This window comes from Microbispora oryzae (assembly GCF_017896165.1).
Lineage (GTDB): Bacteria > Actinomycetota > Actinomycetes > Streptosporangiales > Streptosporangiaceae > Microbispora > Microbispora oryzae.
Genome location: NZ_JAFCNB010000001.1, coordinates 626115 through 682069 on the forward strand (window position 1 = coordinate 626115; position 55955 = coordinate 682069).

53 protein-coding genes (2 of these 53 cut by a window edge) are annotated in these 55955 nt (G+C 72.8%); 19 read left to right on the forward strand and 34 right to left on the reverse strand.

Features of this window, described 5'->3' with window-relative positions; translation table 11 throughout:
- The 4 genes from JOL79_RS02875 to JOL79_RS02890 all read left to right on the forward strand — a co-directional run.
- Positions 1 to 643 carry the final stretch of a sugar ABC transporter substrate-binding protein gene (locus tag JOL79_RS02875; RefSeq protein WP_210153999.1) on the forward strand. Its footprint begins 686 nt before the window's first position, so the window shows 643 of its 1329 coding nt (coding positions 687-1329); its start codon lies off the left edge, out of view; the stop codon is at positions 641 to 643.
- A gap of 5 nt (positions 644 to 648) precedes the next feature.
- A complete protein-coding gene (locus JOL79_RS02880; RefSeq protein WP_210154000.1) occupies positions 649 to 1662 on the forward strand; it encodes a carbohydrate ABC transporter permease in 1014 nt (337 codons plus the stop codon).
- The gene (locus JOL79_RS02885) at positions 1659 to 2510 is read left to right on the forward strand and encodes a carbohydrate ABC transporter permease (RefSeq protein ID WP_210154001.1); all 852 of its coding nucleotides are present in this window, start codon (positions 1659 to 1661) and stop codon (positions 2508 to 2510) included. Before JOL79_RS02880 ends, JOL79_RS02885 begins: the two co-directional genes overlap by 4 nt.
- Positions 2511 to 2706: 196 nt before the next feature.
- A complete protein-coding gene (locus tag JOL79_RS02890; protein ID WP_210154002.1) occupies positions 2707 to 4146 on the forward strand; it encodes a glycoside hydrolase family 3 protein in 1440 nt (479 codons plus the stop codon).
- Between the two features lie 24 nt (positions 4147 to 4170).
- Here JOL79_RS02890 and JOL79_RS02895 read toward each other — a convergent pair whose 3' ends face one another.
- A complete protein-coding gene (locus tag JOL79_RS02895) occupies positions 4171 to 5349 on the reverse strand; it encodes an ROK family transcriptional regulator (RefSeq protein WP_210154003.1) in 1179 nt (392 codons plus the stop codon).
- 269 nt (positions 5350 to 5618) lie between these two features.
- On the opposite strand from JOL79_RS02895, the gene JOL79_RS02900 reads away from it, so the two are divergent.
- Both JOL79_RS02900 and JOL79_RS35310 read left to right on the forward strand, forming a co-directional pair.
- Positions 5619 to 6083, forward strand: coding sequence for an RrF2 family transcriptional regulator (locus JOL79_RS02900; protein ID WP_210154004.1), 465 nt, complete (start codon positions 5619 to 5621; stop codon positions 6081 to 6083).
- 7 nt (positions 6084 to 6090) lie between these two features.
- Positions 6091 to 6876 carry a DNA-formamidopyrimidine glycosylase family protein gene (locus JOL79_RS35310; RefSeq protein ID WP_210154005.1) on the forward strand — a complete coding sequence of 262 codons (786 nt, stop codon included), beginning with the start codon at positions 6091 to 6093 and terminating at the stop codon, positions 6874 to 6876.
- 2 nt (positions 6877 to 6878) lie between these two features.
- Here the strand turns inward: JOL79_RS35310 and JOL79_RS02910 are convergent, their stop codons facing one another.
- The 6 genes from JOL79_RS02910 to JOL79_RS02935 form a co-directional block, all read right to left on the reverse strand.
- A complete protein-coding gene (locus JOL79_RS02910; protein WP_210154006.1) occupies positions 6879 to 7244 on the reverse strand; it encodes a helix-turn-helix domain-containing protein in 366 nt (121 codons plus the stop codon).
- 253 nt (positions 7245 to 7497) lie between these two features.
- Positions 7498 to 7992, reverse strand: coding sequence for a CinA family protein (locus tag JOL79_RS02915; protein ID WP_210154007.1), 495 nt, complete (start codon positions 7990 to 7992; stop codon positions 7498 to 7500).
- Positions 7989 to 8639, reverse strand: a complete 651-nt coding sequence (gene pgsA, locus JOL79_RS02920; protein ID WP_210154008.1) for a CDP-diacylglycerol--glycerol-3-phosphate 3-phosphatidyltransferase — start codon at positions 8637 to 8639, stop codon at positions 7989 to 7991. The genes JOL79_RS02915 and pgsA overlap by 4 nt, the downstream gene beginning before the upstream one ends.
- Positions 8636 to 10054 (reverse strand): 30S ribosomal protein S12 methylthiotransferase RimO, encoded by a 1419-nt coding sequence (rimO, locus tag JOL79_RS02925; protein ID WP_210154009.1) that lies wholly within the window; start codon positions 10052 to 10054, stop codon positions 8636 to 8638. Before rimO ends, pgsA begins: the two co-directional genes overlap by 4 nt.
- 30 nt (positions 10055 to 10084) lie before the next feature.
- Positions 10085 to 10828, reverse strand: a complete 744-nt coding sequence (locus tag JOL79_RS02930) for a helix-turn-helix domain-containing protein (protein ID WP_210154010.1) — start codon at positions 10826 to 10828, stop codon at positions 10085 to 10087.
- Between the two features lie 127 nt (positions 10829 to 10955).
- Positions 10956 to 13511 carry a DNA translocase FtsK gene (locus JOL79_RS02935; protein WP_210154011.1) on the reverse strand — a complete coding sequence of 852 codons (2556 nt, stop codon included), beginning with the start codon at positions 13509 to 13511 and terminating at the stop codon, positions 10956 to 10958.
- 168 nt (positions 13512 to 13679) lie between these two features.
- Between JOL79_RS02935 and JOL79_RS02940 the strand changes: the two genes are divergently transcribed.
- The 7 genes from JOL79_RS02940 (at position 13680) to JOL79_RS02970 (ending at position 19020) form a co-directional block, all read left to right on the forward strand.
- Complete coding sequence (locus JOL79_RS02940) at positions 13680 to 14009, forward strand: ArsR/SmtB family transcription factor (RefSeq protein WP_307848275.1); 330 nt, start codon at positions 13680 to 13682, stop codon at positions 14007 to 14009.
- A complete protein-coding gene (locus JOL79_RS02945; RefSeq protein WP_210154012.1) occupies positions 14002 to 14235 on the forward strand; it encodes a hypothetical protein in 234 nt (77 codons plus the stop codon). The genes JOL79_RS02940 and JOL79_RS02945 overlap by 8 nt, the downstream gene beginning before the upstream one ends.
- Positions 14236 to 14478: 243 nt before the next feature.
- On the forward strand, positions 14479 to 15090 hold the full coding sequence (locus JOL79_RS02950) for a DedA family protein (RefSeq protein WP_210154013.1): 612 nt from the start codon (positions 14479 to 14481) through the stop codon (positions 15088 to 15090).
- Entirely contained in the window at positions 15087 to 15980 is an 894-nt protein-coding gene (locus JOL79_RS02955) for a DMT family transporter (RefSeq protein WP_210154014.1), read from the forward strand. The genes JOL79_RS02950 and JOL79_RS02955 overlap by 4 nt, the downstream gene beginning before the upstream one ends.
- 169 nt (positions 15981 to 16149) lie before the next feature.
- Positions 16150 to 16977 carry a GNAT family N-acetyltransferase gene (locus JOL79_RS02960; protein ID WP_210154015.1) on the forward strand — a complete coding sequence of 276 codons (828 nt, stop codon included), beginning with the start codon at positions 16150 to 16152 and terminating at the stop codon, positions 16975 to 16977.
- Entirely contained in the window at positions 16974 to 17888 is a 915-nt protein-coding gene (locus JOL79_RS02965; protein ID WP_210154016.1) for a lysophospholipid acyltransferase family protein, read from the forward strand. Before JOL79_RS02960 ends, JOL79_RS02965 begins: the two co-directional genes overlap by 4 nt.
- 52 nt (positions 17889 to 17940) lie before the next feature.
- The gene (locus JOL79_RS02970) at positions 17941 to 19020 is read left to right on the forward strand and encodes an inositol-3-phosphate synthase (RefSeq protein WP_210154017.1); all 1080 of its coding nucleotides are present in this window, start codon (positions 17941 to 17943) and stop codon (positions 19018 to 19020) included.
- A gap of 13 nt (positions 19021 to 19033) precedes the next feature.
- Here the strand turns inward: JOL79_RS02970 and JOL79_RS02975 are convergent, their stop codons facing one another.
- The 17 genes from JOL79_RS02975 to JOL79_RS03055 form a co-directional block, all read right to left on the reverse strand.
- A complete protein-coding gene (locus JOL79_RS02975) occupies positions 19034 to 19756 on the reverse strand; it encodes a 4'-phosphopantetheinyl transferase family protein (protein WP_210154018.1) in 723 nt (240 codons plus the stop codon).
- 7 nt (positions 19757 to 19763) lie between these two features.
- Positions 19764 to 21215, reverse strand: coding sequence for a condensation domain-containing protein (locus tag JOL79_RS02980; RefSeq protein ID WP_210154019.1), 1452 nt, complete (start codon positions 21213 to 21215; stop codon positions 19764 to 19766).
- Positions 21216 to 21243: 28 nt separating this feature from the next.
- The gene (locus tag JOL79_RS02985) at positions 21244 to 22407 is read right to left on the reverse strand and encodes an acyl-CoA dehydrogenase family protein (RefSeq protein WP_210154020.1); all 1164 of its coding nucleotides are present in this window, start codon (positions 22405 to 22407) and stop codon (positions 21244 to 21246) included.
- Positions 22404 to 23027 carry a hypothetical protein gene (locus JOL79_RS02990; RefSeq protein WP_210154021.1) on the reverse strand — a complete coding sequence of 208 codons (624 nt, stop codon included), beginning with the start codon at positions 23025 to 23027 and terminating at the stop codon, positions 22404 to 22406. The genes JOL79_RS02985 and JOL79_RS02990 overlap by 4 nt, the downstream gene beginning before the upstream one ends.
- A complete protein-coding gene (locus JOL79_RS02995) occupies positions 23024 to 23860 on the reverse strand; it encodes a hypothetical protein (protein WP_210154022.1) in 837 nt (278 codons plus the stop codon). The genes JOL79_RS02990 and JOL79_RS02995 overlap by 4 nt, the downstream gene beginning before the upstream one ends.
- A gap of 1 nt (position 23861) precedes the next feature.
- Positions 23862 to 24125 (reverse strand): acyl carrier protein, encoded by a 264-nt coding sequence (locus JOL79_RS03000; RefSeq protein ID WP_210154023.1) that lies wholly within the window; start codon positions 24123 to 24125, stop codon positions 23862 to 23864.
- Between the two features lie 35 nt (positions 24126 to 24160).
- On the reverse strand, positions 24161 to 25420 hold the full coding sequence (locus tag JOL79_RS03005; RefSeq protein ID WP_210154024.1) for a type III PLP-dependent enzyme: 1260 nt from the start codon (positions 25418 to 25420) through the stop codon (positions 24161 to 24163).
- The gene (locus tag JOL79_RS03010; protein ID WP_210154025.1) at positions 25417 to 26781 is read right to left on the reverse strand and encodes a preATP grasp domain-containing protein; all 1365 of its coding nucleotides are present in this window, start codon (positions 26779 to 26781) and stop codon (positions 25417 to 25419) included. Before JOL79_RS03010 ends, JOL79_RS03005 begins: the two co-directional genes overlap by 4 nt.
- Before the next feature lie 12 nt (positions 26782 to 26793).
- The gene (locus JOL79_RS03015; protein WP_210154026.1) at positions 26794 to 27726 is read right to left on the reverse strand and encodes a 3-oxoacyl-[acyl-carrier-protein] synthase III C-terminal domain-containing protein; all 933 of its coding nucleotides are present in this window, start codon (positions 27724 to 27726) and stop codon (positions 26794 to 26796) included.
- Positions 27723 to 27995 (reverse strand): acyl carrier protein, encoded by a 273-nt coding sequence (locus tag JOL79_RS03020; protein ID WP_210154027.1) that lies wholly within the window; start codon positions 27993 to 27995, stop codon positions 27723 to 27725. The genes JOL79_RS03015 and JOL79_RS03020 overlap by 4 nt, the downstream gene beginning before the upstream one ends.
- Positions 27996 to 28046: 51 nt before the next feature.
- Complete coding sequence (locus tag JOL79_RS03025; protein WP_210154028.1) at positions 28047 to 29726, reverse strand: acyl-CoA dehydrogenase family protein; 1680 nt, start codon at positions 29724 to 29726, stop codon at positions 28047 to 28049.
- Positions 29719 to 31356 (reverse strand): acyl-CoA dehydrogenase family protein, encoded by a 1638-nt coding sequence (locus tag JOL79_RS03030; protein WP_210154029.1) that lies wholly within the window; start codon positions 31354 to 31356, stop codon positions 29719 to 29721. Before JOL79_RS03030 ends, JOL79_RS03025 begins: the two co-directional genes overlap by 8 nt.
- A gap of 1 nt (position 31357) precedes the next feature.
- A complete protein-coding gene (locus tag JOL79_RS03035) occupies positions 31358 to 33115 on the reverse strand; it encodes a fatty acyl-AMP ligase (RefSeq protein ID WP_210154030.1) in 1758 nt (585 codons plus the stop codon).
- A 279-nt stretch (positions 33116 to 33394) separates the two neighbouring features.
- Positions 33395 to 34582 (reverse strand): hypothetical protein, encoded by a 1188-nt coding sequence (locus JOL79_RS03040; RefSeq protein ID WP_210154031.1) that lies wholly within the window; start codon positions 34580 to 34582, stop codon positions 33395 to 33397.
- Between the two features lie 23 nt (positions 34583 to 34605).
- Entirely contained in the window at positions 34606 to 35658 is a 1053-nt protein-coding gene (locus JOL79_RS03045) for a polysaccharide deacetylase family protein (RefSeq protein ID WP_210154032.1), read from the reverse strand.
- Between the two features lie 3 nt (positions 35659 to 35661).
- Positions 35662 to 36651 carry a Gfo/Idh/MocA family protein gene (locus tag JOL79_RS03050; protein WP_210154033.1) on the reverse strand — a complete coding sequence of 330 codons (990 nt, stop codon included), beginning with the start codon at positions 36649 to 36651 and terminating at the stop codon, positions 35662 to 35664.
- On the reverse strand, positions 36648 to 37976 hold the full coding sequence (locus JOL79_RS03055; protein ID WP_210154034.1) for an aspartate aminotransferase family protein: 1329 nt from the start codon (positions 37974 to 37976) through the stop codon (positions 36648 to 36650). Before JOL79_RS03055 ends, JOL79_RS03050 begins: the two co-directional genes overlap by 4 nt.
- Before the next feature lie 171 nt (positions 37977 to 38147).
- Here JOL79_RS03055 and JOL79_RS03060 point away from each other — a divergent pair, with 171 nt between their 5' ends.
- Both JOL79_RS03060 and JOL79_RS03065 read left to right on the forward strand, forming a co-directional pair.
- Positions 38148 to 39101, forward strand: coding sequence for an inositol monophosphatase family protein (locus JOL79_RS03060; RefSeq protein ID WP_210154035.1), 954 nt, complete (start codon positions 38148 to 38150; stop codon positions 39099 to 39101).
- Positions 39102 to 39134: 33 nt separating this feature from the next.
- Positions 39135 to 39791, forward strand: a complete 657-nt coding sequence (locus JOL79_RS03065) for a helix-turn-helix transcriptional regulator (RefSeq protein WP_210154036.1) — start codon at positions 39135 to 39137, stop codon at positions 39789 to 39791.
- A 51-nt stretch (positions 39792 to 39842) separates the two neighbouring features.
- Here the strand turns inward: JOL79_RS03065 and JOL79_RS03070 are convergent, their stop codons facing one another.
- From JOL79_RS03070 to JOL79_RS03085, 4 genes are read right to left on the reverse strand one after another with little or no spacing between them, the layout of a single operon-like run.
- Complete coding sequence (locus JOL79_RS03070) at positions 39843 to 41225, reverse strand: condensation domain-containing protein (RefSeq protein ID WP_210154037.1); 1383 nt, start codon at positions 41223 to 41225, stop codon at positions 39843 to 39845.
- On the reverse strand, positions 41222 to 41896 hold the full coding sequence (locus JOL79_RS03075; RefSeq protein WP_210154038.1) for a hypothetical protein: 675 nt from the start codon (positions 41894 to 41896) through the stop codon (positions 41222 to 41224). Before JOL79_RS03075 ends, JOL79_RS03070 begins: the two co-directional genes overlap by 4 nt.
- Entirely contained in the window at positions 41874 to 43004 is a 1131-nt protein-coding gene (locus JOL79_RS03080; RefSeq protein ID WP_210154039.1) for a hypothetical protein, read from the reverse strand. Before JOL79_RS03080 ends, JOL79_RS03075 begins: the two co-directional genes overlap by 23 nt.
- 14 nt (positions 43005 to 43018) lie before the next feature.
- Positions 43019 to 44401: an MATE family efflux transporter gene (locus tag JOL79_RS03085; protein ID WP_210154040.1), complete on the reverse strand. Its 1383-nt coding sequence runs from the start codon at positions 44399 to 44401 to the stop codon at positions 43019 to 43021.
- Between the two features lie 914 nt (positions 44402 to 45315).
- Here JOL79_RS03085 and JOL79_RS03090 point away from each other — a divergent pair.
- From JOL79_RS03090 to JOL79_RS03100, 3 genes are all read left to right on the forward strand, one after another.
- Complete coding sequence (locus tag JOL79_RS03090; protein ID WP_210154041.1) at positions 45316 to 46728, forward strand: sensor histidine kinase; 1413 nt, start codon at positions 45316 to 45318, stop codon at positions 46726 to 46728.
- Positions 46695 to 47363, forward strand: a complete 669-nt coding sequence (locus JOL79_RS03095; RefSeq protein WP_210154042.1) for a response regulator transcription factor — start codon at positions 46695 to 46697, stop codon at positions 47361 to 47363. The genes JOL79_RS03090 and JOL79_RS03095 overlap by 34 nt, the downstream gene beginning before the upstream one ends.
- Before the next feature lie 115 nt (positions 47364 to 47478).
- On the forward strand, positions 47479 to 47775 hold the full coding sequence (locus JOL79_RS03100; protein ID WP_210154043.1) for a helix-turn-helix domain-containing protein: 297 nt from the start codon (positions 47479 to 47481) through the stop codon (positions 47773 to 47775).
- 81 nt (positions 47776 to 47856) lie between these two features.
- On the opposite strand, the gene JOL79_RS03105 is transcribed toward JOL79_RS03100, so the two are convergent.
- The 5 genes from JOL79_RS03105 to JOL79_RS03125 form a co-directional block, all read right to left on the reverse strand.
- A complete protein-coding gene (locus JOL79_RS03105) occupies positions 47857 to 48630 on the reverse strand; it encodes an IclR family transcriptional regulator (protein WP_210154044.1) in 774 nt (257 codons plus the stop codon).
- Between the two features lie 30 nt (positions 48631 to 48660).
- Positions 48661 to 49824 carry an enolase C-terminal domain-like protein gene (locus JOL79_RS03110; RefSeq protein WP_210154045.1) on the reverse strand — a complete coding sequence of 388 codons (1164 nt, stop codon included), beginning with the start codon at positions 49822 to 49824 and terminating at the stop codon, positions 48661 to 48663.
- A 97-nt stretch (positions 49825 to 49921) separates the two neighbouring features.
- Positions 49922 to 51211, reverse strand: a complete 1290-nt coding sequence (locus tag JOL79_RS03115) for an ABC transporter substrate-binding protein (protein WP_210154046.1) — start codon at positions 51209 to 51211, stop codon at positions 49922 to 49924.
- 18 nt (positions 51212 to 51229) lie between these two features.
- Complete coding sequence (locus JOL79_RS03120) at positions 51230 to 52066, reverse strand: carbohydrate ABC transporter permease (RefSeq protein WP_307848276.1); 837 nt, start codon at positions 52064 to 52066, stop codon at positions 51230 to 51232.
- Positions 52063 to 52920, reverse strand: coding sequence for a carbohydrate ABC transporter permease (locus JOL79_RS03125; RefSeq protein ID WP_210154202.1), 858 nt, complete (start codon positions 52918 to 52920; stop codon positions 52063 to 52065). Before JOL79_RS03125 ends, JOL79_RS03120 begins: the two co-directional genes overlap by 4 nt.
- Positions 52921 to 53173: 253 nt before the next feature.
- Here JOL79_RS03125 and JOL79_RS03130 point away from each other — a divergent pair, with 253 nt between their 5' ends.
- A complete protein-coding gene (locus JOL79_RS03130; RefSeq protein ID WP_210154047.1) occupies positions 53174 to 54466 on the forward strand; it encodes a pectate lyase family protein in 1293 nt (430 codons plus the stop codon).
- A gap of 84 nt (positions 54467 to 54550) precedes the next feature.
- Here JOL79_RS03130 and JOL79_RS03135 read toward each other — a convergent pair whose 3' ends face one another.
- Positions 54551 to 55955, reverse strand: partial view of an aldehyde dehydrogenase (NADP(+)) gene (locus tag JOL79_RS03135; RefSeq protein ID WP_210154048.1) — the 3' portion only. Its footprint extends 53 nt past the window's final position; only the last 1405 of its 1458 coding nucleotides appear in the window; the start codon falls outside the window, past its right edge — the gene reads right to left on this strand; its stop codon occupies positions 54551 to 54553.

Genomic DNA, 55955 nt, shown 5'->3' on the forward strand with positions numbered 1-55955 from the left:
CTTCCAGAACGGCAAGTGGGTCGGCCAGCTGACCCAGCCGGGCTTCAAGGAGGGCTTCCAGTTCTACACCGACCTGGTCGCCAAGGACGGCGTGTCCGGCAAGGGCCGCCTCACCCAGAACAGCGTCGACATCGCCCAGCGTTTCGCCGCGGGCAAGGTCGGCATGTACGTCACGGGCGGGTGGGACATCGCCGCCATCAAGGAGCAGAGCAAGGGCAAGGTCGACGAGTCGAAGATGGCCTTCTTCTCGCTCCCGTCCAAGGACGGCAGCGGCCCCGCTCCGGCGTTCCAGGGCGGCAACGACATCGCGATCTGGAAGGACACCAAGAGCCCCGAGCTCGCGGCCGAGTATCTGAAGCTCGCGGCGGGCAAGGAGTTCGGCGTCCGCTACGCCAAGGAGGGCGGCCTGCTCCCGCTCTACCCCGACGCCCTCGCGGAACTCGGCGCGGACCCGGCGCAGAAGCCGTTCACCGACACCTTCAAGGTGGCGAAGGGCTTCCCGGCGAGTCCAAACTGGGCCGAGGCCAACGACACCAAGGCGGTGCTGCAGAACGCGGCCCGCGAGGTGATCGAGGGCAAGAAGCCGGTCGACCAGGCCCTGACGGACGCGAACACCGAGCTTGAGTCGATCCTGAACCAGTAGGGATCATGACCCAGACGTCAACCCTCGCCAGGGGCGGAGCCGCCGGTTCCGCCCCGCCGCGGCGCCGGCCGCGGCCGGGACGCGGGCCGGGCATGCCCGGCTGGGTGGTCCCCTATGTCCTGCTCCTGCCCGGTCTGCTCGTCGTCGGCGCGCTGACGCTCTATCCGCTGTACCAGATGGCCGACATGTCCTTCCACAAGGTGGGACTGCGCCAGATCAAGGTGAACAACCCCGCTCCCGCCGACTTCGTCGGGCTGGACAACTACCGGCAGATCCTGGGCTCCGACCTGTTCTGGTCATCGCTGCGCAACACCGTGGTCTTCGCCGTGGTCGCCGTGACGCTGACGCTCCTGGTGGGAACGCTCGTGGGCCTCCTGCTCGACAGACTCGGCCCGAAGATGTCGACCTTCGTCGTGGTCGGCGTCATGGCGGCCTGGGCGACCCCGCCGACCGCGCAGGCCATCGTCTGGAAGTGGCTGTTCGACTCCGACGGGGGCGCGGTCAACTGGGCCCTCAACCTGCTGCCCGACGCGCTGTCCGAGCTCCTCTTCGGCCGCTCGGACTGGAGCGGGCAGCCGTGGCTGAACGACACGTCCACGATCTACCTGGTCCTGATCGTGGCGGTCGTCTGGGCGTCGTTCCCGTTCATCGCGGTGTCGGTGCTCGCGGGCCTCAAGAGCGTCCCCGCCGAGCTGTACGAGGCGGCCCGGATGGACGGCTCCGGCCCCCTCACCACCTTCCGCAGGATCACCTTCCCGATGCTCAAGCCGGTGTTCTCGGTGCTGACGGTGCTCTCGATCATCTGGGATTTCAAGGTCTTCACCCAGCTCTACCTGCTGGCCGGCGGCACGGTCAACCGGGACGCCTTCAACCTGTCGCTGTGGAGCTACGCCGAGGCGTTCAGCAGCCCGCCGAAAATGGGGCTCGGCGCCGCCATCGCCGCCGTGCTGACCGTCATCCTGCTGCTGATCACCCTGGTGTACGTCCGGCAGATCGTGAAGTCGGAGGACGTCCGATGAACCCGCTCGCGCGCAGGAGGCTCGGCCGGATCGCGCTGAACGCCGCCGGGGTCGCGGTGTTCGTCTTCGCGGTCTTCCCCGTCTACTGGATGGTCGCCACGGCTTTCAAGCCGGACGACCAGATCTTCACCACGAAGTTCGTCCCGTTCCCCAGCCCGCCCTCGATGGACCACGTGTCGCGGGTCTTCACCAAGGGTGTGGCGGGCCACTCCATCTGGCAGTACCTGCTGAACAGCACGATCGTGGCGCTCAGCGCCGTCGTGATCGGCGCGGTCTTCGCGCTGCTGGCCGCCACGGCCGTGGCCCGCTTCCGGTTCCGCTTCCGCACGTCGTTCCTGATTCTGCTGCTGATCGTGCAGATGGTGCCGGCCGAGGCCCTGCTGATCCCGCTCTTCACCATGGTCCGGCGGCTCGGGCTGTACGACCAGCTCGCCGGTCTGGTCCTGATCAACGTCGGCCTGACCCTGCCGTTCTCGGTCTGGATGCTCCGCACGTTCGTCGCGGCCGTCCCGAAGGAGCTGGAGGAGGCGTCCTGGATCGACGGGGCCGGGCGGTTCGTCACGTTCTGGCGGGTCCTGTTCCCCCTCGTCGCGCCCGGCCTGGTCGCCACCAGCATCTTCTCGTTCATCACGACCTGGAACGAGTTCGTCTACGCGCTGACCCTCATCGGCGACCAGGGCAAATACACGATGCCCGTCGCGCTGCAGTTCTTCGTCGGCCAGCGGTCGACGGACTGGGGCGGGATCATGGCCGCCTCGACCCTCATGACCATCCCGGTCCTGGTCTTCTTCCTCCTGGTCCAGCGGCGCATGGTCTCCGGCCTGGTCGCGGGGGCCGTCAAGGGATGACCGAGGGCGGCCGGGTCCCGGCCGCGAACCACGGATCCGTCTGCCCGGCTCTCCCCACGCCCCCCGACGTTCCCTGACGTGCGCTGACGTGCGCTGACGTGCCCCGTGCCCGCGCGGCCGGGGCCCGGCAGAACGCGCGCGGCGGCCCGCGCCCGCGCCCTCATCTCGAAACTCATCCCGAAGGAGCCGACACGCCATGTCCGCCGCCGACCCAGGCCTGCGCCGCCTCGCCGCGGGCACCCTGCTCGCCGCCTTCCAGGGCACCACGGCCCCCGACTGGGTCCTGCGCGCCCTGGAAGGAGGATTGGGCGGCGTCACCCTCTTCGGCTTCAACGTCGCGGACGCCGGCCAACTGGCGGCGCTCACCCGCCGGCTCGCCGAGGCCGGGCGACCCGTCGTCTCCCTCGACGAGGAGGGCGGCGACGTCACCCGGCTCGCGTACCACACCGGGAGCCCCTACCCGGGCAACGCGGCACTGGGCGCCGTCGACGACCCCGGGCTCACCGAACGGATCTACCGGGCGATCGCCGGCGACCTGCTCAGTTGCGGGGTGAACCTCGACATGGGTCCCGTCGCCGACGTCAACACCGAGAACGACAACCCGGTGATCGGCACCCGGTCGTTCGGCTCGGCCCCGGCACTCGTGGCGCGGCACACCGTGGCGGCCGTACGCGGCCTGCAGTCGCTGGGGGTGGCCGCCTGCGTCAAGCACTTCCCTGGGCACGGCGCCACCCGGCAGGACTCCCACCTGGAGATCCCGGTCGTCGAGGCGTCGCGGGAGCTGCTGGAGGAGCGCGAGTTCGTCCCCTTCCGCGCGGCCATCGAGGCGGGGACCAAGTCGATCATGACGGCGCACGTGCGCGTCCCCGGGCTCACCGAGGGCCGCCCCGCCACCCTGAGCCCGCGGACCCTGACGACCCTGCTGCGGCACGAGATGGGCTACGACGGCGTGGTGATCTCCGACGCCCTCGACATGCACGCGATCAGCGGGTCCGTCGGGCTGTCCGGCGGCGCCGTGCTCTCTCTCGCGGCGGGCTCCGACCTGCTGTGCCTCGGCCCGCTGCCCACCCCGGAGGAGATCGAGCGGCTGCTCACGGCCGTGGTGGACGCCGTTGCCGGCGGACGGCTGCCCGCCGCCCGCCTGGAGGAGGCCAACGAGCGGGTCGACCGGCTGCGCGCGTGGTTCCCCACGCCCGGGACGTACGGGACGGACGGCACGGTGATCGGCCTGGACGCGGCCCGCCGCGCCGTGTCACTGACCGGATCGGCGACGCCCCTGAAGCACCCGTTCGTGATCGAGATCGACACCCCGCCCACGATGGCCGTCGGCGACGTGCCGTGGGGCGTCGCGCCCTGGCTGCCCGAGGCGGAGGTGGTGCGGGTGAAACCGGCCGAAGCGGACGCCGCCGCGCTGCTCGGCCGCGCGGCGGGCCGCTCGCTCGTCGTGGTCGTGAAGGACGCCCACCGGTACGCGGAGACCCGGGCCCTGGTCTCCGCGCTGCTCGCCGCCCGGCCCGACGCGATCGTGGTGGAGCTGGGCCTGCCGATCTGGCGGCCGGAGGCCGCCGCCTACATCGCCGCGTACGGCGCGGCGCGCGCCAACACCCAGGCCGCGATGGAGCTGCTCACCGCGTGAGCCGCGGACGGCGGCCCCGGCGCGCTAGGACGTGAAGATCTCCTCGCGGGCCTGGTCGAGGGCGGCGAGCACGGCCCCGCGCAGCACCGGGCTGCCCTCGACCCCGCTGGTGACGACCGTGGGCCGGATGGGGCAGATGCGGGCCACCGCCTCCTCCACCCGCGAGGTGAGCGCCACGCCGCCCGCCCGGCCGACCTCGCCGGCCAGGACCACGAGGCCGGGATCGAGGACCACGCACACGGACGCGACGCCGAGGGCCAGTCGCTTGGCGATCTCCCCGAGCAGGGCGTCGCCCCGATCTCCCGCAGCCACGGCGGCGGTCACGCAACCGGCGGCGCCGTCGCCGGAGAAGCCGTACTCACCGGCCAGCTCGACGACGGCCTCCGAGCTGATCAGCGACTGGAGACCCCCGGCGAGCGACGGCAGGCGCCCGGGAGTGGCCTTGACGTCCTCCGCCAGCGGCACCCCGGGCACGGGCAGGTAGCCGATCTCCCCCGCGCTGCCCGAGCGGCCGCGGTGGAGACGCCCGCCGAGAACCACGGCGAGGCCGATCCCCCGGCCCACCCACACGAGGACGAAGTCGTCCACCCCCCGCGCGGCGCCCCCGGCCCGCTCGGCGACCGCCGCGAGGTTGACGTCGTTCTCGATCGTCACCCCGCGGCGCAGGTCACGCGCGAGTGCCTCCTGGATGCCCTCGTGCCAGTGCGGCAGGTCGAAGGAGAACCGCACGTCGCCGGTGCGGGGATCGACGACGCCGGGCGTGCCGATCACGACGCCGCGCAGCCGGGACAGCGCCACCTTGGCCGACCGGCAGGCTCTCACGACCACGTCGTGCACGACCGGCACCGGGTCGTCCCGGCCGGCCGGCGTGGCCCGCACCTCGCTGACCACGTCTCCGTTGATGTCGGCGATCGCCGCCGAGACCGAGTCGGGCCCGACGTCGAGACCGGCCACGTACGCGGAGGACGGGATCACGCCGTAGAGGGCGGCGTTGGGCCCGCGGTTGCCGGCCTGCTCCCCCACGACCTCGACCAGGCCGCGCTCCTCCAGCCGGGCCAGCGTCTGCGAGGCGGTGACCTTGGACAGCCCGGTCAGCTCACCGATCCGGCCGCGCGTGAGCGGCCCCGACGCGAGCAGCAGTTCCAGGGCGGCCCGGTCGTTGATCTCCCGGAGCAGCCTGGGGACGCCAGGACGTCGCTCCATGCTCCTGCCTTCTGTGGTCGCCCCCGTCGCGCCGGCGCGATCGCCGCCCGCGAATCGTTCAACATCGTTCAGCATCGTTCAACATCGGACAACAAGGTTTGCCGCAAGCTTAGCGACCTCGCGGGCACGCGGAACGCCGCCCGCGCGCGCCTGACAAGGCGGATTCGCGACCACTCGTCCGCGCGGCTTCCGGGCGCGCGCCGGCGGGGCCGGCGCCGGATGCCGGGTTGCCGTCTTACCAATGCCAACCAGGCGGGATAATCAACTACATGCGACTTTCCGCCCGCGTCGACTACGCCCTCCGTGCCGCCGCCGAACTCGCCGCGGCCGGCGAGGGCCCCACCACGGTCGGCGAGCTGGCCAAGGGGCAGGAGATGCCCCCCAAATACCTGGAGAACATCCTGCTGCAGATGCGCCGGGCCGGTCTGGTCCGCGGCCAGCGTGGCCCCGAGGGGGGCTACGTCCTCGCCCGCCCGGCCAGCCAGATCTCCCTGGCCGACGTCATCCGCGCCGTCGACGGCCCCTTGGCGAATGTGCGGGGCGAGCGTCCGGAGCACGTGGGCTACCTCGGCGCGGCACAGGCGCTCCAGCAGGTGTGGATCGCGCTCCGCGCGAGCGAGCGGGCGATCCTGGAGGAGGTCAACCTGGAGCAGATCGCGAAGGGCGAACTGCCCCAGCGGGTGATCGACCTGGCCTCCGACCCCTCGGCCTGGGACTCTCACACGCCGGTGTGACGCCGCGGTGCCCGAGGGTGACGCCGTCTACCGGACGGCCAAACGGCTCCGCGCGGCCCTCGACGGCCGGCCGCTGACCCGGAGCGACTTCCGGGTGCCCCGGCACGCCCTCGCCGACCTCCGCGGCCGCGGGGTGCTGACCACGGCCTCCCGCGGCAAGCACCTGCTGACCCGGGTGGAGGGCGGCCTGACCGTGCACACCCACCTGCGGATGGACGGCAGCTGGCGGATCTCACCGGCCGGGCGCCCGTCGCCGCGCGGCGACGTCGTCCGGCTGCTCCTCGCCAACGCCGAGTGGCAGGCGGTCGGGATCAGGCTGGGAATGGTGGACCTGTTGCGTACGGACCGGGAGGAGACGGTCGTCGGTCATCTCGGGCCCGATCTGCTCGGCCCGGACTGGGACGCGGAACGGGCCTCGCGGAACGTCATGGAGGCGCCGGGCCGCACGATCGGCGAGGCGCTGCTGGACCAGCGGACCATGGCGGGGATCGGCACGATCTGGCGCGCCGAGACGCTCTACGCCGCGCGCATGTCGCCGTGGCGCGAGGTGGGGACGATACCGCACGACACGCTGCTGAGCCTGGTGACGCTCGCCCACGACCTCATGGAGGCGAGCAAGGACGCGCCGCTGCCGGTCACGACCGGCGACCCGCGCCCGGGGCGGTCACTGCTGGTGTACGGCAGGGCACACCGCCCCTGCCGCAGATGCGGGAACGAGATCAGTAGTGGGGATATGGGGGCACAGCCGTACGAACGGCTGATCTATTGGTGCCGTGTCTGCCAGGAAGGCTGAAGCTACGCGGCGACCATGTCTTTGACCTCGGGGAACCCGTCGAACTCGGGACCGGTCATGCCACCGGGCACCGTCTCCGGGATGGGCAGACGCTCGTGCTCCGGCATGTCGGCCATGACCGGGGCGGCCTGCAGTTCGGCGAGCGCGAACTGGTCGGACACCTCACGAAGCACCTGGGACAGCGGCACGCCAAGCGCACCGCAGATCGAGGCGAGCAGCTCAGAGGAGGCTTCCTTCTGACCGCGCTCCACCTCGGACAGATAGCCGAGTGAGACACGGGCCAGGGTGGAGACCTCGCGAAGGGTGCGATTCTGCCGCACCCTCAGCCGCCGCAGCACGTCACCCAGCAGCTGACGCAGCAGGATCATCTGTCGCTCCCTCCCCAAGGGGGGCGCCTTCACGACGCCTCGCGCGGTGGGCTCATGCCGCCCCTTCTTCGAATGGCCTTCGTACATACTCCTCGCCGTCATCATGGGCTCGCTCGGCCCCTTCGCCGGGCGCCTGCCGGAAGTGCTCCTCGCAGATGGCTCATGGACCTCACTCACAGCTCCACCGTACCTGTAGAGGGCGACACCGCGGCAGACCGTGGCGAGCATGTTCGCTGGGGACGTAACGCGGTAATCACCCGGAATGTTCCCCCGAATTTGCCTTCAGCACACCTTCCAGCAGGCCCAAAGCCTCCTGACACGTCCGCCGGCGGATCTCGTCGCGGTCTCCGGACAGGTGCAGGTCCCGGTGCCAGACGCGCTCCCCCGGCCCGCACAGGGCCACGTGGACCGTCCCCACCGGTCTGCCGTCCTGGGGTTCGGGACCCGCCACCCCGGTCACCGCGAGCCCGTAGTCGGACCTGGTGAGGGCGCGCACGCCCCGCGCCATGCCCGCCGCGACCTCGGGATGCACCGCGCCGACCTTGTCGAGCAGGGCGGACGGGACGCCGAGCAGGCTGCCCTTGAGGTCGGTGGCGTAGGCGATCACCCCGCCCCTGAAGGCCGCGGAGGCGCCCATCGGCTCCGTCATGGCGGCGCCGATCAGGCCGCCCGTCAGCGACTCCGCCACCGACACGGTCGCACCCCGCCGGACCAGGACCGACAGGATCCGCGCGGCGGCGACGCTCATCGCGCTCTCGCCCTCGTCGCGACCTGCCGGAGCCGGACGGCCCGCACCACGTAGTCGACTCCCGTGCCCACGGTAACGAGCAGGGCCAGGCCCAGCGGCACCCACCGGACGAGGGCGGGGATGCCCGGCAGGATGAAGAGCGCGATCGCCACGATCTGCAGGACCGTCTTGACCTTCCCGCCGTAGCTGGCCGGGATGACCCCGTGCCGGATGACGAGGAACCGCAGCAGCGTGACCCCGGCCTCCCTGACGATGATCACCAGGGTGACCCACCACGGGATCTCGGCGAGGATCGACAGGCTCACCAGAGCCGCGCCGATCAGCGCCTTGTCCGCGATCGGGTCGGCGATCTTCCCGAAATCGGTGATCAGGGCGTACTTCCTGGCAAGCCAGCCGTCGAGCTGGTCGGTCAGCGACGCCAGCAGGAAGACGGCGAGGGCGGCCATCCGCCAGCCGGTGCCGTCGATGAAGAGGAACACGGTGAAGGCCGGCACCACGGCCAGCCGGCCGATGGTCAGCACGTTGGCGATGTTCCAGGTGCTGACGGGCGCGGCGGGCCCGGCCCCGGCGGCCGGTGGGGCCGCCGGGCCCTCGAGGGTGCCGGGTGTGATCCCCGGCTCCACCGGTGGCTCGCCGCGATCCGTCATGCGCCTGCCTTGATCCTGGCGATCAGGTCGACCCCCTCGGAGTCGACGGCCACGGCCTGGACGATCTGCCCGGGGACCAGGCCGATGCCCTGGACGGTGACGGCGCCGTCGACCTCCGGCCCCTGGTGGGCCGCCCGCCCCTCGTAGCCGCCGTCGCCCAGGTCCTCCTCGATGAGGATCTCCAGCTCGGTGCCGATGCGTTCCTCGGCCCGCTGGGTGGTGAGCTCCTCGGCCAGCTCGGTCAGCGCCGCCACCCGCTCGTCCACGACGTCCTGGCTGAGCTTGCCGTCGAAGGCGTACGCCTCGGTGCCCTCCTCGTCGGAGTAGCCGAACACCCCGATCACGTCGAGCCTGGCCTCCTCGAGGAAGGCCACGAGCTCGTCGAACTGCTCCTGGGTCTCGCCCGGGAAGCCGACGATGAAGTTGGAGCGGATCCCCGCCTCCGGGGCGCGCTCGCGGATCCGCGCGAGCAGGTCGAGGAACCGGGCCGGGTCGCCGAACCGCCGCATGCGGCGCAGCACCGGCCCGCTGGCGTGCTGGAACGACAGGTCGAAGTACGGCGCCACACCCTCGGTCGAGGCGATCACGTCCAGCAGTCCGGGACGCAGCTCGGCCGGCTGGAGATAGCTGACCCGGACCCGCTCGATCCCCTTGGTCTCCGCGAGCCTGGGCAGCAGCTTCTCCAGCGCCCGCAGGTCGCCCAGGTCCTTGCCGTACGACGTCGAGTTCTCGCTGACCAGCACCAGCTCCCTGACGCCCTGGCCGGCGAGCCACTCGGCCTCGGCCAGCAGGTCGTCCGGGCGGCGGGAGACGTAGGACCCGCGGAACGCCGGGATCGCACAGAACGTGCAGCGGCGGTCGCAGCCCGAGGCGAGCTTCAGCGACGCCACCGGGCCGCCGCTGAGCCGCTTGCGCAGCGTGCGCGGGCCGCTGGCGGGCGCGACGCCCGCGGGCAGGCCGTCGTCGGCGAGCGCGCCGTGCCCGGGGATGTGGGCCGCCGACGCGGAGCGCTCGACGGGCGTGATCGGCAGCAGCGTGCGGCGGTCGCGCGGCGAGTGCGGCACGAGCGACCGGCCCTCCAGCACGTCGTCGAGGCGCGCGCCGATGTCCGTGTAGTCGTCGAACGAGATGACGGTGGCCTCGGGCAGCGCCTCCGCCAGCTGAGCGCCGTACCGCTCCGCCATGCAGCCCGCGGCGACGACCTTGGCGCCCGAGTCGGCCGCCGCGAGCAGCGTGTCGATGGAGTCCTTCTTCGCCGAGTCGATGAACCCGCAGGTGTTCACGACGACGACGTCGGGCTCGTCGTCGCCGGTTTGCCAGCCCGCGGCCTCGAGACGCGCGGCCAGCTCCTCGGAGTCGACCTCATTGCGGGCACAGCCCAGCGTGATCAGGGAAACGGTTCGGCGAACAGACATGATGCTGACTACGGTATCGGCAGTCGGCCCCTATCGGGGACCCGGGCCGCCCGCGGCGAAGGTCCGTCGCACACTCTCGCCGTCCCTGCCCGCGGCGCCGAGGTCCTTCCCGTTGAGCTCCAGGCGTACGGCTCCCGCGTCGGCGAACATGACCTTCAGCTTGCCCTTGGCCGTATAGGTCGAGTCGGCCCCCTGCGGCAGCGTCCCCTCGAAGAGCGCCTTGCCCTTGGCGTCCTTGACCGTGATCCACGACGGCTTGCGCGCGTGGACCTTGAGCACGACCATCCCCGCGGTCACCTGTCCGGCCGCGGCGCCGTGGGCCTTGGCCTGGTGGGCGCCCGCCTTCGGCTTCACCACCGGGAGCTCGACGGCCGTCTCCCCCGCCTTCCCCGCGGAGCCCGACAGCAGACGCACCAGGACGACCACCAGGATGAGCCCCGCGGCCACCGCCGCGACGACCGTCCAGTTGGAGGCACGGCGGCCACGGTCGCGCAGCAGCGAGTCGACGTGGAACATCGCGGACGCCCGCACCTCCGGCGCCGCCGCGCCGTGGGTCTGCTCGTACTCCCGGACGACCGCCTCCGGATCCAGCCCCAGGGCGGACGCGATCGCCCGCAGGTGTCCCCGGATGTAGAAATCGCCCCCGCAGACCGAGAAGTCGTCACGCTCGACGCCCTCGATGATGGCCTCGCGGATGTGCGTCCGCTGGCTCAGCTGCTCGACGGTCAGCTGAGCCCGCTGCCGCGCCTCCGCCAGATCAGCGCCAACGCTCATCGTCACGCCCCCCTGTCCGAGCTCTCGCTCGCGCACAATGCGCAGTTGGTCCCATTCAATCAGTAACTGACTACAAATGGTACCCATAGCGACACGGAGAGCGACGGAACGGGGTGGTGACGGCCTGTCACCCTCCGCGCAGGTCGGCGAGGAGTCCGGGCAGTTCGTCGGGTTTGACGAGAACTTCGCGCGCCTTGGAGCCCTCGCTCGGGCCGACCACGTTGCGGCTCTCCAGCAGGTCCATCAGGCGGCCCGCCTTGGCGAAACCGACCCGGAGCTTGCGCTGGAGCATCGAGGTCGAGCCGAACTGGGTCGACACGATCAGCTCGGCCGCCTGGACGAGCAGGTCGAGGTCGTCGCCGATCTCCTCGTCGATCTCACGCTTGGCGGCCGCCGGGGCGGCCACGTCGTCGCGGTACTCGGCCTGCATCTGCGCCTTGCAGTGCGCGACGACCTCGGCGATCTCCTTCTCCGAGATGAACGCGTTCTGCAGGCGCATGGGCTTGCTCGCGCCCATCGGCAGGAACAGGGCGTCACCCTGCCCGACGAGCTTCTCCGCGCCGGGCTGGTCGAGGATGACGCGGGAGTCGGCGAGCGACGACGTCGCGAACGCCAGCCGGGATGGCACGTTGGCCTTGATGAGTCCGGTGACCACGTCGACCGAGGGCCGCTGGGTCGCGATGACCAGGTGGATGCCGGCGGCGCGGGCGAGCTGGGTGATGCGGACGATCGAGTCCTCGACGTCGCGCGGGGCCACCATCATCAGGTCGGCCAGCTCGTCGACGATCACCAGCAGATACGGGTACGGCTGGTAGACCCGCTCGCTCCCGGGCGGGGGCACGAGCTTGCCCGCCCGCACGGCCTTGTTGAAGTCGTCGACGTGCCGGAAGCCGCTGGCCGCCAGGTCGTCATACCTGCGGTCCATCTCCCCCACGACCCATTCGAGGGCCTCGGCGGCCTTCTTCGGGTTCGTGATGATCGGGGTGATCAGGTGGGGGATGCCTTCATATGTGGTGAGCTCGACCCGCTTGGGATCGACCAGCACCATCCGCACCTCGTCCGGGGTCGCGCGCAGCAGGATCGACGAGATCAGGCCGTTGATGCAGGTGGACTTGCCCGCGCCGGTGGCGCCCGCGATCAGGATGTGCGGCATCTTGGCCAGGTTGGCCACGATCGTGCGGCCCTCGACGTCCTTGCCGAGGCCCACGATCATCGGATGGTGGTCGGCCTGCGCGACCTGCGAGCGCAGCACGTCGCCCAGCGACACGAGGTCCTTGTCCGTGTTGGGGATCTCCACGCCGATGGCCGACTTCCCCGGGATCGGGGAGAGAATCCGCACATCCGCCGACTTCACCGCGTACGCGATGTTCTTGGTTAGCGCGGTGACCTTCTCGACCTTGACCGCCGGGCCGAGCTCGATCTCGTAGCGGGTCACCGTCGGGCCGCGGGTGAACCCGACGACCTGGGCGTCGATGGCGAACTGCTCAAGCACGCTGGTCAGCGCGTTGACGACGATCGTGTTGGCCTTGGTCTGCGGCTTCGGCTGGGTCCCCGGGCGCAGCAGCGTGAGGTCCGGAACGGTGTACGGGCCCTCCTGCGAGGAGAGCACCAGCTGCTCGACCTTGCGGGGCGCGGGCGTCGGCAGCGGAGGCTGCGGTGGCGCCTTCACCGGCTCGGGCGCCGGCGGCTCGGCCTCGTCGTCGTCCACCAGGCCCGGGACGATCTCCGGTGAGTGGTCCTTCTCCGCCAGCACCGGGGTGTCGTACGGCTTGACGTTGTCGCCGACCTCACGGGCACCGTCGTCCGGCTTGCGCCGTCTCCTCTTCGGCGCGGCGGAGCCGGGCTCGCCCTTCTCCTCCGGCCGTTCGAACAGCATCTGGTGGATCTCGGCGAGCCGCTCCGGGATGCGGTGCACCGGCGTGGCGGTGATCACCAGCAGGCCGAACCCGGACAGCAGCAGGAGCAACGGGATGGTGATGAACGCGGGCAGGATGCTGGCCGGCGGGGCCGACACGATGAACCCGACCATGCCGCCCGCCGCGGAGATCTTGTCCATGCCGTCGTCCGGGCCGCCCGAAGGGTAGGGCGTGCCGTGCGCCACGTGAACGACCCCGAGAAGGCCGACGAGGAGCGCCGTCCAGCCGACGCTCATCCGGCCGGTCTCGGCGTTCTGCTCCGGGTGGCGCAGCAGCCGCCAGGCGAGCAGCGCCAGGAGCACCGGCGCCGCCCAGGCCAGCGAGCCGACCGTGCCGCGGAGCACGGCGCCGAGGAACGCGGCGAACCCCGTCTTCGCGTCCCACCAGGTCACCGCCGCGAGGACGACCGCCCCGGCCAGCACGGCGAGCCCGGCGCCGTCGCGCCGATGGGCGGGGTCGAGGTCGCGGGCGCCCTGGCCCAGCGCCCTGGCCACTCCGCCGACGCCGTGGGCCAGCACCAGCCACAGGGCGATGACCAGCCTGCCGATCATCAGGAAGAACCAGCTCACCGGGTCCTGACCGGTCGCGACGGGCCGCCTGGGGGCCGGCCGGGACGGCCGCGCCGGCCCCCGGCTCCGGGAGACGGGCGTTCCCCCGCGGGCGCCCCCGCGCGAGGAGGCCGTGGGCCGCTTGGCGGATGCCGTACGAGACCCGTTTCGCTGCGTGGGGCGCTTTCCGGACCCCTGTCCGGACGTACGGGTGGCCATGATGCCGAAGTTACCGGGGAGGACACCCGGACGCGCGGAAGGCTCGCCGAAGCGAATCGCCCCAATCGGGCATGCCCATTCAACCCTGACACATGTGTGCCCGCCTTTGCGCTTGACAGCGCAGCGCGTCACGTGAAAGCTTTTGTTTACGCATGAAAGGTCGAGGTGGTGAGCAAGACAGACGACATCAGCGGCGACGAACTCCTGAGGACGTTGTCCGCGCTGTCCAACCCCCATCGGCTGCGCGTGATCGCAGCCCTGGCCGAGGGGAGACGGTACGTCAGCCAGCTCGCCAGGGAGATGAGCATGAGCCGGCCGTTGCTGACGGTGCACCTGCGGAAGCTGGAGTCGGCCGGCCTGGTCACCGGATCACTGGAACTATCGGAGGACGGAAAGGCGATGAAGTTCTACGAGTTGGCGGAGTTCGAGCTCCTGCTGACCCCGGAGAGCGTGGCACGGGCCGCGACGACCCTGTCGGAGGGCACCGGCGATGAATGACAACGTGCTCGTCCTCGGCATCATCATCGCCGCGACCGTGCTCCTGATCGTCGCGATCTGGCAGGTCACGGCCGCCTACCGGGCCCGTGCGCTGATCTCCCGCGAGCAGTCGTTCCGCACGCTGAGCGAGGAGTCGGCGGCCGCCATGGGGCGGGTCGCCGACGAGCTCACCGAGCTGCGCGAGCGCGTCGCCTCCCTTGAGCGCCTGCTCAAGGAAATCGACTGACCCGACACAAACGACACGACACGACCGACGACAGCGTGGGCCGCCGAGCGGCAACTCGGCGACCCACGCAGGGAGCGGTGGACCCGGCCGGCAAGCCGGATCCGACGTACCACACACGGCCCGCGGCGAGCGCCAACTCATTCATCCGCGGAACCGTGCTGACCAGTACCGACGTCCCCTGGAAGGACAGCACACCGTGCACGCATCCGGCAAGTCCAGTCAGCCGGGCGGGGGTGGGGAGCGGTGATCTCCTCTCTCGCCGACCTCGCCGACACCCTGGCGGGGCAGCACGGCCCGGCCGTCGTGCTCGCCACGTTCCTCTTCATGGCCGCCGAGACCTCCCTGCTCGTGGGCCTGCTGGTCCCCGGCGACGCCGCCGTCCTGCTCTTCGGCACGACCGTCGGCACGCCCTGGCAGTACGCGGCACTGATCGCCGCGGCCGCCCTCGGCGCCATGATGGGCGAGACCATCGGCTACCTCATCGGCAGCCGGTACGGCACGGCCGTCCGATACTCGCGCCTCGGCCGCAGGCTCGGCGAGGGCCGCTGGGCCCGGGCCGAGGAGGTCGCCCGCGGCGAGAGCGGCGGCAGGGCGCTGATCGCCACCCGCTTCGTGCCCGTCCTGCACTCCATGGTGCCCGTCATCGCCGGCACTCTCGGCATGCCGTACCGCCGCTTCATCGCCTGGGAGGCGGCCGGCTGCCTGGTGTGGGCCGCCACCTATCTCGGCATCGGCGCGCTGGCCGGGACCGCGCTGCGCGCGCACGGGAGCCAGATGGGCTACGCCGCGTCCGCCGTGCTCGTCGCGCTCATCCTCACCGTCACCGCCGTGAGCAGGAAGGTGCGCCGCCGATGACCGCGACCCTGGCCGCCGCCGAGGTGGCGCTCGGCGGCTCGCTCTCCTTCGCCCTCGGAGCCGCCCTCCAGCAGTACGAGGCCGCGTCCGGCACGTCCAGCGCGTCCCTCCTGGGGCGCCTCGCCATCCTCATGCGCAGGCCCCGGTGGCTCCTCGGCGGCGTGGCGATCCTGGCGGGCGGGCTGCTGCACTTCCTCGCCCTCGGGCTCGGCCCGCTGACCGTGGTGCAGCCGATGACGGTGGCGAGCCTGCTGTTCGCCGTGCCGATCGCCGCCATGCTGCACCACCGCCGTCCGGCCCGCTCCGAGCTCGCCGCCGCGGCCGCGGTCACCGCCGGGCTCATCGCGCTCGTGCTGCTCGTCCCGCCCACGACGGCGGCCCCCCATCTGACGTCCGGCGACGCGCTGCGCTTCCTGCCGATCACCGCGCTGCTCGCGCTGCTCTGCCACCTCGCCGGGAAGCGGGTCTCGCCGCGAGCCCGCGCCGCCCTGCTGGCGATCGCGTCCGGGCTGATGTACGCCTCCGCGGCCACGCTCAACCGGGTGATCGCCGAGGGCGCCCTCCACGACGTCTCCCGCCTGCTGAACTGGTTCACGCTCGTGATGCCGTTCGTCGCGGCGAGCGCGCTCGTGCTGCTGCAGAGCGCCTACTCCACGGGCCACTTCGGCGTCGCGTACGCCACGGTCCAGGTGGCCGATCCCGTGACCGCCGTTACCGTCGGCGTGCTCCTGCTGCACGAGCGGCTGCCCGTCGACCCCGGCGGCCTCGCGGGCGCCCTCGCCGCCGCCGCGCTGGTGGTCGCCGGCACGGCCGCGCTCGGACGGCGCTCGCCGGACACCGGCCACGCCGAGGCGAGCCCGGCGGCGCCGGCCGTCACCACGGCCGCCTAGACAGAGCCGCCAGCGCCGTCCAGCGCAGTCCAGCGCAGCCCAGGGCCACCGGATCGGCCCGGGCCGCGCCCGGCCCCGCCCGATCGGCCGGTCTGTCACCCCGGTCCCTCGCGCCGGTTTCCCACGCCGGTCTCTCATGCCGGTCTCTCATGCCGAAGGAAGCTCCGCCATGTCTCCCTTCATCACGCCCTCCAGCCCCTCCGGTTCCCCGTACACGCTGGCCCTCGCCCAGGACAGCGCGGACGTGTGGGACGCCCTCCGGCTCCGGCACCAGGTGCTGCCGGCCGAGCTCGGGACCGGGCGCGTCTCCCCCGTCCCCGGGATCGACATCGAGGAGATCGACCTCTCCTGCGACCACGTTCTCGTCAGGGAACGGGCGACCGGGCTGGTCGCCGGCACCTGCCGGCTGCTGCCCCCCGCCCGTGCCCGGATCCTGCACGCCGACGGACGGTTCGACCTGGGCCGGCTCGCGGGGATACGGCGGCATCTGGTCGAGGTGGGCCGCGTGTGCCTGCACCCCGCTCACCGCGACGGCGCCGTCATGCGTCTGCTGTGGAGCGGCATGGGCGCCTACGCTCGCGAGCGGGGGCACACCTGGCTCGCCGGGTCGTATCCCGTGCCCCTGCACGACGGCGGCGTCCTCGCCGCGGGGGTGTGGGACCGCGTGTCGCGCGGTCACCTGGCCCCGCCCCACCTGCGGGTGTCGCCCCTCGGCCCGTGGCCGTCACCGTGGCCGTCACCGTGGCCGCCCTCCGAGTCGCCTCCCGGCCCGCCGCCGCAGTCGCCCGAGTCGCCGCCGGGGTCGCCCCCGGCCTCCTCGGCCGGCGAGCGGTTCCGGGTGCCGCCGCTGCTGCAGGGCCACCTCCGGCTGGGTGCTCGCGTCTGCGGGCCGCCGGCCCACGACCCGGTCTACTGCACGGCCGAGTTCTTCCTGCTCCTCTCCCTGAACGACACCGACAACCGGTACGCCCGCCACGTCTTCGGAGTTGCCGCATGAGCGTCTGGATCCCCGACTCCCCCTGCACCCCGGAAACCTGCATAACGGCCCCCGCCGCCACGGCAGGAGCGGGCCGCCGCCTGGCCCGCGGCTGCGGCGTCCTCCTCATGATCGCCACAGGGTTCGTCCTGGCGCTCGTCGCCCGGCGGCTGCGGGCGGACGCCCGCGCCCGTGTCGCCCGGGCGTGGACCCGGCTGGCGGTCCGGGCGATCGGCGTGCGCACGACGGTGACCGGCGACCTGGCGGGCTACCTCGCGGGCGACTCCGGCGGGGTGCTCCTGGTGGCCAACCACATCTCGTGGCTCGACCCGCTCGTGCTGTCGGCCGCCCGGCCCTGCCGGATGGTCTCCCAGCACGAGGTCAGCACGTGGCCGGTGCTCGGCACCCTGGTCGCCGGCGCGGGGACCATCTTCCACCGGCGCGAGCGCCTGCACGCCCTGCCCGGAACGGTCGGACGGGTGCGGGACGCGCTGCGCGCCGGGGACGCCGTGACCGTCTTCCCCGAGGCCACCACCCTGTGCGGGGCCGAACCCGTCCGCTTCCGCGCCGCGTTCTTCCAGGCGGCCGTGGACGCGGGCGTCCCCGTGCGGCCGATCGCGGTGCGATACCGGGACGCCTACGGCCGGCCGGCCACCGACCCCGCCTACATCGGGGACGACACGATGGCCGGGTCGCTGCGCCGGGTGATCCGGGCCCGCTCGCTCGTCGCCGAGGTGACCGCGCTGCCGGAGATATCCCCGAGCGAGCTGTCGGGTTCCCGCCACGACAGGCGCTTCCTCGCCCGCCTCGCCCAGCGGGCCGTGGCGGATGAGCTGGGGCTGAGCGGCTCCGGAACGTTCCCGGCCGAGGCCGCCGCCGACCGGCCGGGCGGCTGTCCGATACCCGACAACCGTCTGGTCGGGGCTCGCTGAGCTGGTCTTGGATGGCTAGCGAATCCCCACTTCAGCGACGGGAGCAAACCGAATGGGTTCGGTACGCGTGGCCATCGTCGGCGTAGGCAACTGCGCCACCTCCCTCATTCAGGGCGTCCATTTCTACCGGGACGCGGATCCGGGCAGTCGGGTGCCGGGCCTGATGCACGTGCGGTTCGGCGATTACCACGTGGGTGACGTGGAGTTCGTCGCGGCCTTCGACGTGGACGCCAAGAAGGTCGGCCGCGACCTGTCGGAGGCCATCGTGGCCTCCGAAAACAACACCATCAGCATCTGCGACGTGCCCCCGCTGGGCGTCACCGTCCAGCGCGGCCCCACCTTCGACGGCCTCGGCGCCTACTACCGAGAGATCATCGAAGAGTCCGACGAACACCCCGTCGACGTCGTCCAGGCCCTCAAGGACGCCCAGGTCGACGTCCTGGTCTCCTACCTGCCCGTCGGCTCCGAAGAAGCCGACCGCTACTACGCCCAGTGCGCCATCGACGCCAAGGTCGCCTTCGTCAACGCCCTGCCCGTCTTCATCGCCTCCGACCCCGAATGGGCCGCCAAGTTCACCGCCGCCGGCGTCCCGATCGTCGGCGACGACATCAAATCCCAGGTCGGCGCCACCATCACCCACCGCGTCCTGGCCAAACTGTTCGAAGACCGCGGCGTCGAACTGCTGCGCACCTACCAGCTCAACTTCGGCGGCAACATGGACTTCATGAACATGCTGGAGCGCACCCGCCTCCAGTCCAAGAAGATCTCCAAGACCCAGTCGGTCACCTCCCAGATCCCGCACGAGATGGCCAAGGCCGACGTCCACATCGGCCCCTCCGACCACGTGCCCTGGCTCGACGACCGCAAATGGGCCTACGTCCGCCTCGAAGGCCGCTCCTTCGGCGACACCCCCCTCAACCTCGAATACAAACTCGAGGTCTGGGACTCCCCCAACTCCGCCGGCATCATCATCGACGCCGTCCGCGCCGCCAAGATCGCCCTCGACCGCGGCATCGGCGGCCCGCTGCTGTCGCCGTCGTCCTACTTCATGAAGTCACCGCCGGAGCAGTACTCCGACGACACCGCCCGCGACGCCGTCGAGAAGTTCATCCGCGGCGAGCTCGAGCGCTGAACCGCTCCGGGCGTCACGGGCTCCATCCGGCCGTGACCACCCGGACGGGTTCGGCGCCCGCGAGGGCGACCGCCCCCACGAAGCCCTCATCAACCTCGACGTCCCACACCAGCCAGGGGCCCGGTAGCGTTCCGGTGGGATCCCGCACGAGAAGCGGGCCCGGAGCGCCGACAGGCAACCGGAGCCCCTGCGCCAGGCGCGCCCCCGCGGCCTTCACACAGGCCTCCCTGCGCGTCCACAGCCGCGCGAACCGCTCGCCCACACCCTCGCCCTCGCCGTCCTCCAGGTAGCGGCCGTCCTCGGCCGGGAAGAACCGGGCGGCGAACGCCCCGGCGTCGAAGGCCGGGCGCGCGGTCTCCACGTCGACGCCGACGGGCCGTCCCCCGGTGACCGCGACCAGCGCCACGTCGCCCGAGTGCGACAGGTTCCACTCCACGTCCGCCCGGCCGGCCACGCGCGGCTTGCCGTTCGGCCCGGCCGTCCAGCGCAGCGCCCCGGGCGGTACGCCCAGACGCGCGGACAGGATGTGGCGGAGCGCGCCGTGGGCCACGACATACCGCCTGCGGTGGCCGGCGCTGACGAGGCGGTCGGCCCTCGCCCGCTCCCGGCCGTCGAGCACCGGCCGCAGCCGCGCGACGACGTCGTCACCCACGTCGAGCCGGATCCGCCACACCCGCACCGTCTCGGGCGTCACCGTCTCGGGCGTCACCGTCTCGGGCGTCACCGTCTCAGTCATCACCGGCTCAGTCATCGGCCCGGCCATCCGTTCCGTCGCCGGTTCCGCCGCCCGCGGCTCCGGCCGGCCGGTGAATCTCGGCCAGGCGGACCTCCCCGTCCGTCAGCGTGACGAGCAGCCGCTCCAGCCCGCGCAGGAACGCCTCGATCGAGCCGGGCGGTATGTAGCGGGTGTCGGCCATCAGACTGATCCGGATCATGTCCGGTTCGCCGAACACGTCGTAGACCTCCAGGGAGAACGTGAGGCTGTCCTCCTCCGTGCGGTCCTCCCACCGGAAGACGGTGTCGGCCAGCGCGGCGCGCAGGTCGGCCGGCGGGAGCAGGGTCCACTCGCGGCGGCGGCAGGGGTCCACCCACTGGTCGTCGTAGTAGCACGACAGGTCGATGACCGTGCCCCGCGCCACCGCCACGTCCCGCACCAGCCGGTCGGCGTGCCGGGGGTCGTACAGCCCGTGGCGGTAGGCCCGGACGGCCGCAGACCAGGTCTCGCGCACCACATCCTCGAAGAGCTCCCCGTCCACGTCGATCGTGGCGACGATCTCCTGCGCGAGATGCCCCACGGCGTACCTGAGCTCCGGTGCGAGCCGGTTGGGCGCGACCAGCCTGAGCGCGCACCGCGGCCGGCCCGTCATCCGCCCCAGCAGGGCGGCGGTGGCGGCGAGCAGCACCATCGAGGTGGTGGTGTGACAGGCCGTCGCGAGCGTCCGCAGCGCGACGGGCACGGCCCGGGAGACGAGCCCGCCGCGCCAGAAGCGCGGCGTCGAGGCGGGACCGGCGGCGGGCGGGAAGATCTGGGGCGGCGCGAGGGCCAGTTGCTCCGCCCAATAGCGGAGCGCGGCCTCAAGGCGTCCCCGCCCCTCCGCGGAGCCCTCCCACAGCGCCTGGTCCACCGGGGTGCGCGACCGCGGCGGGGGCGTCGGCGCGCGTCCCTCCGCGGCGGCGGAGACCTCCTCGGACAGCTCGCCCACGAGCAGGCGCATGCTGGTCAGGTCGGCCGCGAGATGGGACGCGCACAGGATGACCATGCCGGGCGCGTCGTCGATCACGCACACGAGCGCGCGGAACGGCAGGTCGGCCGCGGGATCGTACGGCCGGTCGGCCAGTCCCGACTCCGCCTCCCTGAGCACCCGCCCGAGGTCGGTCTCGCCCCGCGACTCGACCGTCAGGACGTCGACGGCCACGACGCCGGCGGACAGCACCCGCTGGCCCGGCTCGCCTCCATGATCGACGCCGAACAGGCTGCGCAGCGCCTCGTGCCTGCTGACGATCACGCCGATGCGCGCCAGCACGTCCTCGACGGTGAGGCCGCCGGGCACCGGCATGACCTGGGTCACCTGGTATGCCGCCTCCGGAACCACCTCCATGTCACGCCAGATCTGCCGCTGCCGCCAGGTGAAGGGCCCGGTGACGGAGCGCGTCCCGTGGAACGGGACCAGATGCCGGACCAGTTTCGCCATCATCGCCTGTACTCCCGACGAACCCGCTTCCTCAGCCCCTGGGGAGCCTGCCCTGCGTGAGCCCCTGGAAGACGTTGAGCCGCTGGATGTTGCGGGTGCCTTCCATATACTCCACGCCCCGGGCGTCGCGGACGAACTTGTCGAGCAGCGGATGCTCCAGCCGGGCGCCGGCCCCGAAGAAGCCCGTCGCCCGCAGGGTGACCTCCTCGGCCAGCCGCGCCGCGCGTGCCTTGGCCGCGGACGCGAGATAACCGAGCGCGGGGTCGTCGTGGTCGATGGCCAGGGCCGCCCGCCGCACCAGTTGCCGTACGCCCTCGATGCCGCGGCCCATCGCGTCGAGGTCGGCGCGCTCCCCGGCGGTCAACGAGCGGCGGTTGGCCAGGACGTATTCGTACGCGCCGCGGGCGATGCCGACGCCCAGGGCGGCCACGCCGGGGCGGAGCCGGTTGAATCCGCGCACCGCGCCGGCCAGGCCGCGCCGGGTCGGCGACAGGTGCCGTCCCAGCACGCGGCCGGCGGGGACCTCCACGCCGTCCAGGGTCACCTGGCTGACCTGGTTGCCCCGCAGGCCGACCGTGGGGAACGGCGTCGCCCTGAACCCCGGCTGCGCGGTCTCGACCAGCGCGGCGACCACGCCGAGGGGCCCCGGCCGCGTGCGGGCGAACACGACGCCGAGGTCGGCCCTCGCGGCGTTGCCGATGAACCGTTTGGCGCCGTCGAGCAGCAGGGTCTCGCCGTCGGGCGCCGGGCGGAGCGCCGACCGCAGCGAGCCGGCGTCCGATCCCCGCTCCGGCTCGGTCAGGGCGAAGAACGTCCAGGTGGGCCGTTCGAGGAGCCGGCCGAAGAACCACTCCTTCTGCCGCTCGTCGCCGAGCAGGGCGACGAACACGCCGGACAGCGACGGCCCCGGCGCGGCCAGCAGCATGCCGACGTCGGCGGCCGCGAACTCCTCGCAGAACGTGACCCGCTCCAGGCCGCCCACGCCGTAGAACCGGTGCCCGTCGAGCACGAGCGGATGGGGGTTGTACTCGGCGGGGATGGGCGTCCGCGACAGGAACGACACCCCCGGCAGGTCGAGGTGCTTGTGCACCAGTTCCGGGGAGCGTTCGAGGTCGAGGGCGAGGCCGGCCAGGTCGGCGCCCCATTCCCGGGCGTAACGTCGCAGGACGAGCAGCCGGTCGTCGAGCTCGATCATCGATTCACCTCTTCGGTCCGGTCCCGGCCCGCGTACGCGTCGGCGAGCAGTTCGGAGACGTCGGCGGTGGCGCCGGGGCCGTCGGCGCGGAAGCCGCTGCCGCCGAGCAGCCGCAGCAGCGTGCGGTCGGCCCGGGTGACGCGCTCGTGCAGCCAGGCCGCCGTGTCGTCGCCGAGGTCGTCCGGCTCCGTGCCGGCGAGCAGGGTCTCGATCTCCAGGTGGTCGGTCACGGCCTCGGCGAGCTGTCCCTTCACCATCTGCTGGAGCAGCAGCGGGGTGTCGCCGGAGGTCCGCTCGCCCAGGTAGGCGAGGCAGTGGTCGAGCAGCGCCTCCGACAGGCCGAGCCGCAGCCACAGCAGTCCGAGCGACCAGGCGGGACGGGCCCGCCGCCCCTGCGGGTCGCGTAGCGCGACGAGCGTGTCGCCGTGCAGCTCGATCGTCCGCACCACGGTCGCCGTCCCACCGGCCGGCGCGGCGGGCGCGACGGGCGCGACGGCGTGCCCGGCCGGGCCGTGGGCGAGCGCGCCGCCGCCTGTTTCCTCGTTCAGCAGCCGCAGGGCGGCCACCAGCCCGTCCTCGCGGGCGGCCGCCCGCAGGCGGGCGCCGATCTCGGTCGTCATGCGTCCACCGCCTCCACGTCGATCACGCACGTGCTCAGATAGCGCAGGGTCCGGTCGTAGTCGCAGACGACGACCCGCCGGCCGGCGGACCGCCATCGCGGCATCCCGTCGGCGAGCGCCGCCCACACGCCGGTGCAGGGCAGCCCGGGGGCGGCCTCCCGCACCTCGGCGAGCCCGGCAGGCAGGAGCCCGAGGACCCCGCGGCCGGCCACGACTGTGACGTCGTCCCCCGCCCGCCCGGCCGCCAGCTCCTCGGCGAGGACGGCCGCCGCCTCGTCCGGGCTCACCCCGACGCGGTGGCGCACGGCGAGGCCGCCGGCCGCTCCCTCGTCGGAGAGCACCAGCGCCACCGCGGCGTCCGCCTCGGGCCGGGCCTGCGACGGCATCTCCGGCTCGTACGGCAGGGTCCGCTGATCCATGATCATCAGGAGTGCGGTGCCGTACGAACCGTCCGCGGCGAACCGCTGGATGAGCCGCAGGGCGGTGAACGGCGCCACGACCCCCTGGTCGACCACGCCGAGCGGCAGCGGGTTACCGGGGACCGCGTCGGCCAGGAACGAGGTCGGCGACTGGAGCAGGTCGGAGTCGGGGACGGCCGTGGCGACGGCCAGCAGGCCCACCGGGCCGGGGAGCGGCTCCAGCTCCCGCAGCATGCCGCCCGCGATGTCGGCGTAGCTGTGCCGTCGCGCCGTGCGGAGGAAGCCCGCCTTCGCCGTCATGCCGTACAGCGCGGTGAGGTCGTCGACGTAGCTCCGCAGCAGGGGGCTGGCGGATTCGGGCAGGAACGGGACGCCCTCGCCGAATGTCCGCGACTCGATCCGGTGAAGCCGCACGTCAGGCCTGCTCGGCCACGTAGTCGGCGAGGGTGCCGACGGTCTCGAAGTGCCGCTGCTCCAGCGTGTCGGTGTCGAACTCGACGCCCAGGTCGTCCTCGATGCGCATCAGCAGCTCAAGGACGCTGGTGGAGTCGAGCCCGAGGTCGTCGAAGAGGCGGGTGCCCTCGGCGATCTGGTCCGCCTCACGCTTGAGCACGTCGGCGAGGGCGGCGGAGATGGCGATGACGATGGTGCCGCGGTCGATGACCTGGGTCTCACTCATTGCTGTCCCAACTCTCGTTCGGGGGTGTCTGACGATCACAGGGCGAGGTGCTGCGGGCGGAGGAGGTCGTCGATGTCGTCGCGTTCCCGCACCAGGCGGGCCGTGCCGTCCACGACGAGCACCTCCGCGGGCGAGCCGTGGCTGAGGAACAGGACCGGGGACGCGCTGGGGCCGTACGCGCCGGAGCGGAGCACTCCGAGCAGGTCGCCGGGGCGCAGCGGCGGCAGCGGGACGAGCTTGCCGATGGTGTCGTTGGGCGTGCACAGCGGGCCGGTGACGTACCACTCCTGGGTGGCGGGCTCGTCGCGGCTCAGCAGGCGCATCGGGAAGTTGCGCTTGACGAAGGAGCCGATGCCCACGGCCGCCATGTGGTGATTGGTGCCGCCGTCCGCGACCGCGAAGTTCTCCCCCATCGAGGTCTTCACGTAGCGGACGCGGACGACGTACGTGCCGGCCGGGGCGGTGAGGTAGCGGCCCAGCTCCATGATCATCCGGGTGTGCGGGTGGCGGGCCGCGAACTCCTCGATCACGGGGTTGAGGCGGCCGGTGAGCAGGGCCGGATCGAGGTCGCGCTCGTCCTGGAAGTACGCGACGCCGAGGCCGCCGCCGACGTCCACGAGCTCCAGCGGGAAGTCCATCTTGGTGGACAGCCGCTCGGCGAGGTCGAGGATGCGCACGGTGTTCTCCACGACCACCTCCTCCGACAGGATGCGGGTGCCCATGTAGGCGTGCACGCCCATCAGCCGGACGTTCGGGAAGCGCGCCGCCAGGCCGGGCTCGGCGAGCAGCTGCTCCTCGTCGATGCCGAACTGGCGCGGCTTGCCGCCCATCGTCAGGCCGGAGCCCTTGACGGAGAAGCTCGGGTTGACCCGCAGCGCCACGTCGGCCACGACGCCCCGTTCGCCCGCCAGCCGGTCGATGAGCTCCAGCTCGCCGGCCGACTCGCAGACGATGGCGTGCACCTTCTCGTCGAGGCAGGCCAGCAGTTCCGCACGGCTCTTGCCGGGGCCGAGGAAGATGATGTTCTCGGGCGTGACGCCGGCCCGCAGCGCGGTGACGAGCTCGGCCAGCGAGGACACCTCGGCGCGGGCGCCGAGCCCGCCCAGCAGCGCGCAGACCGACACGTTCGGGTTCGACTTGAGGGAGAAGAACATCTCCAGCCGGGGGTGGAGCCGGGTGCGCAGCCCGCGGAACTGCTCGCGCAGCGCGTCGCCGTCGTACAGGTAGAACGGCGTGCCGAACCGTTCGGCCAGCTCGGAGACCGGTATGCCCTGCACCTCGTATTCGCCGCTCATGACGGCCTCCTGTCTGTCTCGGCGTGGAGCCGTCCGGCGATCTCTCGGTCGAGGGCGGCCAGGGCGGCGCGGTCCGGCGCGAGCAGCAGGCCGTAGAGTCTGCCGTCGAACGGGCCGTCGCCCGCGCCCGCGTTCACCGTGGCGAAGTTGTTGACCAGCAGGCCCGCGCCCCCGGGCCCGGCCAGCAGCAGGTCGTCCAGCGCCGCGCGCAGCCGGGCGTACGGCAGGCGCCGGGCGAGGCGCAGCGGGTACTGCCGGGCGAGCGCCACCTGGCCCGGCGCCATGAACAGCTCCTGCATCCTGACCTGGTAGGTGGACATGTTGTTGCGCGCGTTGATCTCGATGACGGGGTAGAGCCGGTCGTCGGGGTCGACCATGGCGTCCACGCCGACCACTCCCCAGAAGCCGTCGGCCGCCAGGCGCTTGGCCAGCGTGCGGGAGGTCTCCTCCAGCTCGGCCACCTGCGCGGGCGTCAGATCGGCGGGGATGCGGTGGCCCTTGTGCACGCCGCCCTCGGTGATGGCCTCCTTGACGAAGTCGAAGTGGGAGGACCCGTCCCGATAGACGGTGAACTGGTAGTTGAGGTCGGCCTTCTTGGCGACCCACTCCTCGACGAGCAGCGCGGCCCGCTGGTCTCCGGACTTCCGGGCCCGGCGCAGGATCATCTCGTGCAGCCGGTCGAGCCGCCGCTCGTCGTCGATGACGGTGATGCCCTTGCCGGACACGCCGAAGGCGTCCTTCGCCACGACGGAACGGCCGGCGGCCAGCAGACTGCGGGCCGCCGCGACGGCGTCCGCCAGCTCGGCGAGGGTGCCGGCGGTCCACCCGGTGGCCTGCCTGATGCCGGTCTCGTCGGCGAGCCGCCGGCTGTAGATCTTGCTGTTGACCGCCTTGCACACGGCCGCGGACGGCGTCACGAGCGGCAGCCGCGCGGCGGCCGACAGCTCCTCCTCCGCCTCCGAGGTGCCGTGGGGCGACAGCAGGGCCCCGGCGCCCGCCAGGCCGGACAGCGTCCGGAGCAGGCCGGGGTCGGCGAGGGCGTCCCTGGTCACCGTCGCGCCGGGGTCGTTGCGCGCGGCCGTCAGGATCTCCGGCAGCGCGATGCCGAGCTCTTCCAGGTGCGCGAGGTGGTCGTCGTCGGGGGCCTCCTTGAGCACCACGTGGTCGCCCTCGCCCGCGAGGAGCAGGGCGAACTCGTCCATGCGGTTGACGATCGCCGCTCCGGCGGAGAACGACGTCCGGGGCAGGCCCGGCTCGCCCCGCGCCCACTGGTCCTCCACCTCGAAGTTGCCGAGGAAGACGAGCGGCGTGTCCGGGGAGCCCGTGAGGGCCTTCTTCATCCGGCTGAGGAAGTTCTGCACGTCGATGTCCTCTCAGTGCTCCAAGACCATGGCCGAGAACGTCGCGCCGAGCCCGACCGCGGCCATGAGGTAGCGGTCGCCGGGGTTCAGCCGGCCGAGGTCGCGGGCCGAGCGGTAGTTGAGGAAGGGATCGGCACAGAAGCAGTGGCCGGTCACCGGGATGTTGTCCAGGAACACCCGGTCGAGCGGCAGGCCGATCAGCTTGCACAGCCGGACCCAGGAGACCCGGTTGACGTTGTGCGGCAGCACCAGGTCGACGTCCTTGAGGGTCAGCCCGGCGCGGTCCACGGCGGCGAGCATGACCTCCGCCAGCGCGTCCGGATAGATCTGCTGGAACTCGCCGAGCTCCGCGTCGGCCAGCGACAGGCCCGCGTTGAACCTCCCGTACGTCCGGGTGGCGTAGCTCAGCACCCGGTCCCGGGATCCGCCCAGGCCGACCAGCACCGCCGCGCTCGCCTCGCCGTTCACGGCGGTGCCGGGGACGGTGCGGGCGGCCGGGGTGAAGGTCTTCTCCCCGGTGAAGACCAGCGCGAGGGCGTCCGGGTCGCCGTCTGCCTCCAGCAGCCGCCCGCTCAGCTCCACCGCGAGCAGCCCGGAGGCGCAGGCGTGGTGGAACACCGCGAACGCCTCGGCGTGGTCGAGGCCGAGGATCCGGCGCACGTCGTGGACGGGGTTCACCGGATAGGGCGCGACCACGGGCATGGTGCGGGCCTGGATGACGTACCGGATCCGGTGCTCCCGGCCGCGCAGCTCCTCCATCTTGCCCGCCGCGGCGAGCATGAGGTCGGCGACCGTGCCGTCGGGCTCGCGCAGGATGTGCGACAGGCCGTAGAAGCGCTCGAACACTCTGACCTGGGCGTTGTCGAGCCCGAGCTCGTCCGCGATCGACCGGATCGGCACGCTCCGCGACGGCAGGTAGGTGGCGACGGCCTCCAGGGTCGTCATCCGGCTCCTCCGGCCCGCCGGTCCACCAGCGTCGTGAGATGGTCGGCCAGCGCGTCGATGGTCCGGTAGTCCCAGGCCACGGTCGGCTCCAGCCGCAGGTCGAGATGGTCCTCGATGTCCCCGCACATCACGAAGGCGTAGACCGAGTCCAGGCCGTACTGGGTCAGCGACACCGAGGGGCTGATGTCCGAGGGATCCTTCTCCAGGTAGGAGGCGACCCGCTGGATCAGCCAGATGCGCAGGTCCTCCGTTGATGGGGCATTCGACATTGCCTGTCTCCTTGATCTCTGCGGCCGCAGCCGCGTGAGCCGCTCGGCCGCTCAGCCCGGGATCGGGCCGCCGGCGAGGTCGAACGCGCGGCCGTCGGCGTACCGGGTGAGGGTCTCGGACAGCAGGCGTTCGGCCAGCGGGGCCGGCAGCCGCCCGTCTCCCGTTCCGATGCGGGCGGTGAGCCGCGTGAGCGCCGCCACCACCCAGGCCGGGTCCTTGAGGAAGGGGTCGCCGGCGTGCCGCCAGACGCCCAGGCAGGCGCTCGCCGCCAGTACGGCGGCCAGCCGCGCGGGCACGGCCAGCGCCTCGGGCGTCGCCGCCACCCCGAGGTCGCGGGGGCGGAGCGCGAGCGCCTCGTCCCGCAGGGCGGCGAGCTCGCGGGCGAACACCTCGGCGAGCCGCCGCACGTCGGGGTCGGCGCCGTGCTCGTCCAGCAGCGCGCCGGGGCCGGTGCTGAGGCTCTCCCGCCCGGACGCCGCCGCGGTCAGGGCGTCGAACGGCAGCGGCGGCAGCTCGGCGTCCGGCCGGAACAGGTCCGCGGGGGGCTCCGCCGCCGCGGGCCAGGACCGCCGGGCGAGCTGCGGCACCTGCGGCAGCACCGTGGCCAGGCACGCGACCCTGGCCGCGTGGCCGAACCCGATGACGGCCAGGTCGCGCAGCAGCTTCTGGAAGACGGCGTGCTCGCCCTCCCGGATGTAGAACTGCGCGCCCAGCACGAGCGACAGCCGGTCCATGGCCTCGATGAGCAGCTTCGACACCATGTACTTGACCAGGGACGCGTAGACGCTGGTCTCGCCGGGCAGCAGATGCACGGCGCGGGCCGCGACGGTGCCGAAGGCGTCGCAGACGAGCAGGTCGGCGAACGCCTCCGCCAGGGTCGCCCGCACCTGCGGGATGTCGGCGGCGGTCCGGCCGTAAAGCGCGCGGCCGGAGGTGAACCGGATCGCGGTGCGCAGACCGGTGTCGAGGACGCCGACCATCATGGACGGCAGGGCCGTCCTGGTGAGCTGGAACGACCGCAGCGCGGTCTCCATGCCGCGGCCCGGGGCGCCGAGCACGGCGTCCGCGGGCGCCGGGCAGTCCTCGAAGAGGAGGCCGCCGAGCTGCACCCCGCGCATGCCCATGCTGCGGAAGCGCGGCAGATCGGTCATCCGGCCGGGCGGCAGATCCTCCTTGTGGACGAACAGCTGCGAGTGGCTGCGGCTGCCCTCCTCCGGGGACGTCCTGGCGAAGACGACCAGCGAGTCGGCCCGCTTCGCGTTGGTGACGACCTCCTTGCGGCCGTTCAGCAGGAGCGTCCCCGGCGGGCCCGGCGTCGCGGCGAACTCGGCGCGGGCGAAGTCGTTGCCGTGGGCCAGCTCGTGGTAGACCGACGCGATCTTGCGGTTGGCGAGCATCATGCGCGCGAAGGCCCGCCGCTGCTCGTCGCTCCCGGCGGTCCACACGTTCACCGAGGCGATGAACGAGCTCGCGCCGTACCCGAGGCCGAGACAGGGGTCGCGCCGCCAGACCGGGCGCATCATCCGGACCAGCCGGTCCAGCCCGGTGAGCCGGCCGCCGTACTCCACGGGCACGAACTCGGCGTTCAGCACGAACCGGTCGAGCAGCCGCTCGCCCTCGCCGAACATCTCCTCGCGCTCGTCGGCGGCGACCGCCGCGGCGTGGCCCAGCGGGTTCGCCGGGTCCCACGGGTCGCCGAACATCCGCTCCAGCGTGCCGACGTCACTCATGGCCGCCGTCCCTTCCCGCCGCCTCGTACAGGCGGTCGAACACCTCGCCCCGCCGCCGGGTGCCCGGGCGCAGCCGCGCGAGCACGTAGGAGAGGCCCGACTCCAGCCAGATCTCGTCCCGCCAGCCGGGGTTCGCCGCCCACAGCCCCACCGCGGCCGCGCCCGCGAAGCACAGCTCGTACCGCTGGGCCAGCGCGAACGCGCGCGCGGGCACGTCCCTGACGGACGGCGCGAGCCGGCTCATCTCGTCGTGCACCTCGTCGCACGCCTCCAGCAGCTCGGCCGCCAGCGCCGTGACGGCGGGGCCCGCGGGCAGGCGCGCGACCGCGGCGCGGAGGTCCTGCACCAGGCCGCAGCCGAGCCGTGAGCGCAGGGTGAGCCGGGCGGGGTCGGGGGCGTCCAGCGGGCGCGACAGGTCGAGCGCCCGGCCCAGGCCGTCCCGGTCGGCCGCGCCCTCGCGGTAACCGCGGACGAGCGCCGGGAAGTGGTCGACGATGACGTTCTCGTTGACCGCCGCGTTGCCGTCGAAGATCGACACCACCCGGTGGTCGCGGCTGAGCTTCTGGAAGATCCCGTGGTCGTGGACCTCGGTCAGGAAGGCCCGCGTCCCCAGCAGCTCACCGCAGGCGAAGATCAGCTCGTCGATCCGGGCCGGGACGAACGCCTTGGTCACCGCGGAGACGACGCTCATCTCCTCGGGCAGCGCGTGCACGGCCCGCGCGGCGGCCAGCGTGACCGCCTCGGCGACGAACCGGGCGGCGTACGACTCGCCGAGCGTGCGGCGCACGTGCGGCATCCGGACGAGCGGGCCGCCGTACAGGACCCGCCGGGCGGTGAACTCCTCGGCCTGCCGCAGCGCCTGGTCGGCGGCGCCGAGCGACAGCCCCGCGCAGACCGTGCGGGTGAGCTGCAGGGACTTGAGCACCAGCTCCAGCCCGCCGCCCGGCCGGCCCACCAGGGCGCCGGCAGGCAGCGGCGCGCCGAGGAAGGCGATGCCGCTGATGTCGGCGCCGCGGATGCCGTGGGTGGGCACCTTGGGCAGCAGCCGGTAGGAGCCCTCGGGCAGCTCCCCCTTGTCGACCAGCAGGACGCTGAAGCCCCGCGGGCCGCCCTGCGGGTCGGTCCTGGCTAGCACGCTGAGCAGGCCGCCCCTGGTCGCGTTGTTGATGAGCCACTTCTCTCCCGTCAGGACGTAACCACCCCGAGGGCCGGCGGCGGGCGTCGCGCCGACCTCGCCGGCCAGCAGGTCGCTGCCGTGGCCGCGCTCGGTGAGGCCCCACGACGCGGGCACCCCCGAGACGACCTTGGCGGCGAGGCGCTCGGCCTGGGCGCGGTCGCCGCCCACCCACACGCACACCGACCCGAGGAAGGTCTTCGCGTGGGCGACGGCGACCGTGAGGTCCCTGCGGGAGACGGTCCTGATCAGCTCGATCAGCTCGGGGTACGAGCGGAGGGCGCCGCCGGCCTCGGCGGGCACGTAGTGCGCGGGCAGGCCGAGCCGGTCGAGCTCGCGGCAGATGTCGGCGGGGAACTCCTCCGCGCGGTCCAGTTCGGCGCAGCGGGCGTAGGAGAACACGGCGGCAGGGTCGGCCGGGTCGCCGAGCTCCCGGTCCAGGTCGAGGGCGTCCATGTCAGACCCCGCGGCCCGCGCGGTAGCGCTGCCGTACGGCCGGCGCGAGATCCTCGTGCAGCACGGTCAGCCCGTCGCCGGTGAACAGGTCGCGGGTGAGCGCGCGCTGGATCTTGCCGCTGGTGGTCCGCTGGACCTCGGCCGGGCGGACCAGGACGACCCCGCCCACCGCGACGCCGTACTCGCGGCCGAGGACCTGCCTGATCTCCTGCACCAGACCCGCCGGGCCGACCTCCGCGAGGTCGCGGGCCCGGCACTCCTGCACGACCACGATCTCCTCGTCAGGGGCGGGGACGGTGAAGACGGCGCCGACGCCGCGCGCCAGCACCGGATGGGCCGTGCGGACCGTCGCCTCCAGGTCCTGCGGGTAGAGGTTCCGCCCGCGCACGATGAGCAGCTCCTTGATGCGCCCGGTGACGTAGAGCTGGCCGTCGTGGACCACGCCGAGGTCGCCGGTGCGCAGGTAGCCGCCGTCGCCACCCGCTGTCCGCACGCCGAACGTCGCGGCCGTGAGGTCCTCGCGGCCCCAGTATCCGCGGGCGATCTGCGGCCCGCGGATCCAGATCTCGCCGACCGACCCGTCCGGCAGCACCGCGCGGCTCGCCGGGTCCACGATGACGACGCCCTCCTCGCGCGGGCCGCTGCTGGGCAGCTCGAAGGTGCCGGGGCCGTCGCCGGGCGGGGCGGGCACGAGCGCCCCCAGCGCCAGCCGTCCGGCGTCGACGGTCGTGGAGACCGCGCCCCGGCCCGCCACGCTGCAGCTCACCGCGAGGGTCGCCTCGGCCATGCCGTAGCCGGGCAGCAGCGCCTCGGGGGCCAGGCCGTACGGGGCGAACCGCTTGGCGAAGGACCGCAGGGTCGCGACGCGGATGGGCTCCGACCCGTTGAGCAGGTGTGTCACGGCCGACAGGTCGAGCCCCTCCACCTGGTCGTCGGCGATGCGCTGCGCGCACAGGTCGAACGCGAAGTTGGGGGCGGGCGAGACGTTGACGCGGTGCCGGTCGAGCAGGCGCAGCCAGGCATGCGGGCGCTTGACGAAGGCCAGCGGCGACATCAGCACGGTGGTGGTGCCGAGGCAGAGGGGGATCAGCAGCAGGCCGATGAGGCCGAAGTCGTGGTACATCGGCAGCCACCCGCCGAAGCGCAGGTCGCCGCCGGTGCCGGTGATGCGGCGGAACACCTCGGTGTTGGCCAGGATGTTCTCGTGGTCGACCATGACGCCCTTGGGGTCGCCGGTCGAGCCCGAGGTGTACTGCAGGAAGGCCAGGGTGTCCCGGTCCGGCTCGTACGGGATCCAGGCGTCCGCCTCCGGCAGGTCCGGTCCGTCCACCGTCAGGCAGGCGATGCCCGTCAGGCTGGACTCCTCGGCCCACGTCCGCACCGCCCCGATCCCCGGTGTCTCCGACAGCGTGATCGTCACGCCCGCGTCCCTGGCGATGGCGGCGAGCCGCTCCTGCTGGCGGCGGTAGCCGTCGGGCGCCGGTGCGGGCACCGCGATCATGCCCGCGTACAGGCAGCCGAGGAACGCCGCGGCGAAGCCGGTGCCGGGCTCGTTCAGCAGCAGGACCCGGTCGCCGGCCCGGCCGTGCCCCTGCAACAGCGCGGCCACCCGCCGGGCGGCGACGTCGAGCTCGGCGTAGGTCAGCGTCTCGTCGGCCGAGTGGCCGAGCGGATCGGCCGAGAAGACGAGCGCCACCCGGTCGCCGTGCGCGGCGGCCCGGTCCCGCACGAGTGCGGTGAAACTGTGGTGCTCAGGCATGCACCCTCCTGAGGTAGGAACCTGACATGCATGCTTCCGGCTCCCCGACCTGGGCATAAGCGGCGAACGAGCGGCCTATGGAGCGGGCCGGAGGGCTATGCCCGAACGAGGAGACGGGCCGGAGGGGTATGCCCGAAGGGGTAGCCGCGAGCGGGTGCCGCGAGAACGGTCCGCGGCCCCCGCTGGGTCCCGATCGGGGACCCGGCGGGGGCCGGGCTGGACCGGACCCCACCCGCCTCGGTCGGGGGGCGGGCGGGGTCCGCACCGGCCGGGCGTGGGTCAGGCCCGGACCAGGAGGCGGGTGGCGGCGCGGCCGCGCTCCACGGCGGCGACGCCGAGCTCGGTGAGGGCGGCCCGGCCGGCGGGGCCGAGCGTCAGGCGGTCGGCGGGGCGCAGCCCGGAGTCGATCCACGAGCCGACGGCGTCCCGCAGCAGCCGGGCCCGGACGGTGCCCGCCATCGTGCCCGCGGCCCCGCTCGCGGCCGCGTCCGCGCCCAGCAGATATCCCGCCGCCCAGACTTCCGGGGCGTACGGCGCCCCGACGCCGTCGCGACGGGCGTAAGCGTGGAACTCGTCGCGCACCCGGGCGGGGTCGATCCCGGCGACGGAGGCCCAGTCGGCCCAGTACCAGCCGAAGCCGTGCTCGACCGGCTCCCCCGATCCGGGGCGGACGAACCGCAGCATGCACCGCGACCGGATGAGCTCCACGACGAACTCCCGCGCGTCGCGGTGGGCCGACCGCGCGCCGAGCGCCTCCTCTGCCCCGGGACCGGCCGTCCAGTGGCCCGGCGGCAGGGCCTGACCGTCCGCGTAGACGGTGGCGTGGAAGGAGCCCGCGTGGCCCGCCAGGGTCGGCTCGTCGGCGTGGTCGACCAGGTGCGGCACGGTCGCCAGCGGGCGGATCCCCCGCTCGGCGCAGAACAGGGCGACCATCTCGTCGTCGTCGCGGATGGCGTCGGGGATCGGCGCGAGGAACTCCGCCAGCTCCCGCGCCTGGTCCGCGGGGAGGACCAGGCCCTGGGTGGGCGTCCACTCCGCGGGCGACAGGGGGGCCCAGGGTGACCCCGCCGCCGCGGCGCGCCGCACGTGATAGGAGTTCTGCGGGCTGTTCCAGTTGGAGTAGAGCGCGATCGCGTGCCGGGGGCGTTGCGCGACCGCGCCGTTCAGGAGCCCGGCGAAGCCGGGCGTCAGCGTGACGTCGTCCTGCAGGACGAGGTGGTGGGTGGCGCCGGGCGCGACGGCCGCCCAGGCCCGCTTGGCCGTGCGGAGCGGGCTTGGGGGCCCGGACGGGTCGGGGTCGGTGACGACGCGCGGCCGCAGCGGGGCGCACGAGCGGACCAGCCGGGGCAGCCGGTCCGCCCTGCGGGGGTGATGCATGACGGCGACGCTGATACGGATGTCGCCGATCTCGTCGATATCGCGGACGTCTCGGACGTCTCTGATGTCTCGAATATCTCGGATGTCCATGTCTGGCTCGGGTTCCCTTCCGGTCAGGCCTGGGTGGGCACCCGGACGCTCGCGAGCAGGTGGTCCACCGGGACGAACCGGCAGCCCCGCACCAGCAGGAACTCCAGGATGCCCGGGAGCGCGTCGGCGGTCTGGGAGCGGTCGCCGCCGCCGTCGTGCAGCAGGATGATCGAGCCGAAGTCGGTGCCGTCCACGACGTTCCGCACGATCGCGGGCGCGCCGACCATCGCCCAGTCGGCCGCCTCGACGTCCCAGAGCACGGTGGTCTGACCGGCCTCGGCGAGCCACGAAAGCACCTCGGGGCTGCGCCCTCCGTACGGCGGCCGCAGCAGCGTGGGCGTCTCCCCCGTGGCCCGCCGCAGCGCCTCGGCCGTCCGGTCGACCTGGCCGAGCACCTCGTCGCGGCCCAGGTCCGGCAGGTACGGATGCGACCACGTGTGGTTGCCCAGGGTGTGGCCTTCGTCGGCGATCCGCGCCGCGATCCCGGGGTGCGCCCGCACGTGCAGGCCGACGCAGAAGAACGTGGCGGTGACCCGGTAGCGGCGCAGGACGTCGAGCACGCGCGGGGTGTGCACCGGGTGCGGCCCGTCGTCGAAGGTGAGCGCCACCTCGGGCTGGGCCCGGCCGGCGTGGACGATGCACCTGCCCCGCGCGATGAGCTCGCGCTCGACCGGCGCGCCGCGGTCGATGTCGGCGTCGGCCTGGTCCTCCCGGCCGCCCAGAGTGCCCGAGTCGAGACTCAGGCGGGTGAGCCGGGACAGGCGCGAGCGGGCCGCCTCCGCCAGCGCCGTGGCGGGCGGGGAGCCGAACGCCGGCCGCGGCGCGACGTCCCAGGGATCGGCGCGGTAGACCGTGACCCCGGCCGCCATGAGCTCCCCGTCGACGACGCCGTTCGTGCTGTCGATGACCGCGATCAGGTCTCCGCCGTTCCGCTCGGCCAGCGAGCGAAGGTACGCGACGGGCTCCGCCGTCCCGGTGCCGTCGAACCGGTTGGGGGGCGCGACGGGCGCTCCCGCGCCGTCCACGGCGACGATCTCGTATCCGTCGGCCCCCCAGCCGATCCCCGCGTACCACATCGGTCAGCCCTGCTGGAGGGTGACAGGCTGACCGTCCAGCCGGGCCGATGCGTACGCCGCCTCGATGATCTGGGCGGTCGAGAGGATCTCGTCGAGCGGCCGGGCCCAGCGGTCCGGCCGTTCCGCCAGAGCGGCGAAGTCGGCGAACATGTCCGCGAACCACTCCTCGTGCGTGGAGCTCTGCGTCGGGGACTCCAGCTCGCGCTCCTCCCGGCCGCCGGGACCGGTGAGGACGGCGACGCCGTCCGTGAGGTCGAGCGACCCGCCCGGCCCGGCCAGCGCGTACCGGTTCGTACGGCTGTCTCCCACCCAGCTCAGCTCGATGTCGGCGGTGCCGCCGGGGAAGCTCAGGTGGACGTCGATGGCCTCCTCCATCCCCTCGGCCTGCCAGCGCGCCGTCGCCGAGACCTTGCCGGGACGCCCGCCGAACAGGCGGGTGGCCATGTACACGCAGTGGGAGCCGTGGTCGAGCAGGATGCCGCCGCCCGCGATGCCGGGGTCGCGCCGCCAGTCGGGCGACCACTCCCCCACCCCCCGCGCGTGCGTCTGCCGCTGGATGCGGAACAGGGCGGTCGCGGGGGACCCGACGGTCTGCGCCGCCTCGGTGAGCAGGCGCATCATTGGGGAGAAGCCGTAGTTGTGCGCGGGGTAGAGCAGCCGTCCCGCTGACCGCGCGGCCCGCGCCATCTCGCGGGCGTCGGCGGCGCGGAACGCCACGGGCTTCTCGCAGATGACGTGCCGGCCGGCCGCGAGCGCGCCGAGCGACAGCTCGCGGTGGAAGGCGGGGGGCGCGCAGACGTCGACCACGTCGACGTCGTGCGAGGCGAGCAGGCCGGCCAGGCTCTCGTACGCGCGGAGCCCCTCCCGCGCGGCCTGCTCACGCCCCCGTGGGGACGGGTCGGCGACGGCCACGACCTCCGCGCCGGGGATGCCCCGATAGGCGATCAGCCGGGCGGCGCCGGCGGTGCCGAAGCCGGCGATGGCGACCTTCATCGGGGGCCTCCGATCAGCGTCCGGCGGACGATGTCGACCGCCTCGTGGGCCATCTCGGTCTCGACGTTGAGCGGCGGGTAGAGCCGCAGCGAGTTGCCGCCGGTCATGACGAGCACGCCGGCCTCGAGCAGCGCCAGGAACGTGTCCCGCAGGACCGCTCCGGACACCGGCTGCCTGGTCTCCTTGTCGGCGACCAGCTCGATGCCGATGGCCAGCCCGGCCCCCCGCACGTCGCCCACCAGCGGCGCCTCCTCGGCCAGGGGGCGCAGCGCCGCGAGCATCTCCGCCCCGAGCTTGCGGGCGTGCTCGACGAGGTTGTCCTCGGCCATGACCTCGACCGTCGTGGCGACGGCGCGGCACGCCAGCGGGAAGGCGCCGAAGCTGGACGAGCTGGCGCTCGGGTCGGAGAACGGCCGGGCGGCCATGTAGGCGGCGGTCGAGACGACGCCGGTGACCGGGTAGCCGCCGCCCATGCCCTTGCCGACGGTGAGGATGTCGGGGACGACGTCCTCGTGCTGGAAGGCGAAGGCGGCGCCGGTGCGGCCGAAGCCGGTCATCATCTCGTCGGCGATCAGCAGCGCGTCGAACTCCGCGGCCAGCTCCTTCAGCGCCGTGAGGTAGCCGGGCGGGGGCACGACGTTGCCCGACCGTCCCTGCACCGGCTCGACGACGATGGCGGCGAGCGCGCCCGTCGAGTTCTGCTTGATCACGTCGCGGGCCACGTCAACGCACGCGAAGCCGCACGACGTGGGCTTCAGCTTGAGCGGGCAGTGGTAGCAGTTCGCGTACGGCGCGCTGAAGTAGCCGGGCGGGAGCGGGCCGAGACCGGAGCGGGCGCCGGCCGTCAGGGCGAGGCTCCCCATGGTCTTGCCGTGGAAACCGCCCCAGAACGACAGGAACTCGTGCTTGCCCGTCACCGACTTGGCCAGGCGGAGCGCTGCCTCGACGGCCTCGGTGCCGCCGCTGTAGAGCTGCATCCGGTCGAACGGCTCGGGCAGGAAGGCGGACACGTTCTCGGCCATCTCACGCCTGGCGGCGGAGCCGAACGCGCCCGCGGGGGCGACGGTGAGCTCGGCGCTCATCGCGGCGACGAACCTCGGGTTGGCGTGGCCGATCGAGTTGACGCCGCCCGCGCCCTGGAAGTCCACGACGCGGTTGCCGTCGAGATCGGTCAGCACGGCGCCCTCGGCGTGGTCCACGCACAACTGGGACCACAGCATCACCGCCTGCAGGCCCGGCCCCACGACCTCCTGCTCCGCGTCCCAGTGCTCCCGCGACCGCGCGCGGTCCGGGGCCAATCCCCATTTCACCTGTTCAACGGTCATATTCGGCCTCCAGCGGACTGCCGTATCGGCCATTACCGGCCGGCGTGGCTCAAGGGTGCCGGACGCCGCGAATGGGTCGTAAGCCTCGAACGGGCGGACGGTTGGCCTAGACCGCCGGACATACCCGAAAGAGCCCGTTCGGGGCGGCGGCCCGGCGAATACCGTGAGGTGGTGTCTTCCACTTCCAGGGCCGACGCCGGTTCCCCCGGCTCAAGCGGCTCAACCGGCTCCGGTGCCGACGCCGGGCGTCTCGTCGAGATCGCCGCGGCGGCCGCCGTACAGGCCGGGACATATCTGACCGGCCGTTACGGCTCCGGCAGCGCCACCACGAGCAAGGGCGCGCGCCACGACGTGGTCACGGTCGCCGACGGGCGCGCGGAGACGCTCATCCGCGCGGCGCTGTCCGCCGCCTGTCCCGGCGGCGTCGTCGTCGGCGAGGAGCAGGGCGAGAGCGGCGGGACCGGCGGCGCCGGCGGCGCCGGCGGCGCGGGTGACGGCGGGGACGCCACGGAGGAGGCCGCGGAGGAGGCCGCGGGCCACGACGTGCGCTGGTATGTCGATCCCGTCGACGGCACCCACAACTTCGCCCGCGGTCTCGGCATGTTCGCCGTCTCCATCGGGGTGCGGGTGGCGGGGCGGTGGGCCGGCGGCGTGGTGTACGACCCGGTCCGCGGCGAGCTGTTCACCGCGGCGGGCGGCGTGCTGCGGATGAACGGCGAGCCCCCGGCGCGCGCGGGCCACGGGCCCGACCCGCTGCCGATGGTGCTCACCGACATCCCCACGGCCGGCCTGCGCGACCCCGCCGAGTTCGCGTTGTTCGCCGAGCTGCTGGAGACCGCCGACGTGCGCAGGATCGGGTCGTCGGCGCTGGCCCTCGCCCACGTGGCAGCGGGACGGGCCGACCTGGCCGCCAACGCCGACGTCTTCGTGTGGGACGTGGCGGCCGGCCGGGTCCTGGTGGAGGCGGCGGGTGGCGGGTTCGCCGGCGTCCCGGGCGAGCCGGGGACCGACCGGCGCACCGGTTTCGTCGCGTGGGGACCCGGCTTCGAGGAGGCCGGACGGCGGCTCGCGGCCTCCCTCGCCGGGGCCGCCCACCTCGCTGTCCGGAACGCGACAGATCGCTAGCGGCGTGCCTGGATCGCGGTCTTTGATGCGGTTATGACATCGACCTCGTTCGAACAGGCGACCCGGACCGCACCGGTGAACGTCGCCATTTTCGCGGGCAACGAGATCCTCCGCCGCGGTCTGGAGACCGTCCTGCGCCAGCTCCCCTTCATCGGACGCGTCGAGCACTGCGCCACCCCGGACGACCTCGACCTCGTCGTGGCCGGGGGCACGGCGGACATCGTGATCACGGCCGCCCCGCCCTCCCCGGTGGCCGGCGACCGCGTCAAGGTCCTCATGCTGCTCGACGACTCCCAGCTCGGCGATCCCTCGTTCGCCGCCTCTCTCGACGTGGACGGTTTCGTGATCCAGCAGGAGCTGACCGCGGGATCGCTGGGCGACGCCATCCGGCGGATGACGGCGGGCGAGATGCCGATCCCGGCCCGCCTGGCCCGCGGGCTGCTCGCGCACGCGTCCGTGCCGCAGGCCGGCCCGGCCGCGCGGCGGGCCGTCAGCCTCACCGCCAGGGAGAACGCGACGCTCTCCCTGCTGGCGGACGGGCTGAGCAACAAGCAGATCGCCCGCCGCCTGTCCATCTCGGAGCACGGCGCCAAGCGGCTGGTCGCGAGCGTCCTGCTCAAGCTGGACTCGCCCAACCGGACGACCGCGGTGGTGACCGCCATCAAGGTGGGCCTCATCGAGTACGCCTGAGCCCGGCGGCCGCTCCGGGCAGGCTGGAGCGGCCGGCCGGGCCGGACGGGGTCATGCCCGCGGTTCCAGCCCCGTCACCCGGGACAGCTCGGCCAGCGGCAGGTCGCCGGAGACCAGCTCGACCAGCAGCCGTTCGAGTCCCCGCAGGAACCCCTCGATGACCGGCGGCGGCAGGAAGGCGGTGTCGGCGAGCAGCGTCAGCCGCATCACCCCCGGCCGGCCGAACACGTCGCCGATCTCCAGGAAGAAGGTCACGTCGTCGTCGGAGACGGCGGACTCCCATTCGAACTCCGACTCGTCGCCGGACTCCGGCGCGCCGGGCGCGTCGGCCGCGACCCGCATGTCGTTGAAGAAGCAGCGCAGCTCGGGCTCGGCCCCGCGCGCGGCCCCGACCTCCCCGATCACCTCCCAGGCCCGTTCCGGGTCGAACCTGCCGTGCCGGTACGCCCGCATGGACGACGACCACGCCGCCCGGACGACATCGGAGAACGACGGACCCGACACGTCGACGAGCGCCGGCACGTCCTGGGTGAGGGTGCCGACGGCGGCGCGCAGGTCGGCGGAGACGCGGTTGCCCGCGATGAGCAGGAACCCGCACTCGCGCCGTCCGGCCAGGTGCCCGAGCAGGGCCGCCGTCGCCGCCAGCGCCACCGTCGAGGAGCCCACCCGGAACCGCGCGGCGAGCGTGCGGAGCGCCGAGGCCGCCGCCGCCGACCGCAGACCGCCACGCCAGTACCGCTCCGGCTGGGGCGGACCGGCCGGCCACCCGAGGTTCGCCGCCGGGAACGCGGTGAACTGCTCGCGCAGATAGGCCAGTGCCGACCGCTCCATCCGCTGCCCGCGCGGCGACCGTTCGACGGCCGCGACGTCGACCGGCTCGGACGCGGGCGCGGGCGGCGGCGGGGGCGCGCCCGCCGCCCGCGCCCGCAGCATGGCGTCGAGCTCCGCCGCGACCAGGCGGGTGCTCAGCAGGTCGGCCGCGAGGTGGGTGACGCACAGCATGATCACCCGCGGCGTCCCGCCCGGGGCGATCACGGCGACCCGGAACGGCGTCTCGGCGGCGTGGTCGAAGACCGTCTCCTCAAGCTGCCTGTCCAGTTCGCGCGCCGCGTCCACGAGGGAGCCGGCCGGGTCCTCCCAGACGCCGGCCATGACCTCGCCCTCGGCCTGGACCCGCTGGACCGGCCCGCCCGTCCCGTCGTCCTCGAAGAGCGTGCGCAGCGCCTCGTGCCTGGCGGTCAGCTCGGCGACCAGGTCGAGCACGTCGTCGAGCGTGACCCCCTCGGGCACCAGCACCGGGTGGGTGTTGTTGTAGGCGCTGCCGGAGGGCATCCGGCTCATGTCGCGCCACACCTGGCGCTGTCCCCACGTCGCGAGGCCCGAGACGGACCGCCCGCCGGAGAAGTGCACCTTGTGCCAGCTCAGCCCGGTCATGCCGCCCCCTCGTCCAGTGCCCGTTCGACCGCCCGCAGCCGGACGGCGAGATAGAGCCCGCCGAGCCCGGCCAGCTCGGCGGGGGCGTGCGGCCCGGCGAAGAGCGGCTCCGGGGAGCCCCACCGGGAGCGGGTCACGGCGGGCAGCGTCAGCTCCGCGCCGGCCAGGGGCGCCAGGCCGGCCCCGCGCACCACCAGGTCGGCCCACCGTTCCGACTCGTCGAGGGCCGGCAGGGTGTCGTACCCGTCCACCCTGGCCACGCCCCTGGTCCGGAAGGCCCAGGCGGCACGGCCCGGCTCGCGCTCGACCGCGACGGCCAGCGGCAGCACCGCGCGCGGCGTCAGCCACTCGCAGCCGAGCATCCGCAGGACCGGCAGGCCGGTGGGCGGGCTCCCGGCCGGCGCCGTCGTCCAGTGCGCGAACGGAACGTCGGGCTCCCCGGCGCTCCCGCCGGCCCGGTCCCCCGCGCTCTCCGCCGTGCCCTCCGCCGTGCCCTCGCCGGCACTCGCTCCGGCCCCGCACGCCGGGCAGGCGACCACCCGCACCTCGACGTCGGGCGCGGGCGGCCGCACCACCCCGGGCGGCTGGTCGGGCGCCACGAGAAGGCTGACCGCGGCCTCCCTCAACGCCATCCGTTCGACCACGGCCTCATCCGACCGCGACACGCCCATGGGGCAGTCTCCTCTCCGCCTCGGCGCGGGCCCTGCCGCGCGCCACCGCCGTCACGCAGACGTCCACGAGGACGTCACGCCCGCCCGTGCCGAGCGCCGCCAGGTCGGCGGGGCGCAGCCCCGACTCGACCCAGGTGGCGAGCGCTCCCCTCAGCCAGTCGGAGCCGCCGTCCGGCCCGATGCCCGCCACGTCGTGGCCGAGCAGGAAACCCGCCGCCCAGACCTCGTCCGCCAGCCGTCCGGGCAGCCCGGCGGCGTGCTCCCGGGCCTCGTCGATCACCTGGGACGGGTCCGCGCCCACGAGCGCGCACCAGTCGTGCCAGTACCAGCCGAACTCGTGACCCGGGGGTTCCCCGGTGCCCGGCCGGGTCAGCCGCAGGAAGCACAGGGAGTCGCGGATCTCCACGACGAACTCCCGGGGCCCCCGGCCGTGGAACCCGGCCGCGAGCGCGGCGTCCGTCCGCGGATGGCGGGCCCAGTGACCCGGCCCGGGCGGGCGGCCGCCCGCGAACACCGTGGCGTGGTAGGGCGCGTGATGGCCGGTCAGCGTCGGGACTCGCCGCTTCTCCACGAGATGGGGCACCGTGGCCACCATGGGGATGCCGCGCTCGCGGCAGAACAGCGCCATCATCTCGTCGTCGTCGACTACCTCGTCCGGGATGGGGGCGAGGAAGGCGGCCAGCTCGCGGGCGGCGCCCGCGGGCAGGAGGAAGCCGACAGCGGGCGCCCAGTCCGCGGGCGAGAGCGGGGCCCAGGCGGCGCCGACGGCCGCGGCCCGCCGGATCAGGTAGGAGTTCTGCGGGCTGTTCCAGTCCGAGTAGAGCGCCACCGCGTGCGCGGGCCGTTCGGCGACGGCCCGCAGGAGCTGGCCGGCGAACCCGGTGCACGTCTCGGCGTCGTCCTGCAGGACCAGGTGGTGGGTGGCGTCCTCGCCGACCGCGGCCCAGGCCCGCTTGGCCGTGCGCAGCGGGCTGCGGATCCCGTCGGGCTCCGGGTCGGGCACGACCCGGGCGGCCAGCGGCGCGCAGGCGCGCACGAGGTCGCCGACGATCGCGGCGCGGGCCGGGTGATGCATGATCGCGATGCTGACGCGGATGTCGTCCGCCATCTTCGTCTGCCTCCTCAGGCCGGAGCGGGTGCCTCGGCGTCGTCGCCGCGTCCGGCCGCCCGCCGGACGAACAGCCAGGCGACGGCGGGCGCGGTCACCACGCCCATGACGTTCAGGACGGCGATGGTGTCGTAGAGGCCGTGCGCGCCGAGCGATCTGGCGACCAGCCAGCCGACGGCCACGGTGCCCAGGAAGTACGGCACGTTGAGCAGCAGGGCGATGAACCCGCCCCCGATCTGCTCGATCGCGATGATCGTCATGACCGTCAGGCCCATGCAGGCGTAGGTCAGGCCGACGATCCCGAGGAAGCTCGCCGTCTCGGCGGCCACCGGAGGGCTGCCCGTGAGCAGGGTCGCGAGCGGCTCGCGGGGCAGCCACACCGCCAGGGCGAGCACCGCGTACGCGACCAGGGACACCGCCAGCCCGGCCGTCAGCACGCGGGGCAGCAGGTCGTGCCGCCCGGCTCCGCGCAGCCGGTTCATGATGATCGCGGTCGCCGAGCCCAGGGCCGTGGCGGGCACCAGGATCAGGCTCTCCAGCGTCGCCGCCGCGGCGAAGCCGGACACGACGTGCGGGCCGAACGGCCCGAGCACCCACAGCAGGCCGAGGTTGCTCACCGCGATGACCAGGAACGACACGGCGACGGGCAGCCCGACCCCGGTGAGGTGCTCGACGGCCTCCGGCCGCCAGGTGAGCGGGCCGCGCTCCCGCCAGAGGGGTGTTCTGACCAGCGCGGCAGTGCCGAACGCCAGGGCCGCGGTGCCGCCTGCCGCCATGGCGACGGGCAGCGCGAGTACGCCGAGGCCGGTGCCGAAGCCGAGCAGCGCGACGCCGCCGATCTCGACCGTCGCCCCGATGAGGATGATGGCGGCGGCCGCCCTGGGCCGGCCGTACCCGCGCAGGCTGGACGCGACGAGCGAGGTCGGCAGGAACAGCAGGTTCGCCAGGCAGACCCAGCGGAGGAACGACACGAACTCCCCGGTCGCCTCGGGCGCGACCTCGAGCAACGCGGCCAGCGGCTGGGCGGCGACCATGACGAGCAGGGTCACCGCCCCCCAGACCACCGCTCCCGCGCGGCCCATGCTCGCCGCGACCGGCACCACGTCCTGGGGCCGTTCCCTGCCCTGGCTCAGCGCGGCGGCGACCTGGTTGCTGACGTCGAAACCCATCTGGAGCGCGGTGAACAGAAATGCCAGCGGCATGTAGAGCGACCGGACGTAGAGGGCCTCCTCATCGATCCGGCCGAGCAGGGCCATCACGATCAGTGGGACGACGACGCCGACGGCCTCCCCCAGCACGATGGGCGCCGCAAGGCGGACGATCTCCCGCCGCCCGCCCCAGGGCGGCGCGGCTCCGGCGGGCTCGGGCCGTACGGACTCACGAGTGACCTCCGTCACGGGGCCCCCTTCCGGTTCGAATGCGGAGAAATACGCTTCGACACTAGAGTTCGCGCCAAATCCCTGCCATCTGCCTGAACGGCTATGCCCGTTGAGACGGCTGCATGGCGCGTGGACCGTCGGATAAATTCCGGTACCAGATCGCGGAAAGCGCGTCCGGACGAATGACCGGCCCAGAACCGGACGTCAGAGGCGTGGAGCTCGAATCAGGAAGCAAACGGGGCCTCCCGGCGATTCCGGCGCCGTTATGACGCGGGATCATACGGCGGGAAACGGCACGAAATGGAGCGTGAAGGGCGCTACGGGACAGGGCGGGACGCCTCGGAGATATCGGTGATTGCCACCGGAAAATCGGCGGGGGAATACCAGACTCCGCGAAATTCCCGGCAATCACATACCGGCGCGCGGCCATTCCGCGCGGTCCTTTCCCGGAGGGGCCGCCGCCCGGCGGGAACGGCGCCCGCGCCGATGCCGGACTCGGGCTTCCCGCCACGGCACCGCGTCCCGGGGCGGCTCGCCGGCACGGCCCGAATGCGGGAGGTCGGCCATGACAAGGGCGTACGCGACGCGGTGCGGTCCCGGCTGGAGCCGGAGCACCTGCCGCCACAGCCCATCCAAAGCCGCCCGATTCACCACAAAACCGGAGGAAATCCAGCCCACTGGCGACTTACCCTGCAATTGCCGCCAAATGGGATTGGGAAGGCAGGATGACAGGGGGTTGACCAAAAGATAGGATAACGCATCGTCGTACAGGGGGATTCGACATCCACGTCAAGATCATAAATATGTACCTCACTGCTCGTTTCCGGTGGTAGGCGCGACCCTCCCGCCGGACCTGGACAAAGCGAGGAGGTCGGTTGATGCTGGATGCTCAGACGGGGGGAGCATCGCGGCTAGACATCCCCAGATTTCTCATGTCCGCTCCCCGGTGGAGCGGCCCGCTGCTGGTCGCGGGAACACTGGTCGGCACCGTGCTCGGCACCCTTGTCGTGGTCATGGGTCCCCACCCCGACAGCACCACGTTCCCGGCGACGATCCTCGTCCTGGGATGGTCGGGGGTGGCCTGTGCCGTCGTCCTGATCCTGCAGCCGTTCGGCCGCCGCATCGGCCTGATCTTCCTGCTCCTCGGACTGTCCTGGACGCTCCGCGGCCTGGCGTTCCTGCCCGCCGTGCCGCACCCCGTGTCGACCGCGGTCCGGGTGCTGCCGCTCCTCCTGCTCGTGGAGGCGTTCTCCGCACCCCTCCGCCAGGGCCGCTCCCGCTGGGAGCTGGCCTGCGTCGTCGTCGGCCGGCTCCTTCCGCTGACACTGGTGCCCGACTACCTGCTCGGTGACCGTGGGGCCGACGAGCCGTGCCTGACCTGCGTGTCGCTCCAGCCCGAGCTGTTCTCGTCGTGGGTCCGGGTGGCGGCCCACGTCCACATCGTCGTCCTGGCGGCGCTCGTCCTGGCCGTCGTCGCGTCGCCCGCGCGCCGGGCCGGGCCCCGGGGCATGTGGCCGGTGCGTGTGATCACAATCCTGTGCGCCGCCCTCATCGCCGCGGAGTCGGCCTCCCCCGCCGTCCTCGGCCCGGAGGCGGTCGACGAGTTGCGCGTGCTGTTCAACGCGACGGGCGTCTCGCTCCTGGTGATGGCGCCCCCCGCGTTCCTCGCCGGCACCCTGCACACCTGGCTGGAGCACGCCAGGGCCGAACGGGAGAACCTGCGGCTGGCCGCGCAGGCCCACACCGCCGCCGCGCTCCGCGAGATTCAGCGCGACCTGCACGACGGCGCCCAGCTCAGGATGCTCAAGGCCGCCATCGCCGTACGGCTCGCGCGCACCAGCGTGGCCGAGCCCGAGGTCGGCCGCTCACTGGACGCGGCGGCAGAGGAGCTGCGCCAGGCGCTGGAGGACCTGCGCCGGCTCGCGGTGGGTGAGGGCGCCGGCGACCTGCGGGCGCGCGGACTGCCCCGGGCGCTGGAACGGCTGGCCGCCGCCTCCCCCGTTCCCGTCACGGTCGACGCCGAACAGGAGGGCGCCGTCCCGCAGCGCGTCGCGGAGACGGTCTACTTCGTGGCCGCGGAGGCTCTGGCGAACGTCACCAAGCACGCCTCGGCCCAGTCGGCGAGCCTCTCTCTTCACCACGTCAACGGATCCGAGCTGGAGCTCGTCATCGGCGACGACGGCGCCGGCGGTGCCCGGCTGACGCCCGGCGGCGGCCTGACCGGTCTGACGGAGCGGGTCGCCGCCATCGGCGGGACCCTCGAGGTGCTCAGCCCGGAGGGGGCCGGCACCACGATAAAGGCGGTGATCCCGTGCGTGTCATCATCGCCGACGACACAGCACTGATCCGGGTGGGCGTCTCGGCGCTGCTCAGGGAGTCGGACATCGAGGTCGTCGCCGCCATGGGCGACGTCTCCACGCTGCTCGCGGACGTCCGCAGACACCGCCCCGACGCGGTCATCATGGACATCCGGATGCCTCCGACGTACACGGACGAGGGGCTGGTGATGGCGCGGAAGATCCAGGCGGAGCTGCCGGAGGTCGGCGTCCTGCTCCTGTCGCTGCACCTGGAGGCGGAGTACGCGCTCGACCTGATAAACGAGGGCCGCGGCCGGTCGGGCTACCTGCTGAAGGAACGGCTGCTCGACCCCGGCGACCTGGTCCAGGCACTGCTGCGGATCAACGATGGGGAGGCGGTCATCGACCCGGCGATCGTCGAGGCGCTCATGTCCCGTCAGCGGACGACGACGTCCCTCCACCGGCTCACCCCCAGGGAACGGGAGGTCCTCGCCCTCATGGCCGAGGGCCTGACGAACCAGGCCATCGGGCAGCGCCTCAACCTGAGCAGGAAGACGGTGGAGACGCACGTGACCAGCCTGCTCGACCGGCTGGACATCCCCGCCGCCGACGGGTTGCACCGGCGCGTCCTCGCCGTGCTGGCGTTTCTCTCGTCCGGCCACTCCCCCGGTCACTTTCCGTGATCAGTCGACTATAGGGAAAATCCCCCGTATCCAACGGACTTTTCCCGATGCTGCCTCGATCACCGCTTCCCTACGCTGGGCGACATAAACGAACGATCTCGTAGGGGGAAGCGAGATGACGGTTCAGCCGTTAGAGGTCCATCGACTGACACACCACCCACGGCCGGCGCACGGGGGCCAGGTCCAGATCGCGGCGCGCCTGGACGCGTGCCTCAAACGCGGCCAGATCAGTGAGACGCAGCGGGAGGTCATCCTGCTGCTCGCCTCGGGCTTCACCGACGAGGCGGTCGGCAAGCGGCTCGACATCTCCTCGCGCACCGTCCAGCGTCACGTCGCCCGCATCATGTCGATGGTCGGGGCGCGCAGCCGCCTCGAACTCGGCATCCTGCTCGCGGCGCCGGGCCGGGCCTGATCGCCCGCCTGACAATCGCCCGCCCGGTGATGCCCGGCCGGTAATGCGCGGCCGGTAAGGGCCCGCTCGGTGATCGACCGGTCAGTACGCGCGGCGCTGCCGCACCGCCGACCGCTCGATCCGGTCGCGGGCCTCCAGCAGGCAGGCGACGATGTCCTTCTCCCGCTCCGCGGTCAGCCGCGAGATGGGCACCGAGCAGCTGATCGCGTCGCGCGGCGGGTCGGTCGTCCGCAACGCCACGCCGAAGCAGCGCAGGCCCTCGGTGTTCTCCTCGCGGTCGACGGCGTGACCGCGCTTGCGGACCCGCCGCAGATCCGCCAGGAGCTGCCCGGGTTCGGCGATCGTGTGCCGGGTCAGGGACGGCAGGTCGGCGGGGAGCAGGGCGAGCACCTCGTCGTCGTCCCTCGTGGCGAGGATCGCCTTGCCCAGCGAGGTCGAGTTCGCCGGGAGGCGGCGGCCCACCCGGGAGAACGGGCGCAGGTAGTGGCGGGAGGCCCGGGTGGCCAGGTAGACCACGTCGAAGTGGTCGAGCCTGGCCAGGTGGACGGTCTCCCCCGTCGCCTCGGCCAGCCAGTCGAGCGCGTCCCGGGCGAGCTGGACGACCGGGTCGCCGTCGATGTACGTGGCGCCGACGAGCAGGGCCCGCATGCCGATCCGGTAGAGCGTGCCCGTGACGTCGGTCTCGATCCAGCCCAGGTCGACCAGCGTGCGCAGCAGCGCGTGCAGGCTGCTCTTGGGATAGCCGAGCCTGCCCTGCAGATCGGTGAGGCTGTGCAGGCCCGGGTGCTGCGCGAAGAAGTCGAGCAACTCGACCGTCCGCAGCGCCGACTTCACATGCGGCACCGGCTCAGCCATCCGTACCTCCCTGACCCCCACGTCCGCCTCCTATTGTGGGGCCGATTCCCAGGAGGCGACCGCATGGGCCGCGATGTATTCGTGGTCCAGGTCGTCGCCGAGCCCCGGGGCCGCCGGCAGGCGGACCTCCCCGTCCACGAGCGGGTCGACGATCGAGCGCAGGTGGGGCGGTGGGCTGTCGTAGTCGGAGTGGGGATGCAGCAGGCCGCGCTCGTACCAACGGCCGCACAGGGTGGCCCCGATGACCGCGAGGGCCCCGGAGCCGTTCCCGTGGATCTCGCAGTCCATCCCGAACGACTCGGCCAGGTGGACGGCCTTGAGCGCGGGCACGATCCCCCCGGAGCCGACCACCCCGACCCGCAGGATGTCGCACGCGCCGGCGGCCACCCACTCGGCCCGCGCCATGTGCTTGCCCCATGAGGTCTCCGGGCCCAGGATCGGCGTCTCCAGCTGGTCGGCCAGCCACCGGTACGACTGGACCGACGCCTCCTCCATCGGCTCCTCGTACCAGGCGAAGCGCAGCTCGTCGAGGGCCCGGCCCAGTGCCAGCGCCTCCGACCTGGAATACCAGTGGTTGCTGTCGAGCATGAGCGCCACGTCCGGTCCGACCGCCTCGCGCACCGCTGTACAGGCCTCGATGTCCCTGGCCACGCCGTACCGCTGGGGAGGCATCCAGGTGTGCAGCTTGATCCCCCGGTAGCCGCGGGACACCAGTTCCTTGGCGAACGCGGCGTAGTCGTCCGGGGTGGCCAGCCCGCCCGGGATGTCGTCGCCGCACATCGTGCTCGCGTAGGCGGGGATCCGGTCGCGGGCGCCGCCGAGCAGCTTCCACACGGGCAACCCCAGCTTCCGCCCCATCAGGTCCCACAGCGCCTGGTCGGCGGCGCTCAGTGCCCGGTCGGACAGGTTCCCCTGTGCCCCGCGCTGCCGCCGGGCGACCCGGTGCCACAGCCGCTCCCGGTCCGTCGCGTCCTGGCCGAGGAGCGCGGGACCGAGGTAACCGCCGACCACGGTCTCGCGGACCGTGTCGGGACCGGTGAGACAGTGTCCGGTGGCCCCGTCGCCGTCCGTGATCGACAGCAGGGCCTCCCGCACCTCGCGGGGCGGGCCGGGGTGCCGGTGCCCGTGCCCGTCGACCACCGACCTCGTCACCGTGGTGAACACCGTCACGGCGACGCGTTCGACGACCGCCATGCTCACTCCCTCCCTCGTTCGCCGGGTCTACGTCCCCCGGGTCCCTGTTCCGTGGAGGGCCGGTGCGTGGTCAGGTACGCACCGGCCCGGCCCGCGGTCACCCGCCGTGCGCCTTCTTCCACTCGGCCTGGGCGTCGGTCAGCTTCTGCGCGAGCGTGTCGAGGAACGCCTGCGGCTTCATCTGGCCGAGCAGCACCTTCTGGAAGAGCGGCTCGGTGTCGGCCTTGGTGATGGAGGAGAACTGCGGCAGGTAGTAGGGCGGCGACACGACCGTCGTGCCGGGGTCGGCGAGGGTGTCGACGGCCGTCTTGAGGTGGGGCAGGGCGGCCACCCACGAGTCGGTCTGCGCCTCGGTGTTCGCCGGGATCTGGCCGGTCTTCGAGTTCCAGTAGCTGTTGCTCTCCTTGGAGACGAGGAACTCGACGAACTTCCAGGCGGCGTCCTTGTGCGCGCTGTTCTTGAAGACGGCGAAGCCGTCCACCGGGTTGGCCACGATCGTGCGCTTGCCCGACGGCCCTGCCGGCAGGGCGAAGGCGCCGATCTTGTCCGCGCCGTGCGCCTTGACATGGTCGTTGTACGACCCGAGGTTGTGATGCATCATAGCGATCTTGCCGGTGCCGAACTGGGCGACCATCTTGGGGAAGTCGTTGGTGACGTCCGCCTCGGGGGTGTCCTTCTTGTACAGGGACGCCATCTTGGTCAGGAACTCCACGTTCTTCGGGTCGTTCACCGTGCTCTTGCCGGTGGCGTCGAAGAACTCGGAGATGCCGGAGTAGGAGTACATCTCGGCCAGGACCTGGAAGATCGACCCGGCTCCGCCGCGGATCGTGTAGCCGTACTGGTCGGGGGCCTTGGTGAGCGTGTCGGCGTCGGTGAAGAACTCGTCCCACGTGCCGGGCGGCGTGGGCAGCAGGTCCTTCAGATACCAGACCACGTCCATGTTGGACGTGTTGGGCACCAGGTAGAGCTTGCCGTCCGGCACGGTCGCGCGGACCGAGTCGAGCATGGGTTTGGCCAGCTTGCCGTTCACCGGGCTCTTGGCCAGCCAGTCGTCGGCCGGTTCGAGCGCCTGCTGGCCGACGAGGTTGGCCAGGTAGGAGGTCGTCACCCCGCCGACGTCGGGGGTGTCGCCGCCCGCGACGGCCGTGTCGTACTTCTGCTGCACCGAGGCGATGGGCACGCCGACGTACTCGACGTGGATCGTCGGGTTGGCCTGCTCGAATCGCTTGATCAGCTCCTGGTAGACCGGAGTGCGGGCGCCCCCGTTGTTGTCCCAGAACGTGATCGTCGTCTTGCCCGACCCGTCGTCGGAGCCCGAGCCGGAGCCGCAGCCCCCGGCGGCGAGGGCGAGGACGGCGAACGCCGCCCAGGCCGTTCTGATCTTCATGCTTCCTCCTGGGGGGTGCTATCCCTTCACGGCGCCTGCGCTGATGCCGCGGACGAGATAGCGCTGGACCACTGCGAACACGCAGACCACCGGCAGGGCGGCCACGACGCCGCCCGCCGCGAGCGCCCCGAAGTCGGCGCTGTACTCCCCGATCGTGTAGCTGAGCCCGACGGGGATCGTGAAGCTGTCCTGGCGGCTGACGAACATCAGCGCGAACAGGAAGTTGTTCCACGTGTGGATGAACGCGAACGACCCGACGGCGATCAGGCCGGGCCGAAGCTGCGGCAGCACGACGGCCAGGAACGCGCGCGGCCGGGTGCAGCCGTCGACCATCGCGGCCTCCTCCACGGAGAACGGGACGGCGGAGACGAAGCCGCTCATCAAGATGATCGACAGCGGCAGGTTGAAGACGGTGTCGGCCACGATCAGGCTGCCCAGACTGTTGATCAGGTGCAGCGACTTGAAGATCGTGAAGAGCGGGATGAGCATCATCGCGCCGGGGATGAACTGCGTGCACAGCAGTACGACCATGAACAGCGTCCGCCCGCGGAACCGGTACCGCGCGAGGGCGTATCCGCCCATGACCGCGAGCACGGTGGTGACCGCCAGCGACCACACGCCGACGATCACGCTGTTGCGGAAGAACACCGCGTAGCCCAGGCCGTTCCACACGGTCGCGAAGTGGTCGAACGTGACCGGCCACGGCACCGGGGCGGTCGACCCGGCCGGGGTCAGCGCGAAGACGAGCATCCAGTAGAACGGCACGATCGTGAAGAGCAGATAGAGCCCGAGGGGCGCGTAGAGCCGCAGCACGCGGCCGCGGCGGCCGGGCGCGGCCGATCGCGGGGCGCTCACCGCTGTGCCCCGAACCGGCTGAGCCGCAGATAGAGGATCGAGCAGAACAGCAGGATCACGAATCCGGCCATCGTCAGCGCGGAGCCGTAGCCGAAGTCCTTGGAGTCGACCGCCCGCTGGGCGACGTAGAGCGGCAGGGTCGTGGTGACCTGCGCCGGCCCGCCGCCGGTCAGCGTGTAGAGCAGGTCCACGTTGTTGAACTCCCACACCGAGCGCAGCAGGGTCGCCAGCACGATCGCGTCGCGTAACTGCGGCAGGGTGACGTGGCGGAACCGGCGCAGCCGCCCGGCGCCGTCGACCGACGCCGCCTCGTACAGCTCGCCGGGGATGCCCTGCAGGCCGGCGAGCAGCAGGATCGCGAAGAACGGCACCCCGCGCCACAGCTCCGCCACGATCACGGCGGGGAACACCGTGTCCGGATTGCCGAGAACGGCCGCCTCCGGCCGCCCGAGGAACCGCAGGACGCCCGTCCCGGGCGTGTAGAGCAGGATCCAGATGCCGGTCGTCAGCACGCCGGAGACGGCCCACGGGGAGAAGACGAGCGACCGGGCGAGCGCCCGCCCGATGAACGATTCATTGACGATGAGCGCCAGCGCCAGGCCGAGGAGCAGTTGCAGGCCCACCTCGACGATCACCCATTTGGCGGTGAAGCCCAGGCTGTGCCAGAACAGCTCGTCCTCGAAGAGCATCCGGCGGAAGTTCTCCAGCCCGGCGAAGCCGTCGGCCCACGGCCGGGTGAGGTTGCGGTTCTGCAGGCTGTAGTACGCGACGCTGCCGATGGGGTAGACGAGAAACGCGGCGATGAGCGCGACCGTCGGGGATATCAGCAGGTACGGCACCGCCTTGCGGCGCATCGTCGCCAACCGGCGCACCTCCCGGAGTTATCACATTTCTGAACTTCGTTCACAAACGTGGACACGTCCACGGTGGTGCCCGCTTGACCCGCTGTCAATGAGCCGTGTCCGTATCGCAATAAATCCGGCCGAAGGGGCCTGAGGCGAGCCGCCGGCTCACACCTTGACCCGGCGGCACCGCCGCCGTACGGTCCGCATGTTCACGTTTGTGGATGCGATTCAGAAGCATGTCGGATTAGCCGAGGAGACGAACATGCGCACAGCCTCCCTCGCACTGCCGGCCGCGCTCGCGCTCGCGGCGGCCCTCGTCGTACCCCTCGCCGCACCGGCGCGGGCCGCCTCCACCGGACGGCCCGACCTCGGCCGCCAGACGCTGCCCGCCGGTGACGGCTGGGCCTCGGCCGGCACCGGCACGACCGGCGGCTCCGCGGCCCCCGCCGCCAACGTCCACGTGGTGACCGACCGGGCCGGGCTCGCCGCGGCCCTCGCCTCCCCCGGCCCCCGCATCATCTACGTCAGGGGCGTCATCGACGTGGACAAGACCTGCGCCGACTTCGCCACGGGGGGTTACACGCTGGCGGGCTATCTGGCCGCGTACGACCCCGCGGTGTGGGGCCGGGACGCCGAGCCGTCGGGGCCGGTCGAGGACGCCCGCGCCGCCTCGGCGGCCGCCCAGACGGCGTACATGAAGCTCAAGGTGCCGTCGGACACCACGATCGTCGGGCTGCCCGGCGCCGTCATCCGGCACATCAACCTGCACGTGGACAAGGCGGACAACGTCATCATCCGCGACATCCACTTCCAGGACGCGGCGGACTGCTTCCCGCAGTGGGATCCGACCGACGGCGACGAGGGCAACTGGAACTCGCTCTACGACAACATCTCGGTCACCGGCTCGACCCACGTGTGGATCGACCACAACACGTTCGACGACGGGGACAACCCCGACTCCGGCCAGCCCGAGTACTTCGGCCGGCCCTACCAGGTGCACGACGGGGAGGCCGACATCACCAGCGGGTCAGACCTGGTCACCGTGTCGTGGAACCGGTTCGCCGACCACGACAAGACCATGCTGATCGGCTCGACGAACAACCCGGCGACCGACGCGGGCAAGCTCAGCGTGACCGTGCACCACAACCACTTCGTGAACACGCTCCAGCGGCTGCCCCGGGTGCGGTTCGGCAAGGTGCACGTCTACGACAACTACTACGAGATCCCGGACGCCTCGGCCTTCGTCTACGCGCTCGGCGTCGGCGTCCAGTCGCAGATCTACGCGCAGGAGAACTTCTTCCGGGTCAGCCGCGCCGTCGACCCGGCGGGCCTGCTCCACGACTGGGGCGGCACGGCCCTCACGTCCACCGGCAACCTGCTGCGCGTCGGCGGGAAGGTGAGCCCGATCGACCTGGTCTCCGTCTACAACGCCGCTCACGACCCGGACCTCGGGGCGGACGCCGGATGGACCCCCACCCTGCACACCGCCGTCGACCCGGCCGCGTCCGTCCCGCGCGAGGTGTCCCGGCACGCCGGAGCCGGCAAGGCCTCCTGAAGGCAGCGCTCCTGACGACAGGCCTCCTGACGATTCGGGTGCCGTACGGCGTGCACCCCCGAGGCACGCCGAACGGCCCCGGGCTCAGACGACGAGCCTGCCGTCGACCCGGCGGGGCACGCCGAGCGGGTTGTCCTCCCGCAGCTCCGGCGGGAGCAGCTCGTCCGGCCAGTCCTGGTAGGCCACGGGGGTGAGCCAGCGCCTGATCGACGCCGTCCCGACCGAGGTGTACGCGGGGGCGGTGGTGGCCGGCCACGGGCCGCCGTGGTGCATGGCCCAGCAGACGGCGACACCGGTCGGCCAGCCGTTCCAGACGAGCCGCCCGGCGAGCCGCCGCAGGGACGGCACCAGGTCGCGGGCCTCGTCCGGGGACGTCGCGTGGACGGTGGCGGTCAGCGACCCCGGCAGCCGGTCAAGGACGGCGGGCAGGCTCGCCGGGTCGCGGTATCGCACCACGATGGCGGCCGGGCCGAAACACTCCTCGCCCAGCTCCGGCAGGCCGTCCGCGAACGTCTCCAGCCCGGCGGTGAACACCCGGGGCGCGACGGCGTCGCCGGCCGGGCCCGCGTCGCCCTCGGCCAGCGCGGTGACGGCGCCGGTCTCCACCCGGCCGTCCAGCCGTGCGACGCCCCGCAGGTAACCCTCACGGATCTTCGCGGTCAGCATCCGGCCGCCGGCGGTCCGCGCCACGGCCGCGCCGATCGCGGTGTCGAAGCCGCCGTCCTCGGGCACGAAGACCAGCCCGGGGTTGGTGCAGAACTGCCCGACGCCGAGGGTCAGCGACGCGGCGAAGCCCTCGGCGACCGCGGCCGGATCGGCCGACGGCAGGACGACGACGGGGTTGACGCTGCCGAGCTCGCCGTAGAAGGGGATGGGATCGGGACGCTCGTCGATGATCCGCTGGATCGCCCGGCCGCCCGCGAGCGACCCGGTGAATCCGACCGCGGACACCAGGGGATGCCGGACCAGTTCGCCGCCCGCCTCGAAGCCGTGGACCAGGCCGAGCAGGCCGGGGTCGGGCAGGGCCCGCCGGATGACCGAGGCGGTCAGGTCGGACGTCGCGGGGTGACCCTCGTGGGCCTTGACGACGACGGCGCAGCCGGCCGCGAGCGCCGACACGGTGTCGCCGCCGCCCACGGAGAAGGCGAACGGGAAGTTGCTGGCCGAGAAGACGCCGACGACGCCGATCGGCTGGTTGACCCGTCGCACGTCCGGGCGGGGCGGGGTCGCGCCCGGGTCGGGGTGATCGACGACGGCGTCGAGGTAGGCGCCGTCCCTGAGCACCTCGGCGAACAGCCGGAACTGCGCGGCGGTGCGGGCGATCTCGCCGCGCAGCCGCACCTCGCCGAGGTGGGTCTCGTCGTGGGCGACCGGCCACAGTTCCTCGGCGTGCTTCAGCAGCGCGTCGCCGACGCCCTCAAGCACCCGCGCGCGCTCCTCGGCCGGGGTCGCGCGCCACCCCGCCGCGGCGGCCGCCGCCCGCTCGACC

Bases quoted from the DNA above. Each gene is read 5' to 3' on its own strand.
- JOL79_RS02880 (WP_210154000.1), top strand. From the start codon at position 649: ATGACCCAGACGTCAACCCTCGCCAGGGGCGGAGCCGCCGGTTCCGCC.
- JOL79_RS02885 (WP_210154001.1), top strand. From the start codon at position 1,659: ATGAACCCGCTCGCGCGCAGGAGGCTCGGCCGGATCGCGCTGAACGCC.
- JOL79_RS02890 (WP_210154002.1), top strand. From the start codon at position 2,707: ATGTCCGCCGCCGACCCAGGCCTGCGCCGCCTCGCCGCGGGCACCCTG.
- JOL79_RS02895 (WP_210154003.1), bottom strand. From the start codon at position 5,349: ATGGAGCGACGTCCTGGCGTCCCCAGGCTGCTCCGGGAGATCAACGAC.
- JOL79_RS02900 (WP_210154004.1), top strand. From the start codon at position 5,619: ATGCGACTTTCCGCCCGCGTCGACTACGCCCTCCGTGCCGCCGCCGAA.
- JOL79_RS02910 (WP_210154006.1), bottom strand. From the start codon at position 7,244: ATGATCCTGCTGCGTCAGCTGCTGGGTGACGTGCTGCGGCGGCTGAGG.
- JOL79_RS02915 (WP_210154007.1), bottom strand. From the start codon at position 7,992: ATGAGCGTCGCCGCCGCGCGGATCCTGTCGGTCCTGGTCCGGCGGGGT.
- pgsA (WP_210154008.1), bottom strand. From the start codon at position 8,639: ATGACGGATCGCGGCGAGCCACCGGTGGAGCCGGGGATCACACCCGGC.
- rimO (WP_210154009.1), bottom strand. From the start codon at position 10,054: ATGTCTGTTCGCCGAACCGTTTCCCTGATCACGCTGGGCTGTGCCCGC.
- JOL79_RS02930 (WP_210154010.1), bottom strand. From the start codon at position 10,828: ATGAGCGTTGGCGCTGATCTGGCGGAGGCGCGGCAGCGGGCTCAGCTG.
- JOL79_RS02935 (WP_210154011.1), bottom strand. From the start codon at position 13,511: ATGGCCACCCGTACGTCCGGACAGGGGTCCGGAAAGCGCCCCACGCAG.
- JOL79_RS02945 (WP_210154012.1), top strand. From the start codon at position 14,002: ATGAATGACAACGTGCTCGTCCTCGGCATCATCATCGCCGCGACCGTG.
- JOL79_RS02955 (WP_210154014.1), top strand. From the start codon at position 15,087: ATGACCGCGACCCTGGCCGCCGCCGAGGTGGCGCTCGGCGGCTCGCTC.
- JOL79_RS02960 (WP_210154015.1), top strand. From the start codon at position 16,150: ATGTCTCCCTTCATCACGCCCTCCAGCCCCTCCGGTTCCCCGTACACG.
- JOL79_RS02965 (WP_210154016.1), top strand. From the start codon at position 16,974: ATGAGCGTCTGGATCCCCGACTCCCCCTGCACCCCGGAAACCTGCATA.
- JOL79_RS02970 (WP_210154017.1), top strand. From the start codon at position 17,941: ATGGGTTCGGTACGCGTGGCCATCGTCGGCGTAGGCAACTGCGCCACC.
- JOL79_RS02975 (WP_210154018.1), bottom strand. From the start codon at position 19,756: ATGACTGAGACGGTGACGCCCGAGACGGTGACGCCCGAGACGGTGACG.
- JOL79_RS02980 (WP_210154019.1), bottom strand. From the start codon at position 21,215: ATGATGGCGAAACTGGTCCGGCATCTGGTCCCGTTCCACGGGACGCGC.
- JOL79_RS02985 (WP_210154020.1), bottom strand. From the start codon at position 22,407: ATGATCGAGCTCGACGACCGGCTGCTCGTCCTGCGACGTTACGCCCGG.
- JOL79_RS02990 (WP_210154021.1), bottom strand. From the start codon at position 23,027: ATGACGACCGAGATCGGCGCCCGCCTGCGGGCGGCCGCCCGCGAGGAC.
- JOL79_RS03000 (WP_210154023.1), bottom strand. From the start codon at position 24,125: ATGAGTGAGACCCAGGTCATCGACCGCGGCACCATCGTCATCGCCATC.
- JOL79_RS03005 (WP_210154024.1), bottom strand. From the start codon at position 25,420: ATGAGCGGCGAATACGAGGTGCAGGGCATACCGGTCTCCGAGCTGGCC.
- JOL79_RS03015 (WP_210154026.1), bottom strand. From the start codon at position 27,726: ATGACGACCCTGGAGGCCGTCGCCACCTACCTGCCGTCGCGGAGCGTG.
- JOL79_RS03020 (WP_210154027.1), bottom strand. From the start codon at position 27,995: ATGTCGAATGCCCCATCAACGGAGGACCTGCGCATCTGGCTGATCCAG.
- JOL79_RS03025 (WP_210154028.1), bottom strand. From the start codon at position 29,726: ATGAGTGACGTCGGCACGCTGGAGCGGATGTTCGGCGACCCGTGGGAC.
- JOL79_RS03030 (WP_210154029.1), bottom strand. From the start codon at position 31,356: ATGGACGCCCTCGACCTGGACCGGGAGCTCGGCGACCCGGCCGACCCT.
- JOL79_RS03035 (WP_210154030.1), bottom strand. From the start codon at position 33,115: ATGCCTGAGCACCACAGTTTCACCGCACTCGTGCGGGACCGGGCCGCC.
- JOL79_RS03040 (WP_210154031.1), bottom strand. From the start codon at position 34,582: ATGGACATCCGAGATATTCGAGACATCAGAGACGTCCGAGACGTCCGC.
- JOL79_RS03045 (WP_210154032.1), bottom strand. From the start codon at position 35,658: ATGTGGTACGCGGGGATCGGCTGGGGGGCCGACGGATACGAGATCGTC.
- JOL79_RS03050 (WP_210154033.1), bottom strand. From the start codon at position 36,651: ATGAAGGTCGCCATCGCCGGCTTCGGCACCGCCGGCGCCGCCCGGCTG.
- JOL79_RS03055 (WP_210154034.1), bottom strand. From the start codon at position 37,976: ATGACCGTTGAACAGGTGAAATGGGGATTGGCCCCGGACCGCGCGCGG.
- JOL79_RS03065 (WP_210154036.1), top strand. From the start codon at position 39,135: ATGACATCGACCTCGTTCGAACAGGCGACCCGGACCGCACCGGTGAAC.
- JOL79_RS03070 (WP_210154037.1), bottom strand. From the start codon at position 41,225: ATGACCGGGCTGAGCTGGCACAAGGTGCACTTCTCCGGCGGGCGGTCC.
- JOL79_RS03075 (WP_210154038.1), bottom strand. From the start codon at position 41,896: ATGGGCGTGTCGCGGTCGGATGAGGCCGTGGTCGAACGGATGGCGTTG.
- JOL79_RS03080 (WP_210154039.1), bottom strand. From the start codon at position 43,004: ATGGCGGACGACATCCGCGTCAGCATCGCGATCATGCATCACCCGGCC.
- JOL79_RS03090 (WP_210154041.1), top strand. From the start codon at position 45,316: ATGTCCGCTCCCCGGTGGAGCGGCCCGCTGCTGGTCGCGGGAACACTG.
- JOL79_RS03100 (WP_210154043.1), top strand. From the start codon at position 47,479: ATGACGGTTCAGCCGTTAGAGGTCCATCGACTGACACACCACCCACGG.
- JOL79_RS03105 (WP_210154044.1), bottom strand. From the start codon at position 48,630: ATGGCTGAGCCGGTGCCGCATGTGAAGTCGGCGCTGCGGACGGTCGAG.
- JOL79_RS03110 (WP_210154045.1), bottom strand. From the start codon at position 49,824: ATGGCGGTCGTCGAACGCGTCGCCGTGACGGTGTTCACCACGGTGACG.
- JOL79_RS03115 (WP_210154046.1), bottom strand. From the start codon at position 51,211: ATGAAGATCAGAACGGCCTGGGCGGCGTTCGCCGTCCTCGCCCTCGCC.
- JOL79_RS03125 (WP_210154202.1), bottom strand. From the start codon at position 52,920: ATGCGCCGCAAGGCGGTGCCGTACCTGCTGATATCCCCGACGGTCGCG.
- JOL79_RS03130 (WP_210154047.1), top strand. From the start codon at position 53,174: ATGCGCACAGCCTCCCTCGCACTGCCGGCCGCGCTCGCGCTCGCGGCG.